The organism is Burkholderia sp. 8Y (assembly GCF_902506145.1).
In the GTDB taxonomy this organism is placed as follows: domain Bacteria; phylum Pseudomonadota; class Gammaproteobacteria; order Burkholderiales; family Burkholderiaceae; genus Caballeronia.
Map to the genome: position 1 here is coordinate 2514719 of NZ_LR733520.1, position 56396 is coordinate 2571114.

The window sequence follows — 56396 nt, forward strand, 5'->3', positions numbered from 1 at the left end:
CGCGAAATAGACGAGCGCGCAGACCTGCGCGATCAGCGTCGCAGCTGGCGATGGCGGCCGCGTTCCCAGGAAGCCGAGTACCAGGAACGCAAAAACGAAGATCGCGTAAAAGACTTTGTGGAACAGCGGCCGATAGCGGATGGACTTCACCGGGCTACGATCCAGCCACGGCAAGAAAAACAGCGAGACGACCGCCGTGCCCATGACGACCACGCCCCAAAACTTCGATTCGGTCAGCGCCATGAACACGATTACCACGAGCGCGAGCACCGGCAGCCCAATGCGCCATTTCCCGCGCGCGCGCAGGAGCGCGAACAGCCCGAGCAGCGCGATCACGATCATCAGCACGATCTTGAACGGGTCGGTCGTCGCGCGCAGCATCGCGTAGAACGCCGTGAAGTACCAGACAGGCGCAATCTCCGACGGCGTTTGCAGCGGATTGGCCGGCACGAAGTTGTTCGCTTCGAGGAAATAACCGCCCATTTCCGGCGCGAAGAAAATGATGGCCGCGAAAATCAGCAGAAACACGCACACGCCCATGAAGTCGTGCACCGAGTAATACGGATGAAACGGAATACCGTCGAGCGGAATGCCGTTCGCGTCCTTTTTCGCCTTGATTTCGATACCGTCCGGATTGTTCGATCCCACTTCGTGCAGCGCGACGAGATGCGCGACCACGAGCCCGATCAACACCAACGGAATCGCGACGACATGGAACGCAAAGAAGCGATTCAGCGTGACATCGGACACCACATAATCGCCGCGAATCCACAGCGACAAATCCGGCCCGATGAACGGAATCGCGGAAAACAGATTCACGATCACCTGCGCGCCCCAGAACGACATTTGCCCCCAGGGCAGCAGATAGCCGAAGAAAGCTTCCGCCATCAGGCACAGGAAAATGGCGCAGCCGAAAATCCATACAAGTTCGCGCGGCTTGCGATACGACCCATACATCAGGCTGCGGAACATATGCAGATAAACGACGACGAAAAACATCGACGCGCCCGTGGAATGCATATACCGAATCAGCCAGCCCCACGGCACTTCGCGCATGATGTATTCGACCGATGCGAACGCCAGCGTCGCATCGGGCTTGTAATTCATGACGAGAAAAATGCCCGTGACAATCTGAATGACCAGCACGAGCATTGAAAGCGAGCCGAAGAAGTACCAGAAATTGAAGTTTTTCGGCGCGTAGTATTCGGAGACGTGCTTCTTCCAGGTGGAAGTCAGTGGAAAACGTCGATCTATCCAGGCTGTCAGGCCCGTCGTTTCGACATCCTTGTCTGCGGTCGCCATTTACGCCTCTCCCTTTTCGTCCTTGCCGATCACGAGTTGCGTCGCGGAAGTGAACATGTACCGAGGCACGTCCAGATTTTGCGGCGCGGGCTTGTTCTTGAAGACGCGGCCCGCCAGATCGTAGGTCGAGCCGTGGCACGGGCAGAGAAAGCCGCCGGGCCAATTATCGGGAAGATTGGGTTGCGCACCTTCTGTAAAGCGCGGCGTGGGCGTGCAGCCCAGGTGCGTGCAGACGGCGACCGCCACCAGAATGTTCTTGTGATCGGCGCGGGAGCGATACTCGTTGTTGCAGTATTCCGGCAACGGCATCGAGAACTCCATCTTGGACTTCGGATCGGCCACTTCGTTGTCGGCCTTTTTCACGTCCGAGAGCATTTCGTCCGTGCGATTGAGAATCCAAACCGGCTTGCCGCGCCAGGCGACTGTCATCATCTCGCCGGGTTTCAGTCCGCTGATATCGACCTCGACGGGCGCGCCCGCCGCCTTGGCCTTCTCCGAAGGCGCGAACGAACCAACAAAGGGAACCAGCGTTGCCACACCTCCGACACCACCCGCCACGGTCGTCGTAATCAGCCAGGTACGGCGGCCGCCATCGACGCGCTTACCGTCTTTGTCTCGCATCACACGCCCCACTTCTGAGTTGGATTTATACCGTCACATCAGTGTTCCGCCGCTAGTGTGCGCGAATGGAGTTGGCATTTACAAGGCCCGTTCGGGGAAAATTACCCGAAATTAACGGACCTTCCGGGTTTTCCCCACGTTTTCGCGCGTTCGCGTGAAGCATTCTTTCATGGCGACAGCTGTCACGGAAAGAAAAAACACCGCCGTCCGTCTTCACACCGGATTATCGATATCGATGAACACGTGCTCGATGTCGAACTGTTCCGCTAAGTGCGCGCCGACTGCCTGCACGCCATATCGCTCGGTCGCGTGATGCCCCGCCGCGATATACGCGACGCCCGATTCGGCGGCGATATGCATCGTCTGTTCGGACACTTCGCCGCTCACATAAACGTCGGCGCCGGCGTCGATCGCCTGTTCGAAATAGCCCTGCGCGCCGCCGGTGCACCACGCGATGCGCCGCAGTTCGCGGTCGGCGTCGCCGAAGACGAGCGGCTTGCGGCCAAGCGCGTTCTCGACCGTGGCGGTGAAATGCTCGAGCGAAAGCGGCATGGCGAGCGGCGCGACCCAGCCGAGATCCTGATCGCCGAAACGGCCGTCGGCAATGAGGCCGAGCCGCGCGCCGATCTGCGCGTTGTTGCCCAGTTCCGGATGCGCGTCGAGCGGAAGGTGATAGGCGAAGAGACTGATGTCGTTGGCCATCAGCGTGCGCAGCCGCCGATGCTTGCGCCCGGTGATCTGCGGCGCCTCGTTGCGCCAGAAGTAGCCATGATGGACGAGCACCGCGTCCGCGCCCCATTCGAGCGCGGCTTCCAGGAAGGCAAGCGAAGCCGTCACGCCGGTCGCGATTTTCTGAACGCGGCGCGTGCCTTCCACCTGTAGGCCGTTCGGGCAATAGTCCTTGAAGCGGCCAATTTCCAGCAGGTTGTTCAGATACAATTCGAGTTCGATCCGATCCATGAAATCCTCTATCCCTTCAAATGCTTAGACGCTTCTGGCTGTTTTTTGCCCAAGCGGTCACCGTGCTTTTGGCTCTGATGTTCATCATCGCGACCCTGAAACCGCAGTGGCTTCAACGTCAGGGCCAATTCGGCAAGCAACTCGCCGAGCCGATCGTCGCGTTACAGGAAGTGGCGCCGAGCATCGGCTCGCGTCCGCTTCAGTCGTCGTATGCGGACGGCGCGCAAAAGGCGATGCCCGCGGTGGTGAACGTGTTCTCCAGCAAGGACGGCAATCTGCCGGCGGACCCGCGCGCCAAAGACCCGCTTTTCCGCTACTTCTTCGGCGACAAGAACAGGCGCAAGAGTGACGAGCCTCCCGCGTCGAATCTCGGGTCAGGCGTCATCGTCAGCTCGGAAGGTTACATTCTAACGAACCAGCACGTCGTGGACGGCGCGGACCAGATCGAAGTCGCGCTCGCGGACGGTCGCACGTCGAGCGCGAAAGTGATCGGCGTCGATCCCGAAACGGACCTCGCCGTGCTGAAGATCGCCATGACGAATCTGCCGAGCATCACGCTCGGACGGATGGACCAGACGCACGTCGGCGATGTCGTGTTGGCGATCGGCAATCCGTTCGGCGTCGGCCAGACGGTGACCATGGGCATCGTGAGCGCGCTCGGGCGCAATCACCTGGGCATCAACACATTCGAGAACTTCATTCAGACCGACGCGGCCATCAATCCCGGCAATTCGGGCGGGGCGCTCGTTGACGTGAACGGCAATCTGCTCGGCATCAACACGGCGATCTATTCGCGCAGCGGCGGCTCGCTCGGCATCGGCTTCGCCATTCCGGTGTCGACCGCGCGCAGCGTGCTGGAAAGCATCATCACGACGGGCACGGTGACGCGCGGCTGGATCGGCGTCGAGCCGCAGGACGTGACGCCGGAAATCGCGGAGTCGTTCGGGCTGGATCAGAAATCCGGCGCGATCGTCGCGGGCGTGCTGCAAGGCGGCCCGGCGGACAAGGCAGGCATCAAGCCGGGCGACATTCTCGTCAGCATCAACGACGACACGATTACCGACACCACGCGCTTGCTGAACGTGGTCGCCCAGATCAAGCCGGGCACGTCGGTGAAGGTGCATCTGATGCGCAAGAACAAGGAAATGGACGTGAGCGTGATGATCGGCAAACGGCCGGCGCAGCCTCGCGCGCCGCAAATGCCGGACGAAGATCAGGGCGATCAAGGCGACCAGAGCGACGAATAACAAGTGGCGCGCTCGAAGAAAAAGGCAGCCTCGGACTACCGGGGCTGCCTTTTTTCAATGCCGACACGCGCGTTCGTTCTGACCGACGCTGCGACAATCAGCCGCAGCTACTTCACCGCGACTTCCTCGCTTTTGATCGCTTCCTTCCCGACGACGAGCCGCGCTGCGATGATCCCCGCCTCGTACAGCACGATGAGCGGAATCGCAAGGATGAGCTGCGAGAAGACATCGGGCGGCGTCACGACCGCCGAGATGACGAACGCGCCGACAATCACGTAGGGCCGGATCTGCTTGAGCTTCGGCACCGACACCACGCCCATGCGCGCGAGCAGCACGACGACGATCGGTACTTCAAACGTCACGCCGAACGCGAGGAACATCGTGAGCACGAAGCTCAGGTAATTGTCGATGTCGGTCGTCATCTCCGCGCCGAGCGGCGCGTTGTAATGCGCCATTACGCGGAAAATGGTCGGGAACACGACGAAATACGCGAACGCCATGCCGCAGAGAAAGAGCGCGTAGCTGCTCGACACCAGCGGCGCGACCAGCTTCTTTTCATGCTGATACAGCCCCGGCGCGACGAAAGCCCAGATTTGATACAGCACGAACGGCAACGCGATGACGAAGGCGACCAGCATCGTCACTTTCATCGGCACGAAGAACGAGCCCGTGACGTCGGTGACGATCATCTTGCCGTCGCGCGGCAGGTTCTGCATCAGCGGACGCGCAAGCAGCTTGAAGATATCCGGCGCCCAGTACACCAGCGCGACGAATACGACGATGACCGACGCCCCCGCGCGGATGATGCGATCGCGCAGTTCCACCAGATGCGAAATGAACGTCTCTTCGACGGGCTCGTCTTTATTCAGTTGCGGGTCGCTCACGCCGGCCCTCGGTTTGGATCATCGATGGAAGAAATGCAGCCGTATCAGAAGAATTTCGTCGGACGGCGCAAGCTTGCAGGCGTATGGCGGGCAACGCGGGCTGCGCCCGACTGCACGCGCGTGCGGCGCGCGGTGGTGCGCTTGTACCAGTTTGGAACCGCCGTCTGCTTGACGCGCCAGTTCTTGCGCCTGGCCGGCGCGAAGGTCGAGTTCACCCAAGGCTTGTCGGAGGCGCCGTCCGCATCCGCTGGCGACGCCGAAGCGCCTCCCGCGATGCTCGGCTCGATCGACGTGCCTTCCTTCCACGCTTCGTTCAGCTCGGATTCGTGGCGTCGCAGATTGTCGTGAATCGTCGATTCGACGTTCGACGCCGCCGTCTCGAACTGCGTGCGCATCTTTTTCAGTTCGTCGAGTTCCATCTCGCGCGCCACCTCGGACTTCACGTCGTTGATGTAACGCTGAGCGCGCCCGAAGAGCGCGCCCGCCGTGCGCGCGACGCCGGGCAAACGCTCCGGCCCGAGCACCACCAGCGCGACGACGCCGATGAGCGCCATTTTGGTCAGACCGAGATCGAGCATTGAAGGAGTTGTGAAGGGTTACGTTCGCCCGTTCGCTTAGCGGTAATCGCCCGAACGCGTCTTGTCCTTCGCTTCCACGTCCACCGTGTCGCGCGGCAGTTGTTCGCGCTTATCCGTCGACGCGGGATTGTCTTCCTCGCGCATGCCTTCCTTGAAGCCGCGGACCGCGCCGCCCAGATCGCCACCGATATTGCGCAGTTTCTTCGTGCCGAAGACGAGCGCCACGATCAGCAGAACGATCAACCAATGCCAAATGCTTAACGAACCCATGAATGAAAACTCTCCCTTATTCCGCCGCAAAGCCGTTCCGCGACGGAAGGCTGGCCTGCAGCTCGAGCCGAAGCAATGCCGCCTCGGCTATCAGTATCGATTTTGCGCGCCCAATATGGCATTGGAAAGCAAAACGCCGATGAAACCGGCGTCAGCCCATCCGCCGCCACGGACGCGCCCCAGCCAGAAGATGCGCATGAATGTGATACACCTCCTGCCCGCCGCCTGGCCCGGTATTGATGACCGTCCGAAAACCGGTGTCCCCACCCGTGTAGGAAACGCCCAAATCTTTCGCGAGACGGCCAACGAGACTTACCATTCTACCAAGCAGCGGCGCATCGCTTTCGGAACAGTCCGAAAGCGTCTCGATGTGCCGGCGCGGAATCACGAGCACATGAACCGGCGCGGCCGGGTTGATGTCGTTGAATGCGACGAATTCGTCGTCCTCGTAGACCTTCGTGCTCGGAATCTGCCCGGAGGCAATCTTGCAGAAAATGCAGTTGTCTTGGCTCATGAATGTGCATACTCCGTTGCCAGGCATCGCCGCTAGAACCACGTCTGCGGGTCGATCGGTTTGTTTTCGTAGAGAAACAGCCAGCCCTTGATGACGCGATAAAGCGTCCAGATGCCGACTGCCGACAGAATGAGAAAGCCGACGCCCACGAACAGCAGCGCGACGCCGATCAGATGGCCGAGCACCGCCCACCAGAACGTGCGGATCTGCCAGGAAAAGTGCGCCTGATACGGCGTGCCCACGGTATCGCCGCGCTTCAGATAATTGATGATGATCGCGACGAGCACGGTGAGCCCGCCCGTCAGCCAATACAGCGCGTACAGCGCATAAAGGATGTGCGTGAGCGTGCGCAGGCTGCGCAGCCGCTCGTCTTCCGCCGGCGTCTGATACATAGGCGGCGGGTACGGTCCGTCAAGCCCGGCCATGCTTGCCTCCTCCGCTTGCGCGAGAAAGTGGGCGAACGCCTCGTCAGCCGCCGTTCTGCTCGCGCTCGCGCGATTTGCGCAGCGCCTTCTCCTCGATTCCCGACAAACCTTCGCGCCGTTCAAGCTCGGCGACGACGTCGGCGGGACTCAAGTCAAAATGCGACAGCATCACGAGACAATGAAACCACAAATCGGCGACCTCGCCGACGAGCGCCTTGGGCGCGCCGCCGTGCCGCGCATCCTTCGCGGCGAGCACGACTTCGGTCGCTTCCTCGCCGATCTTCTTCAGGATGGCATCGTCACCTTTATGAAAGAGTCGCGAAACGTAAGATTGTTCCGGATCGCCGCCCTTTCGGCTGTCGATGACGGCGGCAAGGCGAAGCAGCGTGTCCAGCGTGGTGTCTTGCGTCATTTGTAAATGCTTTCTGGATCTTTCAGGACCGGCTCGACGGCGATCCACTCGCCGCTCTCGGCCGTTCCTTCGAATTTTTGGAAGAAGCAGGAATGGCGGCCGGTGTGGCACGCGATGCCCGACACCTGCTCGACCTTGAGCAGCACCACGTCTTCGTCGCAATCGAGCCGCACTTCATGCACGTGCTGAACGTGCCCCGATTCCTCGCCCTTGAACCACAGGCGCTGTCGCGAGCGCGAGAAATACACGGCGCGCTTCAGTTCGATGGTCTTCGCCAGTGCCTCGCGGTTCATCCACGCGAACATCAGCACATCGTTTGTGGATGCTTCCTGCGCGATAACCGGCACGAGACCGTTCGCGTCCCACTTCACTTTGTCGAGCCAGGTCGTCGGATCGCTCACGAGTCAGATCCTCACCGAAATGCCCTGATCGGCCATGAAACGCTTGGCTTCGCCGACCGTGTGTTCGCCGTAGTGGAAGATGCTCGCGGCGAGCACCGCGTCCGCGCGACCTTCGACGATGCCGTCCGCCAGATGCTTCAGCGACCCGACGCCGCCCGAGGCGATCACCGGCACGGGCACCGCATCCGACACGGCGCGCGTCAGCGCCAGATCGAAGCCGGCTTTCGTGCCGTCGCGATCCATGCTGGTGAGCAGGATTTCGCCGGCGCCGAGCTCGGCCATCTTGCGCGCCCATTCAATCGCGTCGATGCCGGTCGCCTTGCGGCCGCCGTGTGTGAACACTTCCCAGCGCGCGGGCTCGCCCTCGGCCGACACGCGCTTCGCGTCGATGGCGACGACGATGCACTGCGAGCCGTGCTTGTCCGACGCGTCGCGCACGAGTTGCGGATTCGCCACCGCCGACGAGTTCATGCTGATCTTGTCCGCGCCCGCGTTCAACAGCCGCCGGACGTCCTCGACCGCGCGCACGCCGCCGCCGACCGTGAGCGGTATGAAGACCTGCGAGGCGACCGCCTCGATGATCGGCAGAATGAGATCGCGCTGGTCGGACGTCGCGGTGATGTCGAGGAACGTGAGTTCGTCGGCGCCCTGATCGTCGTAACGTCGGGCGATCTCGACGGGATCGCCCGCGTCGCGCAATTCGACGAAGTTGACGCCTTTGACGACACGCCCAGCGGTCACGTCGAGACAGGGAATGATGCGTTTTGCGAGAGCCATGTTCTAGCTACTGCCGGTTCGGTACTGTATGAGGGCGGCCAACGCCGCCCGGCGCGCTTCGATGTGCTCGCGCGAGCGGCCGGGAATGCGGGCTCAGGCGTCGTCCGCTTCGCGCAGCGCGTCGGCGCGGGTTTGCGCCGCCTTGAAATCGAGGTCGCCCGAATAGATCGCGCGGCCGCAGATCACGCCTTCGATGCCTTCGCCCTCGACTTCGCAAAGCGATTCGATGTCCGCCATGTTCGACAAGCCGCCGCTCGCGATCACCGGAATCTTGACGGCTTGCGCAAGCCGCACCGTCGCGCCGATGTTGATGCCCTGAAGCATGCCGTCGCGGCCGATGTCGGTGTAGATGATCGACTCGCAGCCGTAGTCCTCGAACTTGCGGCCGAGATCCACCACTTCGTGACCGGTCAGCTTGCTCCAGCCGTCGGTGGCCACCTTGCCGTCCTTCGCGTCCAGTCCGACGATGATGTGTCCGCCGAACGCGCTGCACGCGTCCTGCAGGAAGCCCGGGTTCTTCACCGCCGCCGTGCCGATGATCACGTACGAAAGGCCGTCGTCCAGATAGCGTTCGATGGTGTTCAGGTCGCGGATGCCGCCGCCGAGCTGCACCGGAATTTCGCTGCCCACTTCTTCGATGATCGCGCGAATGGCGTCGCCATTCTTCGGCTTGCCCGCGAACGCGCCGTTCAGATCGACAAGGTGCAGCCTGCGCGCGCCTTTGTCGACCCAATGCCGGGCCATCGCCGCCGGATCTTCTGAAAAAATGGTCGCCTGGTCCATATCGCCTTGCTTCAGGCGCACGCAGTGACCGTCTTTGAGATCGATGGCCGGAATGAGCAGCATAGGTATCGCTATTTTCTGGGTGAAAGTGATTGAAACGGCCGCGCGGGCCGTCTCGCTAGTGTAGTACAAGTCGTGCCGCACTCAATCGCACGCGGGCGGGGCCGGCAGGCCAGCGTGCGGCGCCGCTCACGGGTTCCAGTGAACGAAATTGCGATACAGCCGAAGGCCCGCGTCGGCGCTCTTTTCCGGGTGAAACTGCGTGGCGAAGAGGTTGTCGCGGGCGACCGCCGAGGTGAACGGATCGCCATAAACGGTTTCGCCCGATGTGTGCGCCGGGTTCTCCGGCACGACGTGATAGCTGTGCACGAAGTAGAAAAACGCGCCGTCCGCGATGCCGTCCCAGATCGGATGCGCCTGCGTCTGACGCACGCGGTTCCAGCCCATCTGCGGCACCTTGAAGCGCGAGCCGTCGTCCTGCAGACGCCCTTCGAGCTGAAAACGCACGACTTTGCCCGGGAACAGACCGAGGCCGCGCGTGTCGCCTTCTTCGCTCCAGTCGAAGAGCATCTGCTCACCGACGCACACGCCGAGCATGGGCTTTTCGCGCGACGCCTGCATCACGGCTTCCTGCAAGCCCGACTGCCCGAGATGCGCCATGCAGTCGCGCATCGCGCCCTGACCCGGCAGCACGATGCGATCGGCCGCGTGAATGGCCTGCGGCTGATCGACGATCGCCACGTCCGCGTCGGGCGCGGCCTTCTTCAGCGCCTGATACACCGAGCGCAGGTTGCCCATTCCGTAATCAACAATCGCAATCGAAGTTTTCATTTCAAAGTAGGCAACAGGGCCTTTAACCCGTCGACGATGAATTCCACCGACAGCGCGGACAACATCAATCCCATGAGACGCGTGCCGATATTGATTCCGGTGCGCCCGACCCAGCGTGCGATCGGCTCGGCCAGATTCAGCGCGCCGAAGCACAGCGCCGCGATAATCGCGCCCAGCAGGACAAGCCCGAAGCGGTCGTACCAGTGCTGCGCATTTGCAGCATAGACGATCACCGTGCTGATCGATCCCGGTCCGGTGAGCAGCGGAATCGCGAGCGGCACGACGGCAATGCTGTGACGCTCTTCCGCTTCCATGCGCTCTTCGGGCGTGGAGCGCGCGTTGCCGACTTGCGCGTTCAGCATGCTGATCGCCATGAGCAGCATGATGATGCCGCCGCCCACTTCGAACGATCCGACCGAAATGCCGAAGAACGCGATGATCTGCTGCCCGAGCAACGCCGTCACCGCGATCACGCAGAACACCGAAATACACGCGACGCGGATGGTGTTGCGCTTCTCCACGTCGGATTGCTGCGAGGTGAGGCTCAGAAAAAACGGTATGGCGCCGATCGGATTGATCAGCGCGAGCAACGATATGAACGACTTGAAAAGATCCATCGTGAATGGCCAGCCGAGTTGAACGCTTCCTTGCGCCGAATCGGCAGACGGCTGATCAGAGACTGCCCTTGGTCGATGGAATCTGTCCCGCCGCGCGTTCGTCGAGTTCGACGGCCATGCGCAGCGCGCGGCCGAACGCCTTGAACACGGTCTCGACCTGATGATGCGCGTTGATGCCGCGCAGATTGTCGATATGCAGCGTCACGCCCGCATGGTTCACGAAGCCGCGAAAGAATTCGATGGTGAGATCGACATCGAAATTGCCGATGCGCGCCCGCGTGAACGGTACATGGAATTCGAGTCCCGGCCGGCCCGAGAAGTCGATCACGACGCGCGACAGCGCCTCGTCGAGCGGCACATACGCGTGACCATAGCGGCGAATGCCCTTACGCTCGCCGATGGCCTTCGCCACCGCCTGCCCGAGCGTGATGCCGGTGTCTTCGACGGTATGGTGATCGTCGATATGGAGGTCGCCATGCGCTTCGATTTCAAGATCGAACAGGCCGTGACGGGCAATCTGATCGAGCATGTGATCGAGAAACGGCACGCCGGTGGCAAGCTTCTGCTTGCCGGTGCCGTCCAGATCGAGCTTCACACGGATCTGCGTTTCGCTGGTGTTGCGAACGACTTCCGCAATGCGCATGGTGTTTCCTTGAGACTTTTCGAAAATGAGGTTTAGTTGAGCGCGAGCTTTTTTAGCGCCGCGAGCATGTGCGCGTTCTCTTCGGCCGTTCCGACCGTCAATCGCACGCAGTTCGAGAGCAATGGGTGCATTTTACTCACGTTTTTCACCAGAACCCGCGAAGTGAGCAGGGTTTCGAACGCGAGCGCCGCGTCGGGCACGCGCACGAGCAGGAAGTTGCCCGCGCTCGGATAGACGGTCATATCGGGCAGCGCGGCGACTTGGCGCGCGAGATCGGCACGCGCCTCGCAGAGCGCGGCGGCTTGCGCGTCCAGCACATCGAGATGATCGAGCAGGAAATCGGCGGTGGCCTGTGTCAGCACGTTGACGTTGTACGGCGGGCGCACCTTGTCGAACTGCGCGATCCACGCGGGCGGACCGGCCATGTAGCCGAGGCGGATGCCCGCGAGACCGAGCTTCGAGACCGTGCGCATCACGACGACGTTATCGAACTGCGCGGCGCGCGGCATCCATGTTTTCGCGGCGAAGGGCTGATACGCCTCGTCGATCACGACGAGGCTTTTCGTCGCCGCCGCGATCACGCGTTCGATGTCGGCGTCGTCGTAGAGCGTGCCGGTCGGATTGTTCGGATAGGCGAGATAGACGAGCGCGGGCGCGTGCTCTTCGATGGCGGCAACGAGCGCGTCGGCATGGAGCGTCAAATCGGCATTGAGCGGCACGCCGATGAATTCGAGATGCGCGAACGCCGCCGACAGTTGATACATGACGAAGCCCGGCACCGGCGCGACGACCTTCGCGCCCGGCTTCGCACACGCGACCGACATCATGCTGATCAGTTCATCGGAGCCGTTGCCGAGCAGGACGTCGCACGCAGGCGGAACGTGCATCGCGCGCTTGAGCTTCGCGATCAGGTCCGCCGGCCGCGGCGACGGGTAACGGTTCAGCGCGACGCCCGCGAGATGCGCGCCGAGCTGTTGCGCGAGCGCGTCGGGCAGCGTGTAGGGATTTTCCATCGCGTCGAGCTTGATGAGGCCCGTGGACTCCGGCACGGGATAGCTCGTCATCGCGAGAATATCGGGACGAATGATGTCGTTCGGTGTGGTCATGGTGCCGCTGTTCGCGCTGGCGGCGGCTCTCAGGCCGCCTCGTTCGATGCAACGGCTCGCTTCAGCCGACGTTTCTCATCCGGTACTCGGCGCTCTTTGCGTGCGCCTGCAAGCCCTCGCCATAAGCGAGTTCCGCCGCGATTTCGCCCAGTGTCTGCGCGCCGTCCGAACTGACCTCGATGATGCTCGAACGCTTCATGAAGTCGTAGACGCCGAGCGGCGACGAAAAGCGCGCGGTGCGCGACGTCGGCAGCACGTGATTCGGGCCGGCGCAGTAGTCGCCGAGGCTTTCGCTCGTGTAGCGGCCGAGGAACATGGCGCCCGCGTTGTGAATCTGCGCCGCCCATTGATGCGGGTCGAGCGCGGAAATTTCGAGATGCTCCGGCGCGATGTCGTTGGCGATCGCGCACGCTTCGGCCATGTCCTTCACCTTGATGAGCGCGCCACGGTCTTCGAGCGAGCGCAGGATGACGTCGCGGCGCGGCATGGCGGGAAGCAATTCGACGATCGCATCCTCGACGCGCTGAATGAACGCCGCGTCCGGGCACAGCAGAATGGATTGCGCGAGTTCGTCGTGCTCGGCTTGCGAGAAGAGATCCATTGCGACCCAGCGCGGATCGGTGGTTGCATCGCAGATCACGAGAATTTCGGACGGTCCCGCGATCATGTCGATGCCGACCGTGCCGAACACACGACGCTTCGCCGAGGCCACATACGCGTTGCCCGGACCGCAGATCTTGTCGACAGCCGGCACGGTCTGCGTGCCGTATGCAAGCGCGCCCACTGCCTGCGCGCCGCCGATGGTGAACACGCGGTCCACGCCGCCGAGCAGCGCGGCTGCGAGCACGAGCGGATTCTTCACGCCATCGGGCGTGGGCACGACCATCACGATTTCCTTGACGCCCGCGACGCGCGCCGGAATGGCGTTCATGAGCACCGACGACGGATACGCCGCCTTGCCGCCCGGCACGTAAATGCCCGCGCGATCGAGCGGCGTGACCTTCTGGCCGAGCACCGTGCCGTCGGCTTCGGTGTACTGCCAGCTATGGCTTCCGCACTCGATGCGCTGCTTTTCGTGATAGCCGCGCACGCGCGCAGCGGCCGCTTCGAGCGCCGCGCGGCGCTTCGGCTCCAGCCCTTCGAGCGCGGCTTCCATCTCGGACGCGGGCAATTCGAGCGCCGCGACGCTGTCCGCTTTCAGGCGATCGAACTTGTTCGTGTAGTCGAGCACGGCTTCGTCGCCGCGCGCTTTCACGTCCGCGAGAATCTGCGCGACGGCGCGCTCGATGGCTTCGTCCTCGCTCGCTTCGAACGCGAGCACCGCGCGCAGCGCCTTCTGGAACCCATCGGTGCTGGAATCGAGCTTACGAATCTTGATAGACATGCTGGTTTCCGATTGTGCTGTGGGCGGCAGGCGCAACGCGGCCGCCCTAGTTGTCCGTTCCGGCCGAGGCGCGCTCGAACGCGTCGAGATAGGGTTTCAGCGCCGCGCGCTTCAACTTGAGCGCCGCCTGATTCACCACCAGTCGCGACGAAATCTCCATGATCTCTTCCACTTCGACCAGGTTGTTCGCGCGCAGCGTGCCGCCGGAGCTCACCAGATCGACGATCGCATCCGCGAGGCCGACGAGCGGCGCGAGTTCCATCGAACCGTACAGCTTGATGAGATCGACGTGAACGCCCTTCGCCGCGAAGTGTTCGCGCGCCGTCTCCGTGTACTTGGTCGCGACCCGCAGCCGCGCGCCCTGCCGCACCGCGTTCGCGTAGTCGAAACCGGCCTTGACGGCCACCGACATCCGGCAGCGCGCAATGTTCAGATCGACCGGCTGATACAGACCGCCGCCGCCATGTTCGATGAGTACGTCCTTGCCCGCGACGCCGAAATCCGCTGCGCCATATTCGACGTACGTCGGCACGTCGGTGGCGCGCACGATGATCACGCGCAGGTTCGGGTTCGTGGTCGGAAGAATCAGCTTGCGCGAGCTTTCCGGATCTTCGGCGACCTGCACGCCCGCTGCGGCGAGCAGCGGCACGGTTTCCTCGAAGATACGCCCTTTCGAGAGCGCGAGCGTGAGGGGCGCGCTCGCCTCGACGGACGACGACGTCTGCGGCAACGCGCTCATTGCTCGCTCCCGCTTCCCTTGATGCGGCGAACGTTCGCGCCGACCGCGGTCAGCTTCGACTCCATGCGGTCGTAGCCCCGGTCCAGGTGGTAGATGCGGTCGATCAGCGTTTCGCCGTCCGCGCACATCGCCGCGATTACGAGACTGGCCGACGCGCGCAGATCGGTGGCCATGACCTTCGCGCCCGACAGTTGCGCGACGCCGCTCACGAGCGCCGTATTGCCATCGACCGTAATGCTCGCGCCCAGACGATTCAGCTCCTGCACGTGCATGAAGCGGTTTTCGAAGATGGTCTCGACCACTTGCGACGTGCCGCTCGCAATCGCGTTGAGCGCCATGAACTGCGCCTGCATGTCGGTCGGGAACGCGGGATATTCCGACGTGCGGATGTTCACGGCTTCCGGACGCTTGCTCATGCGCACGCGCATCCAGTCTTCGCCCTCTTCGATGGACACGCCCGCTTCGCGCAGCTTGGCCGTGACCGCGTCGAGCAGCGACGGGCTCACGTGACGCAGCGTGACATCGCCGCCCGCCGCCGCGACCGCGCACAGGAACGTGCCCGCTTCGATGCGGTCCGGCACCACGGCGTGACGCGCGCCATGCAGCTTTTCGACGCCCTGGATGACGAGCCGGTCCGTGCCGATGCCTTCGATCTTCGCGCCCATCGCGACGAGCAGATTCGCGAGGTCGCTCACTTCCGGCTCGCGCGCCGCGTTTTCGATGATCGTTTCGCCGTCGGCCAGCACCGCTGCCATGAGCAGATTCTCGGTGCCCGTCACCGTGATCATGTCGGTGACGATGCGCGCGCCTTTCAGACGCTTGGCGCGCGCTTCGATGAAGCCGTGCTCGATGTTGATCTCGGCGCCCATCGCCTGAAGGCCCTTGATGTGCTGATCGACCGGACGCGCGCCGATTGCGCAGCCGCCCGGCAGCGACACCTTCGCTTCGCCGAAGCGCGCGACGAGCGGCCCGAGCACGAGAATCGACGCGCGCATGGTCTTCACCATCTCGTACGGCGCGACGAGGTTATGCACCTTCGACGCGTTGAGCGTCACGCGGCCGTCCGTCATGGCTTCGGACTGCACGCCCATCTGGCGCAGCAGTTCGAGCGTGGTACGCACGTCCTTCAGGTTCGGCACGTTCGACAGATGGACGTCGTCGGCGGTGAGAAGGCTCGCGCACAGAATCGGCAAAGCCGCGTTCTTGGCGCCCGATACGGTGATTTCACCGGAGAGCTTCGCGCCCCCCGTAATGACGAGTTTGTCCATGGTTGCTTGTCCTTCGACCGAGCGTGCTGCTGCGGAGCCGGATTCGGCGCCGCGGTTATCTTGAATGTTCCGCACTCTGTGCTGCCTGGTTCTGCTGCTTCTGCCGGCCGGGCCGGGTGTTGCTAGCTGTTGCTGAGGGTTGGGCCTGTGACCTGCATGGCTTCGCCGAATGGATTCAGGCCGATTTCCATTCGTCGGGGGTGAGGGTTTTCATGCTGAGCGCATGAATCTCCTCGCGCATGCGCTCGCCGAGCGCCGCGTAGACCAGTTGATGACGCGCGATCAGGCGCTTGCCGACGAACGCATCGCTCACGATGGTCGCGAAAAAATGCTGGCCGTCGCCTTCGACTTCGAGATGCTGGCACGACAGACCGCCAGCGATGTAGTCCTTCACTTGCTCCGGAGTCGGCAACATGGGATGTCTCCTTGAGATTTAGTGACGCAGCTTGTAGCCGCTCGCGAGCAGACGCACGGCGATCAGCGCGAGCACGACCAGAAAGCCGCCGACGATGCACAGGCTCAAAAGCGGGTTGACGTCCGACGAGCCGAAAAAGCCGTAGCGGAAACCGTCGATCATGTAGAAGAACGGATTTAGATGCGACACCGCGCGCCAGGTGGGCGGCAGCGAATGCGTCGAATAGAAGACGCCCGACAAGAACGTGAGCGGCATGATCAGGAAGTTCTGGAACGCGGCAAGCTGATCGAACTTGTCGGCCCAGATGCCCGCGATCAGCCCGAGCGTGCCGAGAATGGCCGAGCCGAGCATCGCGAACGCAATGATGTAGATCGGCGCGGAGAAAGACATCGGGATGAACCATATCGTCACGATGAAGACGCCGAGCCCGACGCACAAGCCGCGCACCACCGAGGCGAGCACGTAGGCGAAGAACATTTCCCAATGCGCGATGGGCGGCAGCAGCACGAACACCAGATTGCCGGTGATCTTCGACTGGATCAGCGACGACGAACTATTCGCGAACGCGTTTTGCAACACGCTCATCATGACGAGGCCGGGCACGAGAAAGCTCGTATAGCCGACACCCGGATAGACCTGCACATGCCCGGACAGCGCGTGACCGAAGATGGTGAGATACAGCAGCGCGGTGACGATAGGTGCGAGCACCGTTTGAAACGACACCTTCCAGAACCGCAACAGCTCCTTGTAAAACAACGTCTGGAAGCCGCTCATGAAAGCCCCTCGACCATGTCCGGCTCGTTCATGACCTGAAGGAACACATCTTCGAGGTCGGCTTTGCGGACTTCAATTTCATCGAACGCGCAGCCCGCCGCGCGGCATTTCGCGAGGATGGGCTCGACTTCGTCGTAGCTCGACAAGCGCAGCAGGTGCTGCGCGCCGGATACCGCGTGAGGATCGACTTCCAGCGAGCGTAGTTCGGCCGGCAGCACGCCGCTCGAAAAGCGCAGATACAGCTGCATGCCGGCGAAACGCTGCAACAGCGCGCTCGTGCGTTCCAGCGCGACGATTTCGCCACGCCGAAGCATCGCGAGGCGGTCGCAGAGCGATTCGGCTTCTTCGAGGTAATGCGTGGTCAGCACGATGGTATGCCCCTCGCGATTGAGGCGCGAGATGAACTTCCAGAGCGTCTGCCGAAGCTCGACGTCCACGCCGGCTGTCGGTTCGTCGAGCACGATCACGGGCGGCCGGTGCACCAACGCCTGCGCGACCAGCACGCGGCGCTTCATGCCGCCGGACAGCGCGCGCGTGTTGACGTCGGCTTTCTCGGTGAGATCGAGGTTCGCCATGACCTCGTCGATCCAGTCGTCGTTATTGCGCAAGCCGAAATAGCCGGACTGGATGCGCAGCGACTCGCGCACGGTGAAGAACGGATCGAACACGAGTTCCTGCGGCACCACGCCGAGCGAGCGGCGTGCCGCGCGGAAATCGCTGACGACGTCGTGACCGCGCACGCTGATCGTGCCGCTATCGGCGCGCGCCAGTCCCGCAAGAATGCTGATCAACGTGGTCTTGCCCGCGCCGTTCGGGCCGAGCAGGCCGAAAAACTCGCCCTCTTCGACCGTGAGGCTCACGCCTTTGAGCGCCTGCAGACTCTTATAGCTCTTCCGGACGTTTCGGATTTCTATGGCTGACATTGACAGTGCGCGCGCCTCGTGCGGCCGCGCCTCGATTGTGCGGATTACGCGTGACGGACCCGTGCTCGCTCGAAAAGGGGCCGGGGTCGGGCGCGAAAAAACGTTTGATTATAGGGCAAAGCCGGTAGACCCGACGTCGGAGCGATCCTGTTTGCGGCGGCTTTCACGCCGCCACGCCTGAAAAGAGCAGTCAGGACAGGATCAATGTCGGAAGGTAAGCAGCGTGTCGACGCCATAGGCTTGCGCGAGACTGGCAAGCCCGGAGGGAAGGTTGACGACACCGAGCGCGGCGCCGCGCGCGGTGGCCGCGCGCTGCCATGCGAGCAGCACGGCGAGCGCGGACGAATCGAATTGCCGCAGCGGCGCGCAGTCGACTTCCGTCGCGCCAGCGGCGATGCGCGAAAGACCCGCTTCGAGCGCGGCCTTCGCGCTCTCGTGAGTCAGGGACGCGGCCGTCTGGAAACGGCCGCCAGTGCCGAGTGCGCTCACGACGAAGCCTTGCCGCTCGCGAGTTGCTGGTTGCGCTGCGTGAGGAATTGCAGCAGGCCATCGACGCCGTGTTGCGAAATCTGCTCGTTGAACTGCTGTTGATACGCCTGAATCAGCCATGCGCCGAGCACGTTGATGTCATACACGCGCCAGCCTTGCGGCGTCTTGTAGAGGCGATAGTCCAGTTCGACCGGCTGGCCGTTGTTCATCACCACGGAGCGAACGACGACATCCGTATCTTCCGGCGATGCGCGGAACGGCTTGTACTGGATCGTCTGATTGCGGACTTGGCTGAGTGCGCCCGAATACGTGCGGATCAGCAGCATCTTGAATTGCTCGACGATCTGCTTTTGCTGTTCCGGCGTGGCCGAGTTCCAGTTGCGGCCCATCACGAGGCGCGTGGTGCGCGAGAAGTCCGTGTACGGCAGGATCTTCTGGTTGACGAGTTCGGTGATGTGCTGCACGTCGCCCGACTGCAGCTTCGGGTCCGATTTGATCTGATCGAGCACTTGCTGCGTGACGGTCTTGATCATTGCGTCGGGCGAGTTTGTGTCGACCGATTGCGCGGACGCCGCGCCGCAGAACGCCATCAGCATGGCAAAGATAGGAAGCAGAAAGAGTTTTTTCATCGCAGACCCTGCAAAAGAAGTGGCTTGGATTGGAGTGCGCCGCTTGAACCAAGTTCAGACTGCGCACCGGCCAATCTGTGATAAACGCTGTCAATCATGTTACCGCGCGTTAGTGCAAACGCGCTCAACGCAAGCGGAAGGAAGGGAAGCCGGGCGGCGCACGCGGCGGCACGTACTGATTGCCCGGCACCGTTGCGTTCCCCGAACTCGCGGCGTTCGGCGTGGCAGCAGTTCCCGAAGCAGGCGCCGCGCCCGACGCGCCCTGCGCCGCGGCCGGCGGCACCGCGGTTGCCGATGCACCCACCGCGCCGCCCGCGCCTTCAGGCTCTGCGTAAGTCGGCAGCGGCGCTTCGTCGTAGTTCGGCATGTTGCCGGTACTGCCGTCGTTGTCGCCGCCGATCAGATACTGGCGACGCTGCAAATACGCGTTACGCACGAACGAGTACTTGTCGAGGGCGGCGTCGGCGAGCACGTCGGTCGCGCCGAGCAGGTTCGCCCGCGTGTTGATGAGGTTCACGCCATACAGCGCCCAGCTCACGGAATCCGGCCTGACGTACGTCAGCGGACTGCCGAAATAATCGACGACGAGTCCGCTCGTATCGCGCACCGTGCTCGGCCCGAGCAGCGGCAAAACAAGATACGGACCTGCCGGAACACCGTAGTGACCGAGCGTCAGGCCGAAGTCGCCCGAGTGCTTCGGCAGCTTGGCGACCGTTGCCACGTCGAAGAGGCCGCCGACGCCGAACACCGTGTTGATCGCCACGCGCATGATGTCGGAGACGCCATCCGCGATCTTCAACTGCAGCAGATTGTTCGCCGCGATGTACACATCGCCGATATTCGAGAAGAAGTTGGTGACGCTGTTGCGCACCGGCTCCGGTACGCCCCACACATAGGCTTTCGCGACCGGCTTCAGCGCGAACTGGTCCACCTTGTCGTTGATGGTGAACATCGTCCGGTTATAGCTTTCCAACGGATCGCCCTTCGTGGGCGTCGTCACCGTTGCGCAACCGGCGAGCGTGACCACCGCCGCCGAGACAAGCACGCGCCGCAACGCCATCGCGTACATAGCTTCTCCTTATTGAGCCGAGCCGGATGCCGCGCTCGCGGCCGACGCGCCCGAAGCCGCAGTTGCGGCGGGTGCGGCCGTTGCGCCCATTGCGCTTGCCGCGCCGGGGAACGCCGGCGCCGGCGCGGCAGGCGTGCCTGCCTTCGACGCGCCGGAATCCGCCGCCTTGTTGTAGAGGAATTGGCCGATCAGGTTTTCGAGCACGACAGCCGATTGCGTCATCGTGATGGTGTCGCCGTTCTTGAGCATCTGATCGTCGCCGCCCGGCTCGAGGCCGATGTACTGCTCGCCGAGCAGACCCGAGGTCAGGATCTTCGCCGACGAATCTTTCGGAAACTGATACTGCTTGTCGATATCGATGGTCACGACCGCCTGGTACGTGTTCGCGTCGAAGCCAATGGTGCCGACGCGACCGACCGTCACGCCCGCGCTCTTGACCGGCGCGCGCGGCTTGAGGCCGCCGATGTTGTCGAACTTGAGCCGTACCGCGTAGGTTTGCTGGAACGACAGGGAACTCATGTTGCCGGCCTTGAGCGCGAGAAACAGCAGCGCCACGAAACCGAGCACCACGAAGAGGCCGACCCAGAAGTCGAGAGCAGTCTTTTTCATCGTCTTTCCAAAGAGAATCTTGTCGCGGAATGCGCGTGACGGTCTGTACCCTTCACAACGCCCACGCCCTCGCGAGCGCCCGCGCGTGGGTCCATTAGCTGAACATCAACGCGGTCAGCAGGAAATCGAGGCCGAGCACGGCGAGCGACGCGTACACGACGGTCTTCGTGGTCGCGCGCGAGACGCCTTCCGGCGTCGGCCGGGCTTCGTAGCCCTGGAACAACGCGATGAACGTCACCGCGAAACCGAACACGACGCTTTTCACGACGCCGTTGCCGACATCGCGCCAGACATCCACGCCGCCCTGCATCTGCGACCAGAACGCGCCGGAATCGACGCCGATCAGCAGCACGCCGACCACATAGCCGCCGATCACGCCGACCGCGCTGAAAATGGCCGCGAGCACCGGCATGGCGATGATGCCCGCCCACATGCGCGGCGCGACGACGACCTTCATGGGGTCGACCGCCATCATTTCCATTGCCGTGAGTTGCTCGCCGGCCTTCATGAGGCCGATTTCCGCCGTCAGCGACGTGCCCGCGCGCCCCGCGAACAGCAGCGCCGTGACCACCGGCCCGAGTTCTCGCACCAGCGACAGCGCGACGAGCAGCCCGAGCGCCTGTTCCGAGCCGTAGCGATTGAGCGTGTAATAGCCCTGCAACCCGAGCACGAAGCCGACGAACAAGCCCGACACCGCGATGATCACCAGCGAATAATTGCCGACGAAGTGGATTTGTTTCGTGACAAGCCGCGGGCGGCGCAGCAACGGGAAAAATTCGAGCACGAGGCGCACGAACATGCGCGCCGCGTAACCGGCGGTGCCGAAGCCGTCGAGCACCCAGCGTCCGAGCGCGCTGATCATGCCTTGCCTCCGATGCCGAAATCCGCCGCGAGGTTCTGGCTCGCGTAGTGGAACTTGAACGGGCCGTCCGGCGTCCCGTCGATGAACTGGCGCACGGTCGGGTCCTGCGACGCGCGCAGTTCAGCGGGCGTGCCTTCGGCGTGAATGCCGCCGTTGGCCACGAAATACACGTAATCCGCGATGGCGAACGACTCCGGCACGTCGTGCGAGACGAGGATGGACGTGGCGCCGAGCGCGTCGTTGAGCGTGCGGATCAGCTTCGCGGTGATGCCGAGCGAGATGGGATCGAGGCCGGCGAACGGCTCGTCGTACATCATGAGTTCGGGATCGAGCGCGATGGCGCGCGCGAGCGCCACACGCCGCGCCATGCCGCCCGAGATTTCCGACGGCGCAAGATCACGCGCGCCGCGCAATCCGACGGCGTTCAGCTTCATGAGGACGAGATCGCGGATGAGCGCCTCGGGAAGGTCCGTGTGCTCGCGCAGCGGAAACGCGACATTCTCGAAGACCGTCTGGTCGGTGAACAGCGCGCCGAACTGAAACAGCATGCCCATTTTCCGGCGCAGCGCGTAGAGCCCGTCACGCGTCTGCGCGCCGACGTCCTGCCCGCCGTACAGCACCTGGCCGCGGCTCGCCTTGACGAGACCGCCGATCAGCCGAAGCGTCGTGGTCTTGCCGCAGCCCGAGCCGCCCATGACCGCGACGACCTGACCGCGCGTGAAGCGCATGTTCAGGTTCGACAGGACGAGCCGATCGCCGTAACCGAAGTCGACGTCGCGTAGCTCGAGCAGAGTCTCAGAAGAGGCTGGCACTGGGTAACAAGTTCCGTTGACGCAAAACGCCGCATTATAGGGCCTGCGTGCAATCGGTGCTTTGCCTAGTGCTTGACGCCTTGTTTTTTCGGAACTGTCAGCATTGACCCGCAAAGTTCTGTTGCAGCGACGAGACCGCCAGCGCCGTGTCCGGCGCCTCGGTGACGGCGCGCACGACCGCCGCGCTGCCGACGCCAGTCGCGAGCACATCGGCGATCACCGTGCCGTCGATTCCGCCAATCGCGACGAGCGGCACGCGGCCGCCGAGCAACTGCACGTAGCGGCGCAGACGTGCGAGCCCTTGCGGCTTCGTCGGCATGACCTTGGTCGTCGTCGGGAAGACGGCGCCGAGCGCGAGGTAGCTCGGCCGGAAATGCAGCGCGCGCAGCATTTCGTAGTAGCCGTGCGTCGAGAGTCCGAGGCGCAGGCCGGCGCGCGCAATCGCGCTTAGGTCGGCGGTCTGCACGTCTTCCTGTCCGAGATGCACGCCGTATGCGCCCGCCGCAATGGCCTCGCGCCAGTGATCGTTGATGAAAAGCCGCGCCTGATGCCGACGCCCCGCCGCCACGGACCGCTCGATTTCGCGCCGAAGATCGTCGGCGTCGGCGCTCTTGCGGCGCAGTTGCGCCGTGACGACGCTCAGATCGAGCACGCGCTCGACCCATTCGGCACTCGGCAGCACGGGATAGAGGCCGAGCGCGCCGGGGCACGACGGGAAAGCCGGCTCGGGCGCGGGCGGAAGGTCGCTAACGCGCGGGAAGCGCGCGAAATCGACGGGCCATGCGTCTTCTTTCGACTCGTCGCCGGTGCGCCAGGCGAGCGCCAGAACGAGCGCATCGTGCGGCTCGAAGTTGCAGTCCAGAAACGCAGCGAGCGCGGCGAGCCAGTCGTCGGACCGCTCGCCGTCGAGCACGAAACGCTCGCCGTTGCGCGTCAGCGTCACGCGCGCGCCCTGCGCTTCGAGCACGGACGCGCCGTTCGGAAGCGCGACGGCATCGGATTCGTGCGATTCCGTGAGCACGATCAAATCCCGCGCGCCCGGCGATTCGGGCGCGGTCAGGCAGATGCGCCAGCGCGTCGACGCGGCGGGCCAGTCGCCGAGCCGCGCACGGATGCGCTCCGCGACTTCCACGAGTTCGTCCGCCGGCGGCCAAAACACTTCGCGATCAAGCAGGCTCATGCCGCGCCTCCGTCCTGATGCCAGAACGGCATGCCGACAACCGGCGTGCTCGCCTGCGCGCTGTCGCGCTCGGCCATCGGACCGGCGAGAAACGCGCTGCGCCCGGCTTCGACGCCCAGCGCGAACGCACGCGCCATCTGCGGCGGAAACGTGGCCTGCGACACCGCCGTGTTGAGCAGCACGCCGTCGAAGCCCCACTCCATCACCTGACACGCGTGCGACGGCACACCGAGGCCCGCATCGACGATCAGCGGCACGTCCGGCAGCCGCTCGCGCAAGGTGCGCAGTCCGTAGGGATTCGTCACGCCCTTGCCCGTGCCGATGGGCGCGCCCCACGGCATCAGGGCTTCGCAGCCGGCGTCGAGAAGACGCCGGCCGATCACGAGATCTTCCGTGCAGTAGGGCAGCACCTTGAAACCGTCGCGCACGAGCCTGGCCGCTGCTTCGACCAGGCCGATCGGATCGGGCTGCAGCGTGTAGTCATCGCCGATCAGTTCCAGCTTGATCCACGGCGTGTCGAACACTTCGCGCGCCATGCAGGCGGTGGTTAGCACTTCGTCCACGCTCTGGCAGCCCGCCGTGTTCGGCAACAGCGCGACGCCGTGGCGCTTGAGCACGTCGAAGAAGCCGGCTTCGCCCGTCTCGGACTGGCGGCGCAGCGCGACCGTCACCATGCCGGGGCGCGCGGCGTCGATGGAATCGGATAGCGATTGCAGCGACGGATAGCGCGACGTGCCGAGCAGCACGCGGCTCGGGAACGACTGGCCGTACAGCGTGAGGGCGTCGGCGGTCTGTGTGGTCATGATGGAATCCTTCGTGTGTTCAGCCGCCCGCGACGGGCGAAACGACGTCGAGCTTGTCGCCGGGCGCGAGCGTCTTCGTGCCGTGCTCGCCGCGCGCGACGAACTGGCCGTTGAGCGCCACCGCGAACGGCGGCTTCGCGCCGAATGCGGCCAGTGCGTCGGTGACGGTCGCGGCATCGGGCAACGTGAACTCGCGCTGATTGATGTGGATGTTCATGTGTCTGTCTCTGATTGCTGTCACGCGGGCACGGCGGCGAACGCGCCGTGCAGCAGCTCGGGCCATCGCGCATCGCTGCGGAACTGCGCGAAAGAAGCGGCGTCGCGCACCGTTGCGCCAATGAGCGCATCGGCGAGCGCGCACGCGGCATCGGCGACTTCGGGCGCGATCATGAAGCCATGCCGATACAGCCCGTTCACGCGCAGCGTGCGCGCGCCGTCCCAGACAATCGCCGGACGATGATCCGGCAGCGTCGGCCGGCATTGCGCGCTAAGTTCGAGAATGCGCGCTTCGCCGAAACCCGGATGGACTGCGAACGCCGCGCTCAGCAATTCGAGCGCCGAGCGCACGCTGACGGGCGACATGTCCTCGCCCTCGACTTCGGTCGCGCCGATCACGTAGACGTCGTTCTGCTTGGGCGCGATGTAGAGCGGATAGCGCGGATGCAGCAAGCGCACCGGCCGCGCGAGCCCGATGCCCGGCGCGTGTACGCGGGCCACCTCGCCGCGAATGCCGCGCAGCGCGGGCCACGCGGACTTGCCGCCGAGCCCGCGGCAATCGATGATCCAGCGCGCATCCGGCATGGCATCGACAGGCGTGTTCCAGTGCGTTTGCACGCCGCGCGCCGCCAGCCCCGCAGCCAGCGCCTTGAGCGCCTGCCGGTTGTCGAGCTGGCCTTCGTGCGGCAACAGCCAGCCCTGCGCGAAGCGCGAGCCGAGCGCGGGTTCCGCGCTCGCGACCTGCGCGCCCGCGAGCTTCACGAAACCGCCGTCGAGCAGCGCAGCCGGGGCGTTCGCGCGCAGCCGTCGCTCGAAAAGCGGCGCTTCCGCGCGATCCGCGCCGTGCCACACGACGAGCGTGCCGTTGCGCTGGAAGAAAACGGGCGCGGGCAATGCCGCGAGCACGTCCGGCCAGCGCGCGAGCGACGCCGCGCCGAGTTCGACGACGAGCGGCTCCGCGCTCGTTGCTTCCGCGAGCGGCGCGAGCATGGCTGCGGCGACCCACGCGGCCGACTGCGAGCCAGCTTCGTCGCCACGCTCGTAGAGCGCGACGCCATGCCCCGCGCCTGCAAGCTGCCACGCGACGAGCCGCCCGACGAGCCCGCCGCCGATGACGGCGAAATCCGGCCGGCGCGCGACGCCCTGTTCGATGCTGTTCACAATCCGATGTCTCCCCATCCGGTCGCTCGCATTGCCTGACACGCGCAAGGCGATGCCGACCGTCGCCGCGCAGAGCGGCATACCGATTGACTAACGCGACGAATCAGCGGAGGAGGGACTGGCACGGCGTCCATCGGACGCACCGAGCGGAAGAGGAAGACCGGAAGCAACTGGAGGAAAGGCGCGATGAACGCGCGTTCTCCGGAAACTTCCCTCGCCGGTATTACCCGGATCGGGTGCAAAGGGTCTCTCTCAGCCTCGCGGCGCCGGCCACCGTTGCCGGTGACGATGCGCGCGAAGCACCCCTGTTTCGTCGCAGATCATTAGAGCATAAAAGGCGAAGCGGCTGCAAACCGGGATTGCCCGCGCGGGCGCGCGGCTTCGCTTGTACCGCTTCGGTCGCGCGCGGCGGCACTCTGGCACAATGCCCCGAACACCAGTTCGCCGAACGATCGGACCGGATTAAGCGACAGTTAAGGCAGCATCACAACAATCTGCTGCGAACCGGGAGCCCGCTGCGCGCAGCCCCGGCAGCAACACCGTCTCAACCCACCGGAAACATCCGGCGCACCCGCAGGAACGTCATGGTCAATTCGAACCCCGAAAACACGCAGCAAAAGGCGGATCAGGTATCGGCGTGGAGCCTCATCAAGCCGTACTGGGTCTCGGAGGAGCGCGGCATCGCGTGGGGACTGCTCGTCGCGATCATCGCGATCAACATGACCGTCGTGTGGATCAACGTCCGGCTCAACAGCTGGAATGCGGACTTCTATAACGCGCTGCAGAACAAGAACGTGCGCGACTTTCCGCACTTGCTGCTGATCTTCACGGCGCTCGCGTTCGCGTACATCCTGCTCGCCGTCTACGGGCGATATCTCCGGCAAATGCTCGCGTTCCGCTGGCGGCAATGGCTGACCAATCGGTATCTCGAACAATGGCTCGGCGACAAGGCGTTCTACCGAATCGAGCGCGACCGGCTCGCCGACAACCCCGACCAGCGTATCAGCGACGACCTGCAATCCTTCGCGACGACCACGCTTTCGCTGTCGCTCGACCTGCTTTCGACGCTCGTCACGCTCGTCACCTTCATCACCATTTTGTGGACGCTCGCGGGCGCGTTGACGCTGACGCTCTTCGGCAAGCCGCTCGTCATTCCCGGCTACATGGTGTGGGCCGCCGCGCTGTACGCGATTCTCGGCTCGCTCATCATCCAGAAGGTCGGGCATCCGCTCGTGTCGATCAACTATCAGCAGCAGAAGGTGGAGGCGGACTTTCGCTTCGGCCTGATTCGCGTGCGCGAGAACGCCGAGCAGATCGCGTTCTACGACGGTATCGCCACCGAAACCGCGAACGCGAAGGGCATCTTCCAGCGCATTCGCGACAACTGGTGGCTCATCATGAAGTACACGAAGCGCATGACCTTCGTGCTGTCGTTCTACGGGCAGATCGCGATCATCTTTCCGATCATGGTGGCGGCGCCGCGCTACTTCGCGGGCGCGTTTTCGTTCGGCGTGCTGATGCAGATTTCATCGGCGTTCGGCACCGTCAGCGATTCGTTTTCCTGGTTCATCAACAGTTACTCGACGCTGGTGGAATGGCGCGCCACCGTCAACCGTCTGCGCGAATTCAAGCGCGTCATGCGCTCGACGCACATTCGCGAGGAAACGTCGCCTGCGACGGAGCGCGGCGGCATCAACCTGCACTACACGAGCACGCAGTCGCTGACGACGACCGGCCTCATGCTCGCGCTTCCCAACGGCACGCCGCTCTCGCGCGTGGCGGACGTGTCGGTCGAGCCGGGGTCGCGCTGGCTGATCGTGGGGCCGTCGGGTTCGGGCAAGAGCACGTTGATGCGCGCGCTCGCGGGACTGTGGCCGTTCGGCGATGGCACCATCGACGCGCCCGTCGATGCCAGGCTCATGTTCGTGCCGCAGCAGAGCTATCTGCCGATCGGACCGTTGCGCGCGGCGCTGTCGTATCCGTCGCCGGGCGGAACGTTCAGCGACGACGCATTGCGCGAAGCCTTGCGCTCCTGCAATCTCGAAGCGTATGGCGACCGGCTGGACGAAAGCGCGCACTGGGCGCGCAGCCTGTCGCCGGGCGAGCAGCAGCGGCTGGCTGCGGCGCGCGTGCTGCTGCACAAGCCGGACTTCGTGTTCCTCGATGAAGCGACGAGCGCGCTCGATGCCGAGAACGAGCTGCATATCTACAACACGCTGGTCGAGCGGCTGCCGAAGGCGGCGATTCTGAGCGTCGCGCACCGCGAGTCGGTAGCGATGTTCCATGATTACAAGATCGAGATCGAGCGGGCGATGGCGGAGGTTTGACGTTTTTTTCGCTTTGGGTCTGTTTTGAGGAGCCGCACGGGTGATTCTTCATCTGTGCGGCTTTTTTCTTTCGCGCCGATCGCATGACGAGCCGATACGGGCTGAGATCGACAAGCGCGATGGGCTGACTATGCCTGCTACGGAAGGCGACTATTTCGCCAAGCGTCATGGAGCGCAACGTTTTTTCGCATCGACTTTTCGATTCCACAGGTAACATAAGCAGTCCTTCTGATGAAGTCGTTGCGATCCCCGCCATATGGATCGCAATCAAGCTGTCCGAGTGTCCAGATGAACAGTGAAGATCGAACTCACGCACGGTCCAATGATTTAAACGCGCTCGAGTTGCAGTTTCGTCGAAATCTAGCGAATGCCCCCGAGTCGCCGTCAGCAAACAACAACCTTGGCCTCGTCTTGCGGCAGCTCGGACGAACACCCGAAGCCGTGCCGCTTCTTAAGAAAGCCGCAGCACTCAAGCCGGAGTCACCGGACATCGCATTCAACCTCGGTCTCGTCTTGCTGGAATCCAGGCTCTACGCCGACGCGGAGACGGCGTTTCGTCACGCGCTTGCGTGCCGGCCGAACTTCGTTCAGGCAGAGCATCTGCTCGGGAAGACGTTGATGTATCTGGCCCGCTGGGTCGAGGGGGAAGAATCGCTCCGAAAGGTGATCGCAACTGCGCCCGACAATTCGGACGCGCATTACATGCTTGGCAACTCCCTGCACATGCGAGAGCAACTCGACGAATCCGAGGCGGTGTTGCGTCGCGGAGTGACGTTGGACCCCGAATCGTTCGAAATGCGGATGGAAATGGGCGCAGTGTTGCAGGAGCTGAACCGCCTCTCCGAAGCTGAAGCCGAGTATCGGCAGGCATTGAAGCTTCGGCCTGACAGCGTTCGCGCACAGTTCGCACTTTCCGGTCCCTTGCTGAAAACAGGGCATTACCAAGAGGGACTTGCGCTCTATGAGGCACGTCATGTCGAGTCGCAGGAATGGATTGATTGGACCGGCGAATTTGCTTTCGCCGCTCAGTCGCGCCTGGCCATCGCCCTGTGGCGCGGCGAACCGCTCGATGGAAGGTCTCTGCTGATCGTGCCGGAGCAAGGGCTCGGCGATGCCATCCAGTTCGCGCGTTTCATCCCGTTGCTCAAGTCGCAAGGCGTGGGGAAGTTGACTGTCGCGTGCGCGCCATCGCTTGTGCGGCTTTTTCAGTCGATCGGCGGTGCCGATGCGGTCATCGACGCGACCGTCGCGCTTCGGTTCGAAGAGTACGACTATAAGTGCTACATGATGAGCATGCCTTTCCTTCTCGGCACGACGCTCGACACCATTCCGGCACAGGTGCCCTATCTCAGCGCGCCAGCCGGGGGAATCGAATACTGGAAGCAGCGAATGAACGCGGACGTGCCGGGCGCTCGGCTCAGAGCAGGCGTCGTGTGGGGCGGGTCGCCGGAGCTGGGAACGGTGAGGCACGGCCCAGCCGAGTTCCACGCCGACCTGCGCCGCTCCATCCGGCTGACGGCTTTCCTTCCGCTCCTCGAGGTTGCCGGTGTGACCTTCGTCAGCTTGCAGAAGGGACCGCCGGAGGTGCAACTCAAGGACATCCCGGACCACGTGCGTCCGCTGAACCCGATGGCTGATGTCGCAGACTTCGCCGATACGGCGGCCATCATCGAGAATCTAGATCTCGTCATTACGGTCGATACGTCGGTGGCGCATCTGGCGGGCGCGCTCGGCAAGTCGGTATGGATTCTTTCGCGCTTCGAAGGCGAGTGGCGCTGGCTTCACGAACGCGACGACTCGCCGTGGTATCCGAGTGCGCGCATCTTCCGGCAGAAGCAACGCGGCGATTGGAGCGGAGTTATTGCGCGTGTTGCGCGTGAACTGCGCGCGATCGCGGATGAGGGAGGGACGGCGTTGCGATGACGCGGTAGTCGCCGGGACACATGTGCCGGGACGCTTCGTTCACGGATCGCGCGCAAGACGGATACATGCGCCTGTCTGCGCGAGCCTGTCAGATATTCCGTGTGCCAAGGTCATGAGACGATAAGGGAAAGTAACATGACTGAAGCAACCATGACCCAGAAGCGCAAACCTCCGAAGACCCCGAAACTGTTCTCCGACGAATTGATCGGATCGAGACGGTCTATCCGGCCGCGCAGATCCAGACCTGCATCGTGCACTTGATCCGCAATTCGCTGACGCTGGCGAGCTGGAAGGACCGCAAGCCGCTGGCTGCGGCTATCAAGCCGATCTACCAGCCGCCGAGGCGGCGGCAGCGGCGCTCGACGCCTTTGCCGGCAGCGAGTGGGGCCGCAGATTTCCGACTATCGCGGCGATGTGGCAGCGTCAATGGGAGCAGGTGATTCCCTTTTTCGCCTATCCGCCCGAGGTGCGTCGAATCGTCTACACAACCAATGCGATCGAGAGCATGCACATGCAGTTGCGCAAGATCGTCAAGAACCGGGGCCACTTCCCGAGCGACGAGGCGGCCAGCAAACTGCTCTATCTGGCCTTGCGCAACATCGAGAAGGACTGGAAGATGCCACCTATCACCTGGCGACAAGCCGTTGCACAGTTCGCCATTCTGTTCGGCGAGCGATTCACCAGCGCCATCAGCTGAGATTTGTTAACCGGCCTCGGCACACAAGATTTCGGACAGGTCCGTCTGCGCCATCGAAGTCTGTCTCCGGCGTCGAGATTGCCAGCGCATCGGTTTCCGTTTTGTGCGTGACTCCATGAGCAAAACTTAGGCGCCAGGAAGCAAGAGAATTAGACGGCGAATGAAGCGTCGCGCAGCCTGAGCGCGTGAATAGACCGCGACAGATCAGGCAGGCATTACCGGACCGTAGCAAACAAAACGGACAACCAAACAGGTTGTCCGTTTTGTCTTTCCGCTACCGCCCCACCTACCTCGGCAACTCACTACTCCCCATCAAATACGCATCCACCGACCGCGCGCACTGACGCCCTTCGCGGATCGCCCAGACGACGAGCGACTGCCCGCGCCGCATATCGCCCGCCGTGAACACCTTGTCCACCGACGTGTAATACGCCTTGTCGCCTTCCGTCGAGGCACGCACGTTGCCGCGTGCGTCCTTGTCCACGCCGAACGCTTCGAGCACCGGCGAGAGCGGCTGCGTGAAACCCATCGCGAGCAGAACCAGATCCGCCTTCATCTCGAACTCGGAGTTCGGCACTTCCTGCATCTTGCCGTTCTTCCACTCGACGCGCGCCGCGATCAGCTTCTCGACCTTGCCGTTCTTGCCTTCCAGACGCTTGGTCGCGACAGACCAGTCGCGCTCGCAGCCTTCCTCATGCGAAGACGACGTGCGCAGCTTGATCGGCCAGTACGGCCACACGAGCGGCTTGTTCTCTTCCTCCGGCGGCTGCGCGAGCAACTCGAACTGCACCACGCTCTTCGCGCCATGACGGTTCGACGTGCCCACGCAGTCCGAACCCGTATCGCCGCCGCCAATCACGACGACATGCTTGCCCTTCGCGACCAGTTGATCGGCGACCTTGTCGCCCGCGTTGACCTTGTTCTGCTGCGGCAGAAATTCCATCGCGAAATGAATGCCTTGCAGCTCGCGCCCCGGCACCGGCAAGTCGCGCGGCGTTTCCGAGCCGCCCGCGACCACGACCGCGTCGAACTGTTCCTTCAGCTCTTCCGGCGTGATCGTTTCCTTCGCCGTATTGCCGATGTGCGACGGAATCGCATCGCGGCCGACGAACACGTTCGTGCGGAACGACACCCCTTCCGCTTCCATCTGGCGCATGCGGCGGTCGATCAGCCACTTCTCCAGCTTGAAGTCGGGGATGCCATAGCGCAGCAATCCGCCGATGCGGTCGTTCTTCTCGAACACGACGACATCATGTCCCGCGCGCCCCAGTTGCTGCGCGACCGCGAGCCCTGCCGGACCGGAACCCACGACGGCGACCTTCTTGCCCGTCTTGTGCTTCGGCGGCTGCGGCGCGACCCAGCCTTCTTCCCACGCCTTGTCGATGATCTTGCGCTCGATCGACTTGATGCCGACCGGATCTTCGTTGATGCCGAGCGTGCACGCCGCCTCGCACGGCGCCGGGCAAATGCGGCCCGTGAACTCCGGGAAGTTATTGGTCGAATGCAGCACGTCGATCGCGGTCTTCCAGTCCTGGCGGAACACGAGATCGTTGAAGTCGGGAATGATGTTGTTGACCGGACAGCCGTTGTTGCAGAACGGAATGCCGCAATCCATGCAGCGTGCGCCTTGAACCTTGGCGTCGTCGTCGGTCAGCGCGGCGACGAATTCCTTGTAATGCTTGACGCGGGTCAGCGGTGCTTCGTACGCCTCGTGACGGCGTTCGAACTCGAGAAAACCGGTTGCCTTGCCCATATCTTTCTCTGTATTGAGTGAGGATCGCGCTCTCCGATGCCTTTTCACCGGAGAGCCCTGACTTGTTGTGTTCCGGGCTTAAGCCGCCAGTGCTTCCTTCGCCTTTCTCGCGCCAATTTCGCCGAGCGCGCGCTTGTATTCAGTCGGGAAGACCTTCACGAACTGACGACGCGATGCATCCCAGTTTTCGAGCAGCGTCTTCGCACGCGGGGAGCCGGTGAACTGAAAATGACGTTCGATCAAGCCCTTGAGCAACGCTTCGTCGGTGTGGCCCGTGTGCCACAGCGCCTTGTCGACCGTGCGCTCCTGTTCGGCCTGTTGCAGCACCGGATCGAGCGCGACCATCGCCTTGTTGCACTTGGCGGCGAACGTGCCGTCCGGGTCGTACACGAACGCGATGCCGCCCGACATGCCCGCCGCGAAGTTGCGCCCGGTTTCGCCGAGCACGACCACCGTGCCGCCCGTCATGTATTCGCAGCCGTGATCGCCCGTGCCTTCGACGACCGCCGTCGCGCCCGAGTTGCGCACGCAAAACCGCTCGCCCGCGACGCCGCGGAAATACGATTCGCCTTCGATCGCGCCGTACATCACCGTGTTGCCGCAGATGATGTTTTCCTCCGACTTGCCACGGAAATCGTTCGTTGGGCGAATGATGATGCGCCCGCCCGACAAGCCCTTGCCGACGTAGTCGTTGCCATCGCCGACGAGATCGAGCGTCACGCCTTTCGCGAGGAATGCGCCGAAGCTCTGGCCTGCCGTGCCCTTCAACTGGATGTGGAGCGTGTCGTCGGGCAGACCGTCGTGGCCGTACTTCTTCGCAATCAGGCCGGACAGCATGGCGCCGACCGTGCGGTTCACGTTGCGCACCGGCTGAATGAACGAGACGTGCTCGCCCTTTTCGATCGCCGCCTTCGACTTTTCGATCAGCACGTGATCCAGCGCCTTGTCGAGACCGTGGTCCTGCACGTCCACGTGCTTCCGCGCCACCTCTTCGCTCACCGGCACCTGATAGAAAATGCGCGAGAAGTCGAGGCCCTTCGCCTTCCAATGCTCGACGCCCTTTCGCGTGTCGAGCAGATCGACGCGGCCGATCAGGTCGTCGAACTTGCGCAGACCGAGCTGCGCCATGATTTCGCGCACTTCTTCCGCCACGAAGAAGAAGAAGTTGACGACGTGTTCCGGCTGGCCCGTGAACTTCGCGCGCAGCACCGGATCCTGCGTCGCGACGCCGACCGGGCACGTGTTCAGGTGGCACTTGCGCATCATGATGCAGCCTTCGACGACGAGCGGCGCCGTCGCGAAGCCGAATTCGTCCGCGCCGAGCAGCGCGCCGATCACGACGTCGCGGCCGGTCTTCATCTGGCCGTCGGCCTGCACGCGGATGCGGCCGCGCAGTCGGTTGAGCACGAGCGTCTGCTGCGTTTCCGCGAGACCGAGTTCCCACGGCGTGCCGGCGTGCTTCAGCGACGAGAGAGGCGACGCGCCCGTGCCGCCGTCATGGCCCGCGATCACGACGTGATCTGCCTTCGCCTTCGCCACGCCCGCAGCCACGGTGCCGACGCCCACTTCGGACACGAGCTTCACCGAAATGCTCGACGACGAATTGACGTTCTTCAGATCGTGAATGAGTTGCGCCAGGTCTTCGATCGAATAGATGTCGTGGTGCGGCGGCGGCGAGATGAGGCCCACGCCCGGCACCGAATAACGCAGCTTGCCGATGTAGTCCGACACCTTGTGGCCGGGCAACTGGCCGCCTTCGCCGGGCTTCGCGCCCTGCGCCATCTTGATCTGGATCTGATCCGCCGACGACAGGTACTCCGCCGTCACGCCGAAACGGCCCGAGGCGACCTGCTTGATTTTCGAGCGCAGCGAATCGCCGTCCTTCAGCGGAATGTCGGTGACGACTTCCTTGCCGATGATCGATTGCAGCGTGTCGCCGCTCTTGATCGGAATGCCGCGCAGTTCGTTGCGATAGCGCGTTTCGTCCTCGCCGCCTTCGCCCGTGTTCGACTTGCCGCCGATGCGGTTCATCGCGACCGCGAGCGTCGCATGCGCTTCCGTGCTGATCGAGCCGAGCGACATCGCGCCGGTGGCGAAACGCTTGACGATGTCCTTCGCCGATTCCACTTCGTCGAGCGGAATGGCCTTCGCCGGGTCGAGCCTGAATTCGAAGAGGCCACGGAACGTCATGTGACGCTTCGTCTGGTCGTTGATGAGGTGCGCGTATTCCTTGTACGTCTGATACGAATTGCTGCGCGCCGAGTGTTGCAGCTTGGCGATGGCGTCCGGCGTCCACATGTGCTCTTCGCCGCGCACGCGGTACGCGTACTCGCCGCCCGCATCCAGCATGGTCGCGAGCACGGGATTGTCGCCGAACGCATCGCGATGAAGGCGAATCGCTTCCTCGGCCACTTCGAAGATGCCGATGCCGCCGACCTTCGACGCCGTGCCCTTGAAGTACTTCTCCACGAGATCCGACGACAGCCCGACCGCCTCGAAAATCTGCGCGCCGGTATAGGACATGTATGTCGAAATGCCCATCTTCGACATGACCTTGTGCAGACCCTTGCCGACCGCCTTCGTGAAGTTGTAGATGGCCTTGTCCGCCGACAGATCGCCCTTCAGCCCTTCGGCCATGTTGGCGAGCGTTTCCAGCGCAAGGTACGGATGCACGGCTTCCGCGCCGTAGCCCGCGAGCAGCGCGAAGTGATGCGTTTCGCGCGCCGAACCCGTCTCGACGACGAGCCCGGTGCTCGTGCGCAGACCGTGCTGCACGAGGTGCGTGTGAATGGCGGACGTGGCGAGCAGCGCCGGAATGGCGACGTTGTCGCGGTCCATCTTGCGATCCGACACGATCAGGATGTTGTAGCCGGACTTCACGGCATCGACGGCTTCCGCGCACAGCGACGCGATGCGCGCCTCCACGCCTTCCTTGCCCCACGCGGCCGGATAGCAGATGCTCAGTTCGTACGAGCGGAATTTGCCGCCGGTGTACGTGTCGATGGCGCGAATCTTCGCGATGTCCTTGAAGTCGAGCACCGGCTGCGACACTTCGAGGCGCATCGTCGGGTTGATGTTGATGGTGTCGAGCAGGTTCGGCTTCGGCCCGATGAACGAGACGAGCGACATCACCATGTTTTCGCGGATCGGGTCGATCGGCGGGTTCGTCACTTGCGCGAACAACTGCTTGAAGTAGTGATAGAGCGTCTTGTTCTTGCTGGACATGACCGCGAGCGGCGAGTCGTTGCCCATCGAGCCAACGGCTTCCTCGCCCGACTGCGCCATCGGCGCCATCAGGAACTTGAGGTCTTCCTGCGTGTAGCCGAACGCCTGCTGGCGGTCGAGCAGCGCGGCGGCCTCGCGGCGCTGCGCTTCGACGTCTTCCGCCTTCGGCTCGATTTCGTCGAGCTTGATACGCACGGCGTCAATCCAGCTCTTGTACGGCTTCGCGTTCGCGAGGTTGTCCTTGAGCTCCTTGTCCTCGATGATGCGGCCCTGCTCCATGTCGATCAGGAACATCTTGCCCGGCTGAAGACGCCACTTCTTGACGATCTTCGACTCCGGAATGGGCAGCACGCCGGATTCCGATGCCAGGATCACGAGGTCGTCGTCCGTCACGATGTAACGCGCCGGGCGCAGGCCGTTGCGGTCGAGCGTGGCGCCGATCTGGCGGCCGTCCGTGAACGCGATCGCGGCGGGGCCGTCCCACGGCTCCATCATCGCGGCGTGGTATTCGTAGAACGCGCGGCGGTTGTCGTCCATCAGCGTGTGCTGTTCCCACGCTTCGGGAATCATCATCATCATCGCGTGGACGAGCGGGTAGCCGGCCATCACCAGCAGTTCGAGGCAGTTGTCGAACGAAGCGGTGTCCGACTGGCCCGGATAAATCAGCGGCCAGAGCTTCGGCAGGTCGTCGCCGAGCACGTACGAGGCGATCGCGCCGGTGCGCGCGTTCAGCCAGTTGACGTTGCCCTTGACGGTGTTGATTTCACCGTTGTGCGCGATCATGCGGTACGGGTGCGCGAGTTCCCACGCGGGGAACGTGTTGGTCGAAAAACGCTGGTGCACGAGCGCGAGCGCGGACACGACGCGCTCGTCCTGCAGATCGCGGTAATACACGCCGACCTGACCGGCCAGCAGCAGCCCCTTATAGACGACCGTGCGCGACGACATGGACGGCACGAAGTATTCCTTGCCGTGCTTCAACTTGAGCGCCTGAATGCGATGGCTCGCCGTCTTGCGGATGATGTACAGCTTGCGCTCCAGCGCGTCGGTCACGACGATATCCTTGCCGCGCCCGATGAAAATCTGCCGGATCAGCGGCTCGCTCGCCTTCACGGCGGGCGAAATGGGCATGGTCGAATCGACCGGCACGTCGCGCCAGCCGAGCACCACTTGTCCCTCGGCCTTGACGGTGCGCTCGAGTTCCTGCTCGCACGCGAGACGCGACGCGTGTTCCTTCGGCAGGAAGATCATGCCGACGCCGTATTCGCCGGCGGGCGGCAGCGTCACGCCCTGCTTGGCCATTTCCTCGCGATAGAAGCCGTCCGGCACCTGAATGAGGATGCCCGCGCCGTCGCCCATGAGCGGATCGGCGCCGACCGCGCCACGGTGATCCAGATTCTCAAGAATCTTGAGACCCTGCTGAATGATCTCGTGGCTTTTCTTGCCCTTGATATGGGCGACAAAGCCGACGCCGCAGGCGTCATGTTCGTTCGCGGGGTCGTACATGCCCTGCGCGGCGGGAAGCGAACCGGCTGCCGGCTGCTGATGATCGTTCATGGGGACACCGTCTCTACTGTGGGGGCCAACTCGGCCGTTGAACCGTTTTCTTCTCTCTCGTCCAGACGCTTTCCGTTGGCGCACGAAGGCGCGGAGCCGGTTGCGCGCTCGCTGCGCTGCATCGCAATAAACGTCGGAAATCGAAATATACGCGACGAATCAAAAAGATGGCAAATAAAACTTAGTGATCCGTCACCTATTATCGAAATGGTGCATCGCTGCGCTAATTAATTGGTGCCATATCAAGAACGGTGAAAATAAACGGCGTGCCGGATTCCGGACGCCGTTTTCACCGACCCACGCGGCACGCGCTCACTGCGTTTGCGGCGTTTCCCGCACCTTGCGCGGCCGGCCGCGCGGCAGCGGAGACACGCGACGGTTCGCGGCCCGCGCCGCCCATTCGCGGTAGGAATCGCTGCCGAGCACCCAGCCTTTGAGCGTCGCCTGAAGCAGACGATTGGTCTCGCGCTCGTCGAGCGGTTGCTCGCACAGTTCCCTGTACGCGTGCTGGCGCTCGAACGGCGTGTTGCCGAGCAGCCAGAAGAGCGAGTGATCCGTGATGAGCGAATCCACCGTCAGCCCGATGTGATGCCGATAGCTCGACCACTTGTAATCCTGCGGCGACGCGACAAGCTGCGCGCGCACCGGCGCCGTCTCCACGACGCGCGTCGCGAGCAGAAAGTACCGCTCGCCTTCGATGACCGTCGCGCGATAACGGCCTTCCCACAGCGTGCCGCGCCGCGTGTAGCGCCGGTTGAAGTGCGCGACGTAGCGCCGCCCGACCGCCTGCATCGCCTTGGGCAAGCTCGCCTCGTCGCGCGGCGTGACGAGCAGATGCACGGCTTGCGGCATCAGCGCGTACGCGTGAATGGAAAGATGGTGATCGCGTGAGGCCGTCCTCAGGCAGTCGATGAAAAGCTCGTAGTCCTGGTCGTCGACGAAGGCGGGCTGCTGGTCGAGACCGCGCAGGATGACATGCTGCGGCTGTTCGGGGACGTAGAGTCGTGCAAGCCGTGCCATTCTGGATATTCCGTGGGTCGCGTTTGTGTTACCCCAACCGGGGGCTGACTGGAGACGCTGCTGCAGCGGGGACACAAAGCGCATGCAAGGGCCGTGCAACGGGACTCCGAAGCGGTGTTTCGGCCTAGGGAAAATGCTCTACCGTGCCGCTATGGTGACTTTGAAATGATGTGTTCATAATGGGCGTGCTTTCAGGAGGAGCACAAATTGACATTAAAACAAGTCATGACGGGGATCGCAGCATTGGCGTGTGTGTCCACCGCGGCACACGCGCAATCCGCTGGGTCCATCTACGCAACCGCAGGCTGGTTTCACTTTGCACCGCAAGACAGCAGCGGTCCGCTCAAAGAAACAAGTGTAGGCGGATCTCCCGTGAATATCAGCGTACCCGGCACAGGTGCGGGCATTGGAAGCGCGGATACCGCCGGTTTCACGCTGGGCTACTTCGTCACGGACCACATTGCCACCGAACTGGAGATGGGCATTCCGCCCTCCTTCGATCTCAACGGAACCGGAACGCTCTCGCAGTACGGCAAGATCGGCAGCGCGAAGCAGTGGAGTCCGACGCTCCTCTTCAAGTACTTCTTCAACGCTCCTGATGCGAAATTCCGCCCGTTTGCCGGCATTGGCGTAACGCGTACCTGGTTCACCGATGCGCAAATCACCAACAGCGCATTCCAGAGCAACGTTCTGCATGGTCCGACCACCGTCGATACGGATAGTTCTTGGGCGCCGGTCTTTAATCTGGGCGCTCAGTACAATTTCACACAACACTGGTTCGCGGCTTTCTCGGTGTCCTTCATTCCCTTGAAGGCGACCGCCAAGCTGAGCACGCAGGCGCAAACGCCGGTCGGCACGCTCAACGTGCAGTCGCAGGCGAAGATCACCATCAATCCGATCGTGACGTATCTGCGCGTCGGCTATCGCTTTTGATTCCTCCACATGGTCGCTTTGCAGTCCGAACGCCGTCATGCGCCGAGCATGACGGCGTTTTCTTTTACATGCGCCTTGTAAATGTGACTTGCACGGCGGCGCTCGCCATGCACTAATTACGCGTCGACGGCCCTGTGCGACGCGCGCAGTGCATCGGCATCCAACTTGCTCAATAGCACTTTCCGCCGCGAAAGCGGAGTGTCATCCATCCACGATTCATCCATCGACGGAGCGATCTATGAACGCATTGCCTAACACGCGAGACGCCATCGGAGATTCATGGAACAGCACGAGCCGCCGCGCACGCCGCATGGCGCGCCACGGCCGCGACGCAGCCGGGGATATCGGCACCGAACTGCGCGCGTTGCTGTCCGAACTCGAAGAAACGCTCGGCGAGGGCGCCTCGGCCGACGCCGCCATGCTGCGCGCACGCATCAGCGACCAAGTGGAGGCGGCTCGCGCCCGCTTCAACGATTCGCAAGCGGCCGTGCGCGAGCGCGCCGCCGCGGTCATCGACGACGCCGACGCGTATCTGCGCGACAGGCCGTGGCAAACCATCGCGCTCGTCGGCGGCCTCGCGCTGCTCGCGGGCATACTGCTGGCCCGCGCCCGCTGACGGTTCGCTGCGAGGCCGTCAGCCCGGCAGACTCTCGAGAAAGTGCGCGCCGATGATGTCGATGCGATCCGTGCAGATCGCATCGACGCCCCATCGCGCGAGCAGGCGTGCGCGCTGCGGCTCGTTCACGGTGTACGCGAGCACGCGCAGGCCGGCGTCGCGGATGTCGCGCACGAGGGTTTCGTCGAGCGAACGATGGTCCGCATGCAGCGAGACGCACCCGAGCGCGGCCGTCTGCGCGCGCCAATCCGCCGGCACGCGCTCGTACAGCATGCCGCGCGGCAAGTCCGGCGCGGCGTCGCGCGCGGCTTCGAGCGCCGCGAACGAAAACGACGACAGCAGCGGCGCTGGTTCGGCACCGTTCCACAGGCGAGCCGCCTCGCGCGCGACCGCATCGCCCGTTTCCACTTCGCGCCCTGGACACGGCTTGATCTCGATGTTCGCCGCCAGCTTCAGCGATGCACACGCATCGCGCACTTCGGCGAGCGTCGGCAAGTGCGCGCCTGCGAATTCGTTGCCGAACCACGAGCCGGCGTCGAGCGCGCGCAATTGGGCATAGGACATCGACCTGGCCGCGCCGTGGCCGTTAGTGGTGCGGTCGACGTCGTCGTCATGCAGCAGGAAGACGATGTTGTCCGCTGACAGCTTCGCATCGAATTCGATCATTTTCAGACCGAGACGCGCGCCGGTTGCCATGCCTTCCAGCGTGTTTTCCGGCGCGAGCTTGCCGCCGCCGCGATGCGCGACGACAGCGGGATACGGCCACGGTCTCATCGCGATCCTCCTTTAGTTGACGCGCAGCCCGGTGGCCGGATCGAAGAAATGCAGTTGCCGCGCCGGCACGGAGACGAGCAGCTTCTCGCCGCGCTGCGGCCGATGCGCGTGCGGCAAACGCGCCGCCACGTCGTGGTTGCCCCACTTGCCATGCGCGAGGTTGTCCGCGCCGAGCAGCTCGGCCGAATCGACGTCGAGCGTGGCGCTGGCCGTTTCAATGTAACCAGGCGTCATGTGCTCCGGGCGAATGCCCATGATCCACTCGCGTCCGCACATGTCGCGCGTCAGACTCGCACCCGTGACCGGGAGCTTCGGCCCGCCGCCGGCCACTTCGAACACCGAACCATCTTCCGACAAGCGGCCTTCGAGCAGATTCATGGCGGGCGAGCCAATGAAGCTGGCAACGAAAACCGTAGCCGGACGTTCGTACACTTCGGTCGGCACGCCGATCTGCTCCGCATGGCCCTTGTTCATCACGATCACGCGCTGCGCGAGCGTCATGGCTTCGATCTGGTCGTGCGTCACATACAGGCTCGTCGTGGCAAGACGCGCATGGAGGCGCTGTATTTCGAGGCGCATCTGCACGCGCAGCTTGGCGTCGAGATTCGAAAGCGGCTCGTCGAAGAGAAAGACAGCCGGTTCGCGGACGATGGCGCGCCCCATTGCCACGCGCTGACGCTGCCCGCCCGACAGCTCACGCGGCTTGCGCGCGAGCAGACGTTCAAGCTCGAGGATACGCGCGGCATTCGCGACGCGGCTCTCGATGGTCGCCCGGTTCGCGCCGCCGATCTTCAACGCGTACGCCATATTTTGCGCGACGCTCATGTGCGGATAAAGTGCGTAATTCTGAAAGACCATCGCGATATCGCGATCTTTCGGTTCCAGCGTGTTCACCACGCGCCCGCCGATTTCGATCGCGCCTTCCGACACGCTTTCGAGGCCCGCGACCATGCGCAGAAGCGTCGACTTGCCGCAGCCCGAAGGACCGACCATCACGACGAATTCACCATCGTTCACGGCCACGTCGATGCCATGCAGTACGTACTGCTTCCCGTCGTACGTTTTCTTGACGCCTTTAAGTGTCAGCGCAGCCATTCGCCCCTGCTCTCCGTTTTATTTTTCCGCATCGACGAGGCCGCGCACGAACCACCGCTGCATCGTCAGCACGACTGCGAGCGGCGGCAGCATCGCGAGCAGTGTCGCGCTCATGACGAGATGCCACTCGGTCGCGGTATCGCCCGAGGCGATCATGCTCTTGATGCCGACCACCGCCGTTTGCAGCGACTGCTCGTTGGTAATCAGAATGGGCCAGAGGTACTGGTTCCAGCCATAGATGAACGTGATGACGAAAAGCGCCGCGATGTTCGTCTTCGAGAGCGGCAGCACCACGTCCCAGAAAAAGCGCAGCGGCCCCGCGCCGTCGATGCGCGCCGCTTCCATCAGCTCGTCGGGCAGCGTCATGAAAAACTGGCGGAACAGGAACGTGGCGGTCGCGGAGGCGATGAGCGGCAGCGTGAGGCCGGCATACGTGTTCGCAAGATGCATCGACGAGACGACCTGCACCGTCGGAAAGATGCGCACTTCGACAGGCAGCATCAGCGTGACGAAGATCAGCCAGAACGCGAGGTTCTTCATCGGGAAGCGGAAGAACACGATCGCATACGCCGAGATGATCGACACCGCAATCTTGCCGATGGAGATGACGAGCGCCATCACGAGACTGTTGACGAGCATGCGGCCGAACGGCGCGGCGGCGTTGCCGCTGCCGTGCGTCCAGATATGCGCGACGTTCTCGAAGAGATGGGTGCTCGGAATGAGCGACAGCGGCACGCTGAAGACTTCTTTCGCGCTCATCGTGGCTGCGCAGAACGCGACGTAGACCGGAAACACGATCAGCGCGACGCCGAGAATCAGCACCGCGTGACAGAAGATATCGAAGCCGCGCCGGTTTTCGATCATGAATATTGCACCCTGCGTTCGACGAAGCGGAACTGCACGACCGTCAGCGCGACGACGATCACCATCAGCACGACAGACTGTGCGCCCGAACTGCCGATGTCGAGGCCCTGGAACCCTTCGGCGAAAATCTTGTAAATGAGCGTCTTGGTCGACTGCGCGGGACCGCCGCCGGTCGCAGCGTCGATGACGGGGAACGTGTCGAAGAACGCGTAGACCAGATTGACGACGAGCAGGAAGAACGACGTCGGCGACAGAAGCGGCAGCGCAATGCCGAAGAAGCGTCGCACGGGACCGGCGCCGTCGATGGCGGCGGCTTCGATCAGCGATTGCGGAATTGCCTGAAGTCCCGCATAGAAAAAGAGGAAGTTGTAGCTGACCTGCTTCCAGACCGACGCGAGCACGACGAGAAACATGGCCTGCGTGCCGTTGAGCGCGTGGTTCCAGACAATGCCTTGCCGGGCGAGCGCATACGTCACGAGCCCGATGCTCGGATTAAACAGGAACGACCACAGTACCGCCGCGATGGCGGGCGCGACCGCATACGGCCAGATGAGCAGCGTCTGATACGCCTTCGCGCCGCGCGTCACGCGGTCCGCGCACGCGGCGAGCAAGAGCGAGATCACGAGCCCCGATACGGTGACGAGCGCACAGAAAACCATCGTCGTACTGAACGACGAAAGATAGAGCGGGTCCGCGAAAAGCTGCCGGAAATTTGCCAGCCCGACGAATTCGCTGGACGTGCCGAACGCGTCCTGACTCTGCGTGGCCTGCCAGAGCGCCTCGCCTGCCGGCCACAGAAAAAAGAGCGCGGTGATGGCGAGCTGCGGCGCGACCAGCAGATACGGCAAGACGCTCGTGTCGAAGCGAGACCGTTTTTCCATTGACATGTCCGAAAGCGCGCCCGCGCGAACGCGGGCGCTGGCGTCACGCGGAGCGTTCAGCCGCCGCTTTTCTCGAAGCGGCGCAGGAGTTCGTCGCCGCGCTGCACGGAAGAATCGAGCGCCTGCTGCGGCGTCTTCTTGTCCGCCCAGACCTGCTCCAGTTCTTCATCGACGATGGTGCGAATCTGCGGCATGTTGCCGAGGCGCAAGCCCTTCGTGTAGGGAAGCGGCGGCTTGTTGAGCATCTGCTTGATGGCGATGTCCGCGCCGGGGTTCTTGTCGTAGAAGCCCTGTTTCTGCGTCAGATCGTAGGCGGCGGTCGTCACCGGCAAGTATCCCGTGTCCTGATGCCACTTCGCCGCCACCTGAGGCGACGCGAGATACGCGAGGAACTTCGCGACGCCCTTGTACACCGCCGGATCCTTGCCCGAGAGCACCCACAGACTCGCCCCGCCGATGATCGCGTTCTGCGGCGCGCCCTTCACGCTGGCGTCGTACGGCATCATGCCGACGCCGTAGTTGAACTTCGCGTACTTCTGGATGGTCGCCCGCGATCCCGACGAATTCGTGATGATCCCGCAGTCGCCGCTATAGAACTTGGACACGGGCTCGTCCTTGCGGCCGACATACGTGAACGTGCCTTCCTTCGCCATGTTCTGCAGGAACCGGATGTGCGCGACCTGCAGCGGCTTGTTGAATTCGAGTTGGGCGTCGAGGCCATCGAAGCCGTTGTTCTTCGAAGCGAACGGCGCGGCGTGCCACGCGCTGTAGTTTTCCAGCTGAATCCAGCTCTGCCAGCCCGACGAATAGCCGCACGAATAGCCCGCCGCTTTCAATTTTTTCGCGTCGGCTTCGACGTCGGCCCAGGTCTTCGGCGGCTGGTTCGGGTCGAGCCCCGCCTTCTTGAAGGCGTCCTTGTTGTAGTAGAGAACGGGCGTGGAACTGTTGAACGGCATCGAGATGAGATGGCCGGTCTTCGCGTCGCTGTAGTAACCGGAGATGGTCGGCACAAACGCTTTCTCGTCGAGCGGCACGCCGGCCTGCTTGAACACGTCGTAGACCGGCAGCACGGCCTTCTTCGCCTGCATCATCGTCGCGGTGCCGACTTCATAGACTTGCAGGATCGCGGGCGCATTGCCGCTGCGATACGCCGCGATGCCTGCTGCGAGCGTCTGGTCGTAGGTGCCCTTGAACACCGGCACGATCTTGTAGTCGCTCTGCGATGCGTTGAAGTCATTCGCGATGTCGTTCACGCGCTCGCCGAGAGCGGCTTCCATGGCGTGCCAGAACTGGATTTCCGTCGCGGCCTGAGCCGCCGTGCAGGCGCCGAAAGCCAGCATGGCCGCAGCCGAGAGTGAACGTAACGAGGGCGTGCATCGCATCGAGTGAGTCCTCCGGTTGTCGAACGTCTGCGCGTGAAATGCGCGATGTTAGTTGTTGTCGATGACAAACAGGCGTTGATATTCCTTCAGTGCGTACCGATCCGTCATGCCGGCGATGTAATGCGCGATGAGCCGCGCCTGAGTGCTGTTGTGGCTGGGCGCGGCGGGATCGTTCGCCGACTCCTCCGCTGCCGCAATGCGCGCTTGATACGCCGGCGGCAGAAGGCGCGGATCGTCGGTGAATGCGTCGAAGAGACCGGTCACCACGCGCTTCGCCTTGTTGGCCATGCGCATGACGCGGTAATGCCGGTAGAGATTCTTGAAGAGGAAACGCTTGAGCGTGGCGGCCTGCGCTGCGACCTCGTCGCTATGCGCGACGAGCGGCGGCGCATTGCGCACGTCGTCGAGCGAGGTCGGAGCGATGCGCGCGAGATTGCGGCTCGTGGCTTCGATCAGATCGACGATCAGCGTATTGATGATGCGCCGAATGGTCTCGTGAATGAGCCTGCGCCCTTCGATCGCGGGATACTCCGCGCGGGCCGCTTCGAAGTGCGTGTGCCACACGCTCACTTCGGCGAGCTGTTCGAGCGTGATGAGGCCCGAGCGCAGGCCGTCGTCGACGTCGTGATTGTTGTAGGCGATTTCATCGGCGACATTCGCAATCTGCGCTTCGAGCGAAGGCTGTTTGCCCGCGAGGAACCGCTCGCCCAGATCGCCGAGTTGCCGTGCGTTCTCGCGCGAACAATGTTTGAGAATGCCTTCGCGCGTTTCGAAGCACAGGTTCAGGCCGTTGAACGCGCCATAGTGCTCTTCGAGTTGATCGACGACCGCAAGGCTTTGCAGATTGTGTTCGAAGCCGCCGTGATCGCGCATGCATTCGTTGAGCGCATCCTGACCGGCGTGGCCGAACGGCGTATGCCCGAGATCGTGCGCGAGCGATATCGCTTCGACGAGATCCTCATTGAGCCGAAGATTGCGTGCGACCGACCGCGCGATCTGCGCGACTTCCAGACTATGCGTGAGACGCGTGCGAAAGAGGTCGCCTTCGTGATTGACGAAGACCTGCGTTTTGTATTCGAGCCGGCGAAAAGCGGTCGAATGCACGATACGGTCGCGGTCGCGCTGGAACTCCGTGCGTGCGGCGGGCGGCGGCTCCGCATGGCGGCGCCCGCGCGACGACGACGAACGCGCCGCGTACGGCGCGAGATGCGCTTCGAGCGCAAGCGACGACGGCACTCCAAATTCAGCTTCTGTTTCGCTCACCGGCTGCTCCGCTTCGTCGTGCATCGTCGTGGTCCCGGCTGATGCCTGATCGATCAGACGCTGGCAGCGAGCGTCTCGCGCACGGCCTGATCGGGCGCGCCGGTAATTTCCGTCGCGCCGAAGCGGGTCAGCAGAATAAATTTGATCTCGCCGGCTTCGGCTTTCTTGTCGACTCTCATCAGATCGATGTAGCGGTCGTCGCCGAGCTTCGGCGCGCGGACGGGCAGCTTCGCCGCTTCGATCACGCGCACGAGCCGCTTGCGTGCGGCGTCGTCGAGCTTGTCGAGGCGCACCGACAAGTCCGCCGCCATGACCATGCCGCAGCCGACCGCCTCGCCATGCAGCCATTCGCCGTAGCCGAGCCCGGCTTCGATCGCGTGACCGAACGTGTGGCCGAAATTCAGGATGGCGCGCTGTCCGCCTTCGCGCTCGTCGGATGCCACGACGGACGCCTTGATCTCGCATGACCGCTTGACCGCATGCGCGAGCGCGCTGTCGTTGCGTTCGTTCAAAGCGCCGATGTTGGCTTCAATCCACTCGAAGAATTCGGCATCGGCGATCGCGCCCGTCTTGATGACTTCCGCGATGCCCGCCGCCAGCTCCCGCTCCGGCAGCGTATGCAGCGCACCGATATCCGCGATGACCGCCTGCGGCTGATAGAACGCGCCGATCATGTTCTTGCCGAGCGGATGGTTGATGCCGGTCTTGCCGCCCACCGACGAATCCACTTGCGCAAGCAGCGTAGTCGGCACCTGAATGAACGGCACGCCGCGCATGTAGCACGCCGCCGCGAAGCCGGTCATGTCGCCGACGACGCCGCCGCCCAGCGCGATCAACGTGGTCTTGCGGTCCGCGCGATTCGAAAGCAGCGCGTCGAAGATGGTGTTGAGCGTTTCCCAGTTCTTGTGGGCTTCGCCGTCCGGCAGAACGACGGTCGTGACCTTCTTGCCGAGCGGTTCGAGCGCGGCGCGCAGTGTGTCGCCGTAAAGCGGATCGACCGTGGAATTGCTCACGATCGCGACGGACGAACCCTTGATATGCGGCGCGAAAAGCTCGGTGCGGCTGATGACGCCGGCTCCGATGTGAATGGGATAGGCGCGCTCGCCCAGTTCGACGTTGACGGTGATCGTTGAGGTAATCATGGCGGACATTATGACTCAGCCGACTTGATGACGCCGGCCACCTCCAGTTGCATCAGGACCATGTTGACGAGCGCGTTGACGGTCGGCCTGCCGGTCTCGACGACGAAGTGCGCGCACTCGTGATAGAGCGGATCGCGCGTGCGAAAGAGCGTTTCGAGCTTGCCGCGCGGGTCGTCTGTTTGCAGAAGCGGCCGGTTCTTGTCGCGGCGCGTGCGCTGCCAGAGATCATGCGGATTCGCGCGCAGATAGATGACGATGCCGCGATTCTTCAGATGTTCGCGATTCTCCGGCCGCAACACCGCGCCGCCGCCCGTCGCCAGCACGATGCCGCTTTTCTGCGACAGCTCGTCGATGACGTTCGCTTCGCGCTGACGAAATCCGCTCTCGCCTTCGAGTTCCCAGATGACCGGAATGCGCGCGCCGGTGCGCGCTTCGATTTCCTGGTCAGAGTCGACGAAATCGCGCTGCAAACGGCGCGCAACCGCGCGGCCCACGGTGGTTTTGCCCGCCCCCATGAGTCCGACGAAAAAAATGTTCGCGTTCGCGTGCCCTTCCTGCAACGTCAATCCTTTCACGGTATCGATTTGTTCGTGCGGCAGCTTAAGGGCAAACCGACCGCTTTGTCGAGTCGCGCCCGCCGTCCCCGATTCGCCTTCATCCCGCCCTATCCGTCCGATGCAATCACGTGCGGCGTGATCAGGATAACCAGCTCGTTGTGCGACCTGCGCCGCGCGTCGTGCCGGAAGAGCCAGCCGATGACCGGCAGTTTCATCAGTCCCGGCACGCCGGTCACGTCCTCGCGTTCATCGTCTGAATAGATGCCGCCGATCGCCACCGTGCCGCCGTCATCCACTTCGACGCGCGTCTGAACGTGCTTTGTATTGATGGCCGGCCCGGACGCCGTCTGCTCGCCGACGCTGTCCTTCGCCACGTCGAGTTCCAGAATGACGTGGCCGTGCGGCGTGATTTGCGGCTCGACCTCCAGTTTGAGCGCAGCGCGCCGAAACTGCACGCCAGAAACACCATTGCCGACTTTCGCCTGATAAGGCAGCTCGGTGCCCTGCTCGACGATCGCCTTCGCGCGGTCCGCCGTCACGACGCGCGGCCGTGACACGACCTTCCCGCGCCCTTCCGCTTCCAGCGCGCTCAACTGAATATCCAGCAGCCGGGTGGCTTGTGCCGCGAACAGCGTGAGACCGGCCGTGGCCGCGTCGAAGCCGTTGATGGGCTGCGCCGCCAGATCGTATACCACGCCGTCCTTGCCGCCCGCGATGCCGCGCGCCGTATCGCCCGTCGGCGCGACGCCCAGTTTCACGCCGAGATTGCGCGACAACCCGGTCTCGCCCTCCACGATCCTCGCTTCGATCATGACCTGCGGCGTCGGCTTGTCGATGGATGCGATCAGTTCGGCGATCTGCTGCACGCGTGCGTCGAGGTCGGTGACAAAAAGCAGGTTCGTGCGCGGGTCGGCCATCGCGGAGCCGCGCTTCGAGAGCACGCGCTGCGTTCCGGAGCCGGTGAGCAGCTTGCGGACATCCTCGGCGCGCGGATAGCGCAGCAGGAACGTGCGGCTCGCGAGCGGTTCGAGATCGGCGGCACGCGCGTGCGCTTCGTATCGCAGCTTTTCGCGGGCGGCGAGTTCGGCGAGCGGCGCGACCCAGATCACATTGCCGTGTTGCTCCATGGCGAGCCCGTTCACGTCTAGGAGCGTATCGAACGCGCGCCGCCACGGCACCGCCGCCAGGTTGATCGACACCTGCCCGCGCACCTTCTCGCTCGCGATGATATTGAGCCCGGTGAAGCGCGCGAAGCTTTGCAGCGCCGCGCTCAGGTCCGCGTTCTTCAGGTCGAGCGTGATCGGTTTGCCGTCGTCGGCGGCAGGGCGCGCGGTATCCGATGCGCTCAGCCGTTGCAGTTGCGGCAGCGGCACGGGCGGGCCTTCGAGCGGCTCGTCCGCGCTCGCGGCCGGTTGTGCGGGCGCGGCCGGCGACGGCGCTGTCAGGGGCGCAGCCGACGCGGCCGGCACGCTCGTATCGATAGCAAACTGGTCAGTCGGCAAGGTATCGAACGATGCTGGCAGCGGCGGCAACGGCGGCAATGGTGCAGCGGGCGCATCGCCGCTTTCGGACGCGGCCACCGCTCGCCCGAGCAACAGCAGCGCGACGCCGACAGCGCGCAGAATCGAAACGGCCGCGCTCACTTGCGCTCCTCCGGAAAGGTCAACGTGCGCAGCGCGCCTTCGTCGCTGGCGAGTTCGATGGCGCCCGGCTGCACCCGTTCGAGCCGCTCATCGCCGATTTTCTGGCCCGGCTGGAAATGTTCGACGTTTTTGGTGCTTTGCACGAGCGCCATCGCGCGATGCCGTCCGACGAGCGTCCCCACGAGCAGCATGCCGGCGCTCCGCGAGAACCCCGCAGCGCCGTCCTTGCCGAAAGGATCGACGACGAACGCGTCCATGCGCGGCGGCTCCGCGGGCGGGACAGCAGGCAGCGTGTCGTGGATGCGCAGCGTGGCGTCGATGCTCAGCGCGCCCGCCTGCCGCCTGATCTGCACGGCCTCGGGCACAACCAGGCGCGGCAGCCCGGAAAGCGTCTCCAGAAAGCGCCGGATTTCCGGAAACGCCCCTTCTGCGCGAAACGTCAGCGCGCGTTCGGACGGCGCCGGCGTCGATTTCGGCACGCCGCTTTTCAATGCCTGCGGGTCGATCTCGGTCACACGCAGCCCGTTTTGCGCAGCGAGCCCGGCGACGGCGTGCAGCGAATCCGCAGCGGTCCAGTTCTCCGGCTTCATCGCGCTGGCCGCGACGCGCGTCTGTAGATCGGGCAGTTCGGCAACGACGCGGCCCACGTCGTCCAGCTTGCGCTGCGTCGCGGCAAGCGCGGCGCGGCTTGCATCGCGCTGACTCAGGCCCGAGGTCCGCCAGCCTTGCAGCCCCAGCGCGAATAGGACGAATGCGAGCGCAATGGCGGTGATGGCCGTCCGGCGTTTCGACCATTGGTCGAGCGGCTGAAATATCGGATGGGGAAGCCGCGTCGGAAAATTCATGGTCACGGTGCTCATCGGGTTCTCCTTGTGATCGTTGCTTTCGTACTGGCCGGTAACGGCTTGCCGCCTGCTGGCGCATAGCGCACGAGCGCGGTGAATTCATATCGATCGGGGGTTGATGCAACAGCCTCGCGCCTGCCCGGCGGCACCATCTCCGCGCGCCGCTTCATCTCGACGACTTCGACCGATTGCACCCCGCGCAGCCCTTCCAGACGCTTCAGCCAGCGCGCCGCCGTTTGCGAATCGGGCGCGAGCGCGGCGAGTTCGACTTCGTCGGCACGCTGCGAGACGCGTTGCAGCGCGACGTCGCCCGGAACCGGCGCGTCCGCGAGCGCATCGAGAAGCGCGAGAAAACGATCGCGCGGCGCGGCGAGCGGCTGCGCGGCCTCGATCGCGCGACGCCGCTCGGCTTCGGTGCGAAGCAGGCGGGCGTGCTCGTCGATTTGCGCGCTCGATGCACGCAGCGTCGCTTCGAGCGCGATGCGGCGGTCGTCCAGACGCGCCCGCTCGAGCGCATCCCAGCCGACGACGCCGCCCACCGCCGCGCATCCCGCCAATCCGGCGGCAGCGAGAATCGCGAGCCGCTGACGCCGTAGCGAGCGACGTTTTCGCGCTCGGTGAGGAAGCAGGTTGAATCCCTCGACAATCGCGGCGCTCATCATTGCAGCACCTCGCGCAGCGCGAGCCCGAAGGCAACCGCGAAGAGCGGCGAGTGTTTGAGCGCACCCGCGATTTGCGATGCGCCGTGGCAATACGGCGCCGATTCGAACGGCAGCACCGGACAGCCGAAGGCTCGCGTGAGCGCGGGAAGGGAAAGCTTCGCCTGTTCCAGCAATTGCTCCTGGCCGCCCACGAAGATGCAGCCGAGCGGCGTCGCGCCCGCCAGCTCGCGCAGCGCGTCCGAGGCGCTGCCGTACTCCGGCGCGGGATAGCGCGCTTCGCGCTCCACTTCGCCCGCGTTGACGAGCCATCCGTGCAGCCCCGCGTTTTCCAGCCAGCACGCCAGATAGCGCGCATCGGAGCCGAGCTCGGTTTTGCCGGAATGACGCATCGCGCGCAAGGCGGCGGCGGGCTCGCCATCGATTGCACATAACGCGATGCCCGCCGCAGCCGCCGTTTCCACGCGTGCTTCGACGTGCTGGCGCGCCGTGGCCGAAATGGCCACGTCGGGCTGGCCGTTCTCGCGCGCCTGCACCGACCAGTCGACCGCGAGCGCGCTGCGCTCGATTCCCGACACGCGCTCGGCCTCGGCAAGCACCGCAGGCTCCAGCAGGCCGCACGGGTCCGCGCCGAGGGTTGCCATGTCGGGTTCGCGCGTCTCTATCAGCCGGGCGAGCGGCACGCGCGTGCTGTGCGTCGCGGACGCCGGCAAACCCATCGCGCAACGCAGCGCCCGCCACGCGCCGTTCTGCGGCAAGCGCGCCACCGTCTCGCGCAGCGCGGCGACGACGGCGGCACGATCGAGGAAATCGCTGTCCACCACCGCGCCACGCGCGAGCGGCACCGAATCCAGATGTTCGACGCACACCGTCGAGTCCCTTTTCAGACGCCGGCTCAAGACGGCGATCCGCACCGCGTCCTCGCTCACGTCGATGCCCGCCGCGAACCGTCGCGTGACCGTCAGCATCGTGCCGCGCAAGGCGTTTTCGTTTTTCATGACCACTCCTTCTCTTACTCGCGCGCCGAACCGTTCGTGCGCTTGCAGTAGAGGAATTGTCGTGACGGCGGCGCACGGCGAACATTCGGCCGAATGGCTAACGCGTGCGGTGGCAGGATGTTTTGCCGGCCCATCGCGCGTATTGTTGAAGGTGAAAAGCCAGCGCGATGCGTCGGTCAGGTGTCTGCAGTCCTAGGAAAAACCCGAAACCCGGACGGCTATAATCGCGGGACTGTTTTTGGTGGTGCTATGCAATCCTCTTCCCCGACCAATCCGCCTGCCACGCCGCCCGAACGGCCGAAGAAGGCTCGACGCCCCTGGTATTCACGGCTGTTTCTCGGCTTTCTCGTCGGCGTTGTCGCGCTGATCGTCTGTGCTGGACTGGTGCTCGGCTATGCGCTCGTCGTCGCGATGCCGAACCTGCCGTCGCTCGAAGCACTCACCGACTATCGCCCGAAGGTGCCGCTGCGCATTTACACGGCGGACCACGTGCTGATCGGCGAATTCGGCGAAGAACGCCGCAGTGTTGTGCGCATCCAGGACGTGCCCGATCATCTGAAGAAGGCCGTGCTCGCCATCGAGGACGCGCGTTTTTACGACCACGGCGGCGTCGATCTGACGGGCATCCTGCGCGCGGGCAGCGTCGCGCTGACGAACGGTCACGCGTCGCAAGGCGCGAGCACGATCACGATGCAGGTCGCGCGCAACTTCTTCCTGTCGAGCGAAAAGACCTATACGCGCAAGATTTACGAAATGCTGCTCGCATACAAGATCGAGCGCGCGCTAACGAAAGATCAGATTCTCGAGGTCTATATGAATCAGATCTATCTCGGGCAGCGCGCCTACGGTTTCGCGAGCGCGGCGCGCGTCTATTTCGGCAAGGATCTGAAAGACATCACGCTCGCCGAAGCGGCCATGCTCGCCGGGCTGCCGAAAGCGCCCTCGGCCTATAACCCGGTCGTGAATCCGAAGCGCGCGAAGGTTCGGCAGGAGTACATCCTTGAGCGCATGCGCGAACTCGGCTTCATCACCGAGGACGAGTATGAGCAGGCGGCCAGGCAGCCGCTCGTCGTGAAGGGCCAGGGACGCGAATTCAGCGTGCACGCTGAATACGTGGCCGAAATGGTCCGTCAGATGATGTACGCGCAGTACCGCGAGGAAGCGTACACGCGCGGCCTCAACGTGGTGACGACGATCGATTCCGCCGATCAGGACGCCGCCTATCGCGCGGTTCGAAAGGGGCTGATGGACTACGAACGGCGTCACGGCTATCGCGGGCCGGAGGGCTTCATCGATCTGCCGTCGCGCGCGGACGACCGGGAACAGGCCATCGACGATGCGCTCGCCGAGCATCCGGACAACGGCGAGATCGTCGCGGCGGTCGTGACGGCGGCGAGCACGAAGGAAGTGACGGCCAGCTTCATCGACGGCAACGTGGCGACGGTCAGCGGCAACAACCTGCGCTTCGTGGCCAACGCGCTGTCGCCGCGCGCGCAGCCGAACCAGCGCATTCGTCCGGGCGCCATCGTGCGGCTCGTGAAGAACGACGACGGCGACTGGACCATCACGCAATTGCCGCAAGTGGAAGGCGCACTCATTTCGATGGTGCCGCAGGACGGCGCGATCCGCGCGCTCGTCGGCGGCTTCGACTTCAACAAGAACAAGTTCAATCACGTCACGCAGGCGTGGCGTCAGCCGGGTTCGAGCTTCAAGCCGTTCATCTATTCGGCGTCGCTGGAGAAGGGTTTGTCGCCGGCGACGATCATCAACGACGGACCGCTCTTCTTCAGCGCGGCCGAAACCGGCGGGCAGGCGTGGGAGCCGAAGAACTACGGCGGCGGCTTCGACGGCCCGATGACCATGCGCACCGCGCTGCAGAAGTCGAAGAACATGGTGTCGATCCGCATTCTGAACACGATCGGCACGAAGTACGGGCAGCAGTACATCACGCGCTTCGGCTTCGACGCGGACCGCCATCCCGCGTATCTGCCGATGGCGCTCGGCGCGGGTCTCGTCACGCCGCTGCAAATGGCGGCGGGCTACTCCGTGTTCGCGAACGGCGGGTATCGGATCAATCCGTACCTGATCGCCGATATCACCGATCCGCGCGGCGCCGTGGTGTCGCATCCGCAACCGCTCGTCGCGCAGCAGACGGCGCCGCTCGCCATCACGCCGCGCAATGCGTACGTGATGAACAGCCTGCTGCAAAGCGTGGCGCAGCACGGCACGGCGGCGAAAACGAATCAGCTTAAACGCACCGATCTGGCCGGCAAGACCGGCACGACGAACGATTCGCGCGACGCCTGGTTCGCCGGCTATCAGCGTTCCCTCGTGGCAATCGCGTGGGTGGGCTACGACAATCCGCGCAGCCTCGGCGACAAGGAAACGGGCGGCGGTCTCGCGCTGCCGGTCTGGATGGACTACATGAGCCGCGCGCTGCAAGGCGTGCCCGAGTACAAGCCGCTGATGCCGCCTGACGTGAAATCGCTCGGCGGCGAGCTGTACTACGACGACATGACGCCGGGCCACGGCTTCATCGCGACCATCGGCGTCAGTCAGGCCCCGCCGCAGGAAGGCGGCGTGTCGGGCGTGACCGCGCCTGCGCCGGATGTCGGCGAGCAGGAAAAGCAGGACATCATGAATCTGTTCAAGGGGCAGTGAGCGTTGCGCGCCCCGCGCCGGTCACGCTGAAAAGCGGACCGGCTCGCCTGCCTGTGCGGTGGAGTATTGCGTGAGCGCGGCGAAAAACTCGCTGTTGTCGCGAGTGTCGCGCCACTTGCCGTCGACGTATTTGTAGTGGAATCCGCCCGCCTTCGCCGCGAGCCAGATTTCGTGTTTCGGCGGCTGCAAATTGACGATTACCTTCGTCCGGTTCTCGAATTCGAGCGTCAACACGTTGCCGCTTCGCTCGAATTCGATATCGGCTTCGGCCTGGTCGACCGACCGCTCGATCGCCGTCAGGACGGCCTCTGCCAACGTCAGGTATTCCTGGTCTGTCATGCTAAACTCCATCGATTCTATGTACAGGGACGGTCATGCGAGCTGTTTTCAGGATGAGCGCGATTGTAGCGGCTGTCAGCATGTGCGCCGCGACCACGCTCACGCTCGGCGGTTGCGGGCAACGCGGTCCGCTCTATCTCCCCGTCGTGCCTCCCATGCCGCAGCGCCCTGAGAACCTTCAGGATACGCCGCCTTCCGACGTGACTCCCAGCGACGAAACCGCGTCGCGCGCCGGCAAGACCGGAGCCAACGCGGAAGGCGACGTGCCCGACACGTCCGGCGCGCCGCTTTCACTCGCGCCTGAGACCGACCTGAAGACGACGCCCGCGGCTCCCAATGCCGCGTCGTCCGCTGACTGACCGCAAGTCCTTCGCGCCCTGGCGCATCTTCCATTCCACGCACGCATGAGTGATTCCGCTTTCCACTATGTCGACGGCGCGCTGCACGCCGAAGGCGTCTTAGCCGCGTCGCTCGCGCAGCAGTTCGGCACGCCGCTCTACGTCTATTCCCGCGATGCGCTGACGCGCGCCTATCGCGCTTACGCCGATGCCTGCGCCGGACGCCGCGCGGTCGTGCATGTCGCGGTGAAGGCCAACAGCAATCTGGCGGTGCTCAACGTGTTCGCGCGCATGGGCGCGGGCTTCGATATCGTGTCGTCGGGCGAACTGGCGCGCGTGCTCGCGGCAGGCGGCAAGGCCGAGAACACCGTGTTTTCGGGCGTCGGCAAGTCGGCGGCGGAGATGCGCGAGGCGCTGCAAGCCGGCGTTAAGTGCTTCAATGTCGAATCGATTCCCGAACTGCACGCGCTCAACGAAATCGCGAAGTCGCTCGGCAAGCGTGCGCCGGTTTCGCTGCGCGTGAACCCGGACGTGGACGCGAAGACGCATCCGTACATTTCCACCGGCCTCAAGTCGAACAAGTTCGGCGTGGCGTTCAGCGATGCGCGCGCGACCTATCGCGAGGCGCAGGCGATGGGAAACCTCGAGGTCGTCGGCATCGACTGCCATATCGGCTCGCAGATCACCGAAATCAGCCCGTATCTCGACGCGCTCGACAAGTTGCTGGACCTCGTCGAGCAGATCGAGGCGGACGGCATGTCCATTCGTCACGTGGACGTCGGCGGCGGTCTCGGCATTACCTACGACGACGAAACGCCGCCCGATATCGGCGATTTCGTGCGTACGCTGCTCGCGCATGTCGAAAAGCGCGGCCACGGTCAGCGCGAAGTGTATTTCGAGCCGGGGCGCTCGCTCGTCGGCAATGCGGGCGTGCTGCTCACGCGCGTCGAGTATCTGAAACCGGGCGAGGAGAAGAGCTTCGCCATCGTCGATGCCGCCATGAACGACCTCGCGCGCCCCGCGATGTACGAGGCGTTTCATCGCATCGTGCCGGTCGTGAAGCGCAACGCGCCCGCGCACAAGTACGACGTGGTCGGCCCGGTGTGCGAAAGCGGCGACTGGCTCGGGCGCGATCGCGAACTGGCCGTCGAGCCGGGCGATCTGCTCGCCATCTGCTCGGCCGGCGCGTACGGCTTCGTG

56 protein-coding genes, 1 pseudogene and 1 riboswitch (2 of these 58 running past the window's edge) are annotated in these 56396 nt (G+C 63.8%); of the genes and pseudogenes, 9 read left to right on the forward strand and 48 right to left on the reverse strand.

What is annotated here, in order from left to right; translation table 11 throughout:
* The 3 genes from GV035_RS22345 to GV035_RS22355 form a co-directional block, all read right to left on the reverse strand.
* A protein-coding gene (locus GV035_RS22345; protein ID WP_159837107.1) for a cytochrome b crosses the window boundary here: on the reverse strand, positions 1-1302 show its 5' portion. Its footprint begins 81 nt before the window's first position; 1302 of the gene's 1383 nt are visible here — the first part of the coding sequence; the start codon lies at positions 1300-1302; its stop codon lies beyond the left edge, outside the window.
* Positions 1303-1923 (reverse strand): ubiquinol-cytochrome c reductase iron-sulfur subunit, encoded by a 621-nt coding sequence (gene petA / locus GV035_RS22350; protein WP_159837108.1) that lies wholly within the window; start codon positions 1921-1923, stop codon positions 1303-1305.
* 213 nt (positions 1924-2136) lie between these two features.
* Positions 2137-2883 (reverse strand): Nif3-like dinuclear metal center hexameric protein, encoded by a 747-nt coding sequence (locus GV035_RS22355; RefSeq protein WP_159837109.1) that lies wholly within the window; start codon positions 2881-2883, stop codon positions 2137-2139.
* Between the two features lie 20 nt (positions 2884-2903).
* Here GV035_RS22355 and GV035_RS22360 point away from each other — a divergent pair, with 20 nt between their 5' ends.
* On the forward strand, positions 2904-4130 hold the full coding sequence (locus GV035_RS22360) for a S1C family serine protease (protein ID WP_159837110.1): 1227 nt from the start codon (positions 2904-2906) through the stop codon (positions 4128-4130).
* 107 nt (positions 4131-4237) lie between these two features.
* Here the strand turns inward: GV035_RS22360 and tatC are convergent, their stop codons facing one another.
* The 29 genes from tatC to GV035_RS22505 form a co-directional block, all read right to left on the reverse strand.
* Complete coding sequence (gene tatC, locus GV035_RS22365) at positions 4238-5014, reverse strand: twin-arginine translocase subunit TatC (protein ID WP_159837111.1); 777 nt, start codon at positions 5012-5014, stop codon at positions 4238-4240.
* A 44-nt stretch (positions 5015-5058) separates the two neighbouring features.
* The gene (tatB, locus tag GV035_RS22370) at positions 5059-5592 is read right to left on the reverse strand and encodes a Sec-independent protein translocase protein TatB (RefSeq protein ID WP_159837112.1); all 534 of its coding nucleotides are present in this window, start codon (positions 5590-5592) and stop codon (positions 5059-5061) included.
* A gap of 36 nt (positions 5593-5628) precedes the next feature.
* Entirely contained in the window at positions 5629-5862 is a 234-nt protein-coding gene (gene tatA, locus GV035_RS22375) for a Sec-independent protein translocase subunit TatA (RefSeq protein WP_159837113.1), read from the reverse strand.
* 151 nt (positions 5863-6013) lie between these two features.
* On the reverse strand, positions 6014-6376 hold the full coding sequence (locus tag GV035_RS22380) for a histidine triad nucleotide-binding protein (RefSeq protein WP_159837114.1): 363 nt from the start codon (positions 6374-6376) through the stop codon (positions 6014-6016).
* Positions 6377-6408: 32 nt separating this feature from the next.
* On the reverse strand, positions 6409-6801 hold the full coding sequence (locus GV035_RS22385; RefSeq protein WP_159837115.1) for a DUF4870 family protein: 393 nt from the start codon (positions 6799-6801) through the stop codon (positions 6409-6411).
* Positions 6802-6844: 43 nt separating this feature from the next.
* Positions 6845-7213, reverse strand: coding sequence for a phosphoribosyl-ATP diphosphatase (locus tag GV035_RS22390; RefSeq protein ID WP_159837116.1), 369 nt, complete (start codon positions 7211-7213; stop codon positions 6845-6847).
* Positions 7210-7614 (reverse strand): phosphoribosyl-AMP cyclohydrolase, encoded by a 405-nt coding sequence (gene hisI, locus GV035_RS22395; protein WP_159837117.1) that lies wholly within the window; start codon positions 7612-7614, stop codon positions 7210-7212. Before hisI ends, GV035_RS22390 begins: the two co-directional genes overlap by 4 nt.
* 3 nt (positions 7615-7617) lie before the next feature.
* Positions 7618-8391, reverse strand: a complete 774-nt coding sequence (hisF, locus tag GV035_RS22400) for an imidazole glycerol phosphate synthase subunit HisF (protein WP_159837118.1) — start codon at positions 8389-8391, stop codon at positions 7618-7620.
* Positions 8392-8484: 93 nt separating this feature from the next.
* A complete protein-coding gene (gene hisA / locus GV035_RS22405) occupies positions 8485-9237 on the reverse strand; it encodes a 1-(5-phosphoribosyl)-5-[(5-phosphoribosylamino)methylideneamino]imidazole-4-carboxamide isomerase (RefSeq protein WP_159837119.1) in 753 nt (250 codons plus the stop codon).
* Between the two features lie 126 nt (positions 9238-9363).
* Positions 9364-10005 (reverse strand): imidazole glycerol phosphate synthase subunit HisH, encoded by a 642-nt coding sequence (hisH, locus tag GV035_RS22410; protein ID WP_159837120.1) that lies wholly within the window; start codon positions 10003-10005, stop codon positions 9364-9366.
* Entirely contained in the window at positions 10002-10622 is a 621-nt protein-coding gene (locus tag GV035_RS22415) for a YchE family NAAT transporter (RefSeq protein WP_159837121.1), read from the reverse strand. The genes hisH and GV035_RS22415 overlap by 4 nt, the downstream gene beginning before the upstream one ends.
* 55 nt (positions 10623-10677) lie before the next feature.
* Positions 10678-11265, reverse strand: coding sequence for an imidazoleglycerol-phosphate dehydratase HisB (gene hisB / locus GV035_RS22420; RefSeq protein WP_159837122.1), 588 nt, complete (start codon positions 11263-11265; stop codon positions 10678-10680).
* A gap of 32 nt (positions 11266-11297) precedes the next feature.
* On the reverse strand, positions 11298-12371 hold the full coding sequence (gene hisC, locus GV035_RS22425; protein WP_159837123.1) for a histidinol-phosphate transaminase: 1074 nt from the start codon (positions 12369-12371) through the stop codon (positions 11298-11300).
* A 61-nt stretch (positions 12372-12432) separates the two neighbouring features.
* Positions 12433-13755: a histidinol dehydrogenase gene (gene hisD, locus GV035_RS22430; RefSeq protein WP_159837124.1), complete on the reverse strand. Its 1323-nt coding sequence runs from the start codon at positions 13753-13755 to the stop codon at positions 12433-12435.
* 46 nt (positions 13756-13801) lie between these two features.
* Positions 13802-14494: an ATP phosphoribosyltransferase gene (hisG, locus tag GV035_RS22435; protein WP_159837125.1), complete on the reverse strand. Its 693-nt coding sequence runs from the start codon at positions 14492-14494 to the stop codon at positions 13802-13804.
* Positions 14491-15762: a UDP-N-acetylglucosamine 1-carboxyvinyltransferase gene (murA, locus tag GV035_RS22440; protein WP_159837126.1), complete on the reverse strand. Its 1272-nt coding sequence runs from the start codon at positions 15760-15762 to the stop codon at positions 14491-14493. The genes hisG and murA overlap by 4 nt, the downstream gene beginning before the upstream one ends.
* Before the next feature lie 175 nt (positions 15763-15937).
* Positions 15938-16177: a BolA family protein gene (locus tag GV035_RS22445; RefSeq protein WP_035506651.1), complete on the reverse strand. Its 240-nt coding sequence runs from the start codon at positions 16175-16177 to the stop codon at positions 15938-15940.
* Between the two features lie 18 nt (positions 16178-16195).
* Positions 16196-16951, reverse strand: coding sequence for an ABC transporter permease (locus GV035_RS22450; protein ID WP_159837127.1), 756 nt, complete (start codon positions 16949-16951; stop codon positions 16196-16198).
* The gene (locus GV035_RS22455; RefSeq protein WP_159837128.1) at positions 16948-17874 is read right to left on the reverse strand and encodes an ABC transporter ATP-binding protein; all 927 of its coding nucleotides are present in this window, start codon (positions 17872-17874) and stop codon (positions 16948-16950) included. The genes GV035_RS22450 and GV035_RS22455 overlap by 4 nt, the downstream gene beginning before the upstream one ends.
* Positions 17875-18075: 201 nt before the next feature.
* Positions 18076-18363 (reverse strand): STAS domain-containing protein, encoded by a 288-nt coding sequence (locus GV035_RS22460; protein ID WP_159837129.1) that lies wholly within the window; start codon positions 18361-18363, stop codon positions 18076-18078.
* Positions 18360-18992 carry an MlaC/ttg2D family ABC transporter substrate-binding protein gene (locus tag GV035_RS22465; protein WP_159837130.1) on the reverse strand — a complete coding sequence of 211 codons (633 nt, stop codon included), beginning with the start codon at positions 18990-18992 and terminating at the stop codon, positions 18360-18362. The genes GV035_RS22460 and GV035_RS22465 overlap by 4 nt, the downstream gene beginning before the upstream one ends.
* Before the next feature lie 124 nt (positions 18993-19116).
* A complete protein-coding gene (locus GV035_RS22470) occupies positions 19117-20061 on the reverse strand; it encodes an MlaA family lipoprotein (RefSeq protein WP_159837131.1) in 945 nt (314 codons plus the stop codon).
* 9 nt (positions 20062-20070) lie between these two features.
* Positions 20071-20670, reverse strand: a complete 600-nt coding sequence (mlaD, locus tag GV035_RS22475; RefSeq protein ID WP_159837132.1) for an outer membrane lipid asymmetry maintenance protein MlaD — start codon at positions 20668-20670, stop codon at positions 20071-20073.
* Between the two features lie 94 nt (positions 20671-20764).
* The gene (gene mlaE / locus GV035_RS22480; protein ID WP_159837133.1) at positions 20765-21532 is read right to left on the reverse strand and encodes a lipid asymmetry maintenance ABC transporter permease subunit MlaE; all 768 of its coding nucleotides are present in this window, start codon (positions 21530-21532) and stop codon (positions 20765-20767) included.
* Complete coding sequence (locus GV035_RS22485; RefSeq protein ID WP_159837134.1) at positions 21529-22344, reverse strand: ABC transporter ATP-binding protein; 816 nt, start codon at positions 22342-22344, stop codon at positions 21529-21531. The genes mlaE and GV035_RS22485 overlap by 4 nt, the downstream gene beginning before the upstream one ends.
* A 97-nt stretch (positions 22345-22441) precedes the next feature.
* Positions 22442-23524 (reverse strand): thiamine phosphate synthase, encoded by a 1083-nt coding sequence (thiE, locus tag GV035_RS22490; RefSeq protein WP_159837135.1) that lies wholly within the window; start codon positions 23522-23524, stop codon positions 22442-22444.
* Positions 23521-24327 carry a thiazole synthase gene (locus tag GV035_RS22495; protein ID WP_159837136.1) on the reverse strand — a complete coding sequence of 269 codons (807 nt, stop codon included), beginning with the start codon at positions 24325-24327 and terminating at the stop codon, positions 23521-23523. Before GV035_RS22495 ends, thiE begins: the two co-directional genes overlap by 4 nt.
* Before the next feature lie 19 nt (positions 24328-24346).
* Positions 24347-24544 (reverse strand): sulfur carrier protein ThiS, encoded by a 198-nt coding sequence (gene thiS / locus GV035_RS22500; protein WP_159837137.1) that lies wholly within the window; start codon positions 24542-24544, stop codon positions 24347-24349.
* A 20-nt stretch (positions 24545-24564) separates the two neighbouring features.
* Positions 24565-25722 carry an FAD-dependent oxidoreductase gene (locus GV035_RS22505; protein WP_159837138.1) on the reverse strand — a complete coding sequence of 386 codons (1158 nt, stop codon included), beginning with the start codon at positions 25720-25722 and terminating at the stop codon, positions 24565-24567.
* A 174-nt stretch (positions 25723-25896) separates the two neighbouring features.
* Positions 25897-26021: riboswitch (TPP riboswitch) on the reverse strand.
* Positions 26022-26288: 267 nt separating this feature from the next.
* Here GV035_RS22505 and GV035_RS22510 point away from each other — a divergent pair.
* The 3 genes and pseudogenes from GV035_RS22510 to GV035_RS22520 all read left to right on the forward strand — a co-directional run.
* The gene (locus GV035_RS22510) at positions 26289-28031 is read left to right on the forward strand and encodes an ABC transporter ATP-binding protein/permease (protein WP_159837139.1); all 1743 of its coding nucleotides are present in this window, start codon (positions 26289-26291) and stop codon (positions 28029-28031) included.
* A 231-nt stretch (positions 28032-28262) separates the two neighbouring features.
* Positions 28263-29954, forward strand: a complete 1692-nt coding sequence (locus tag GV035_RS22515; protein WP_159837140.1) for a tetratricopeptide repeat protein — start codon at positions 28263-28265, stop codon at positions 29952-29954.
* A 212-nt stretch (positions 29955-30166) separates the two neighbouring features.
* A pseudogene (locus GV035_RS22520) lies at positions 30167-30651 on the forward strand (transposase); the annotation flags it as partial.
* Between the two features lie 286 nt (positions 30652-30937).
* Here GV035_RS22520 and GV035_RS22525 read toward each other — a convergent pair.
* From GV035_RS22525 to GV035_RS22535, 3 genes are all read right to left on the reverse strand, one after another.
* Positions 30938-32404: a glutamate synthase subunit beta gene (locus GV035_RS22525; RefSeq protein ID WP_159837141.1), complete on the reverse strand. Its 1467-nt coding sequence runs from the start codon at positions 32402-32404 to the stop codon at positions 30938-30940.
* A gap of 78 nt (positions 32405-32482) precedes the next feature.
* Entirely contained in the window at positions 32483-37186 is a 4704-nt protein-coding gene (locus GV035_RS22530) for a glutamate synthase-related protein (RefSeq protein WP_159837142.1), read from the reverse strand.
* A 312-nt stretch (positions 37187-37498) separates the two neighbouring features.
* On the reverse strand, positions 37499-38206 hold the full coding sequence (locus GV035_RS22535) for a transposase (protein WP_159837143.1): 708 nt from the start codon (positions 38204-38206) through the stop codon (positions 37499-37501).
* Positions 38207-38413: 207 nt separating this feature from the next.
* Between GV035_RS22535 and GV035_RS22540 the strand changes: the two genes are divergently transcribed.
* Together GV035_RS22540 and GV035_RS22545 are read left to right on the forward strand one after the other, a co-directional pair.
* Positions 38414-39139 (forward strand): OmpW/AlkL family protein, encoded by a 726-nt coding sequence (locus GV035_RS22540; protein ID WP_159837144.1) that lies wholly within the window; start codon positions 38414-38416, stop codon positions 39137-39139.
* A 238-nt stretch (positions 39140-39377) separates the two neighbouring features.
* On the forward strand, positions 39378-39755 hold the full coding sequence (locus tag GV035_RS22545; RefSeq protein WP_159837145.1) for a DUF883 family protein: 378 nt from the start codon (positions 39378-39380) through the stop codon (positions 39753-39755).
* An 18-nt stretch (positions 39756-39773) separates the two neighbouring features.
* On the opposite strand, the gene ugpQ is transcribed toward GV035_RS22545, so the two are convergent.
* The 12 genes from ugpQ to pilM all read right to left on the reverse strand — a co-directional run bounded on the left by ugpQ (position 39774) and on the right by pilM (position 51858).
* Positions 39774-40529, reverse strand: a complete 756-nt coding sequence (ugpQ, locus tag GV035_RS22550) for a glycerophosphodiester phosphodiesterase (protein WP_159837146.1) — start codon at positions 40527-40529, stop codon at positions 39774-39776.
* A 12-nt stretch (positions 40530-40541) separates the two neighbouring features.
* Complete coding sequence (locus GV035_RS22555; protein WP_159837147.1) at positions 40542-41624, reverse strand: sn-glycerol-3-phosphate import ATP-binding protein UgpC; 1083 nt, start codon at positions 41622-41624, stop codon at positions 40542-40544.
* A gap of 18 nt (positions 41625-41642) precedes the next feature.
* Complete coding sequence (gene ugpE / locus GV035_RS22560) at positions 41643-42488, reverse strand: sn-glycerol-3-phosphate ABC transporter permease UgpE (protein WP_159837148.1); 846 nt, start codon at positions 42486-42488, stop codon at positions 41643-41645.
* Positions 42485-43369: a sn-glycerol-3-phosphate ABC transporter permease UgpA gene (gene ugpA, locus GV035_RS22565; protein ID WP_159837149.1), complete on the reverse strand. Its 885-nt coding sequence runs from the start codon at positions 43367-43369 to the stop codon at positions 42485-42487. The genes ugpE and ugpA overlap by 4 nt, the downstream gene beginning before the upstream one ends.
* 56 nt (positions 43370-43425) lie before the next feature.
* Complete coding sequence (gene ugpB / locus GV035_RS22570) at positions 43426-44751, reverse strand: sn-glycerol-3-phosphate ABC transporter substrate-binding protein UgpB (RefSeq protein ID WP_159837150.1); 1326 nt, start codon at positions 44749-44751, stop codon at positions 43426-43428.
* 48 nt (positions 44752-44799) lie between these two features.
* Positions 44800-46038 carry a deoxyguanosinetriphosphate triphosphohydrolase gene (locus tag GV035_RS22575; protein ID WP_236572691.1) on the reverse strand — a complete coding sequence of 413 codons (1239 nt, stop codon included), beginning with the start codon at positions 46036-46038 and terminating at the stop codon, positions 44800-44802.
* A 29-nt stretch (positions 46039-46067) separates the two neighbouring features.
* The gene (gene aroB / locus GV035_RS22580; RefSeq protein ID WP_159837152.1) at positions 46068-47156 is read right to left on the reverse strand and encodes a 3-dehydroquinate synthase; all 1089 of its coding nucleotides are present in this window, start codon (positions 47154-47156) and stop codon (positions 46068-46070) included.
* Positions 47157-47164: 8 nt separating this feature from the next.
* Positions 47165-47716 carry a shikimate kinase AroK gene (aroK, locus tag GV035_RS22585; protein ID WP_159838163.1) on the reverse strand — a complete coding sequence of 184 codons (552 nt, stop codon included), beginning with the start codon at positions 47714-47716 and terminating at the stop codon, positions 47165-47167.
* A gap of 104 nt (positions 47717-47820) precedes the next feature.
* Entirely contained in the window at positions 47821-49356 is a 1536-nt protein-coding gene (locus tag GV035_RS22590; protein WP_159837153.1) for a type IV pilus secretin PilQ, read from the reverse strand.
* Entirely contained in the window at positions 49353-50216 is an 864-nt protein-coding gene (locus tag GV035_RS22595) for a hypothetical protein (protein WP_159837154.1), read from the reverse strand. Before GV035_RS22595 ends, GV035_RS22590 begins: the two co-directional genes overlap by 4 nt.
* Positions 50213-50863 carry a PilN domain-containing protein gene (locus GV035_RS22600; protein ID WP_236572693.1) on the reverse strand — a complete coding sequence of 217 codons (651 nt, stop codon included), beginning with the start codon at positions 50861-50863 and terminating at the stop codon, positions 50213-50215. Before GV035_RS22600 ends, GV035_RS22595 begins: the two co-directional genes overlap by 4 nt.
* Positions 50860-51858 carry a pilus assembly protein PilM gene (gene pilM / locus GV035_RS22605; protein WP_159837156.1) on the reverse strand — a complete coding sequence of 333 codons (999 nt, stop codon included), beginning with the start codon at positions 51856-51858 and terminating at the stop codon, positions 50860-50862. The genes GV035_RS22600 and pilM overlap by 4 nt, the downstream gene beginning before the upstream one ends.
* 249 nt (positions 51859-52107) lie before the next feature.
* On the opposite strand from pilM, the gene GV035_RS22610 reads away from it, so the two are divergent.
* Positions 52108-54519, forward strand: coding sequence for a penicillin-binding protein 1A (locus GV035_RS22610; protein ID WP_159837157.1), 2412 nt, complete (start codon positions 52108-52110; stop codon positions 54517-54519).
* A gap of 21 nt (positions 54520-54540) precedes the next feature.
* Here GV035_RS22610 and cyaY read toward each other — a convergent pair whose 3' ends face one another.
* Positions 54541-54858 carry an iron donor protein CyaY gene (gene cyaY, locus GV035_RS22615; protein WP_159837158.1) on the reverse strand — a complete coding sequence of 106 codons (318 nt, stop codon included), beginning with the start codon at positions 54856-54858 and terminating at the stop codon, positions 54541-54543.
* A 35-nt stretch (positions 54859-54893) separates the two neighbouring features.
* Between cyaY and lptM the strand changes: the two genes are divergently transcribed.
* Together lptM and lysA are read left to right on the forward strand one after the other, a co-directional pair.
* Positions 54894-55217: an LPS translocon maturation chaperone LptM gene (gene lptM, locus GV035_RS22620; RefSeq protein ID WP_159837159.1), complete on the forward strand. Its 324-nt coding sequence runs from the start codon at positions 54894-54896 to the stop codon at positions 55215-55217.
* Between the two features lie 45 nt (positions 55218-55262).
* Positions 55263-56396, forward strand: the 5' portion of a protein-coding gene (gene lysA, locus GV035_RS22625) for a diaminopimelate decarboxylase (RefSeq protein ID WP_159837160.1). The gene runs 129 nt beyond the window's last position; 1134 of the gene's 1263 nt are visible here — the first part of the coding sequence; the start codon lies at positions 55263-55265; its stop codon lies off the right edge, out of view.

Coding starts and splice junctions, on each gene's coding strand:
- aroB (WP_159837152.1), bottom strand. CDS start 47,156: ATGATTACCTCAACGATCACCGTCAACGTCGAACTGGGCGAGCGCGCC.
- GV035_RS22445 (WP_035506651.1), bottom strand. CDS start 16,177: ATGTTGCCGACTCCGGAGCAAGTGAAGGACTACATCGCTGGCGGTCTG.
- petA (WP_159837108.1), bottom strand. CDS start 1,923: ATGCGAGACAAAGACGGTAAGCGCGTCGATGGCGGCCGCCGTACCTGG.
- GV035_RS22360 (WP_159837110.1), top strand. CDS start 2,904: ATGCTTAGACGCTTCTGGCTGTTTTTTGCCCAAGCGGTCACCGTGCTT.
- GV035_RS22600 (WP_236572693.1), bottom strand. CDS start 50,863: ATGATGAGCGCCGCGATTGTCGAGGGATTCAACCTGCTTCCTCACCGA.
- GV035_RS22495 (WP_159837136.1), bottom strand. CDS start 24,327: ATGACCACACAGACCGCCGACGCCCTCACGCTGTACGGCCAGTCGTTC.
- lptM (WP_159837159.1), top strand. CDS start 54,894: ATGCGAGCTGTTTTCAGGATGAGCGCGATTGTAGCGGCTGTCAGCATG.
- hisH (WP_159837120.1), bottom strand. CDS start 10,005: ATGAAAACTTCGATTGCGATTGTTGATTACGGAATGGGCAACCTGCGC.
- hisC (WP_159837123.1), bottom strand. CDS start 12,371: ATGACCACACCGAACGACATCATTCGTCCCGATATTCTCGCGATGACG.
- hisF (WP_159837118.1), bottom strand. CDS start 8,391: ATGGCTCTCGCAAAACGCATCATTCCCTGTCTCGACGTGACCGCTGGG.
- GV035_RS22505 (WP_159837138.1), bottom strand. CDS start 25,722: ATGGGGAGACATCGGATTGTGAACAGCATCGAACAGGGCGTCGCGCGC.
- GV035_RS22535 (WP_159837143.1), bottom strand. CDS start 38,206: ATGGCACGGCTTGCACGACTCTACGTCCCCGAACAGCCGCAGCATGTC.
- GV035_RS22575 (WP_236572691.1), bottom strand. CDS start 46,038: ATGCACGACGAAGCGGAGCAGCCGGTGAGCGAAACAGAAGCTGAATTT.
- GV035_RS22510 (WP_159837139.1), top strand. CDS start 26,289: ATGGTCAATTCGAACCCCGAAAACACGCAGCAAAAGGCGGATCAGGTA.
- GV035_RS22390 (WP_159837116.1), bottom strand. CDS start 7,213: ATGACGCAAGACACCACGCTGGACACGCTGCTTCGCCTTGCCGCCGTC.
- ugpE (WP_159837148.1), bottom strand. CDS start 42,488: ATGATCGAAAACCGGCGCGGCTTCGATATCTTCTGTCACGCGGTGCTG.
- GV035_RS22610 (WP_159837157.1), top strand. CDS start 52,108: ATGCAATCCTCTTCCCCGACCAATCCGCCTGCCACGCCGCCCGAACGG.
- GV035_RS22545 (WP_159837145.1), top strand. CDS start 39,378: ATGAACGCATTGCCTAACACGCGAGACGCCATCGGAGATTCATGGAAC.
- GV035_RS22355 (WP_159837109.1), bottom strand. CDS start 2,883: ATGGATCGGATCGAACTCGAATTGTATCTGAACAACCTGCTGGAAATT.
- GV035_RS22470 (WP_159837131.1), bottom strand. CDS start 20,061: ATGTACGCGATGGCGTTGCGGCGCGTGCTTGTCTCGGCGGCGGTGGTC.
- thiE (WP_159837135.1), bottom strand. CDS start 23,524: ATGAGCCTGCTTGATCGCGAAGTGTTTTGGCCGCCGGCGGACGAACTC.
- tatA (WP_159837113.1), bottom strand. CDS start 5,862: ATGGGTTCGTTAAGCATTTGGCATTGGTTGATCGTTCTGCTGATCGTG.
- hisD (WP_159837124.1), bottom strand. CDS start 13,755: ATGTCTATCAAGATTCGTAAGCTCGATTCCAGCACCGATGGGTTCCAG.
- mlaE (WP_159837133.1), bottom strand. CDS start 21,532: ATGATCAGCGCGCTCGGACGCTGGGTGCTCGACGGCTTCGGCACCGCC.
- GV035_RS22415 (WP_159837121.1), bottom strand. CDS start 10,622: ATGGATCTTTTCAAGTCGTTCATATCGTTGCTCGCGCTGATCAATCCG.
- ugpB (WP_159837150.1), bottom strand. CDS start 44,751: ATGCGATGCACGCCCTCGTTACGTTCACTCTCGGCTGCGGCCATGCTG.
- GV035_RS22465 (WP_159837130.1), bottom strand. CDS start 18,992: ATGAAAAAACTCTTTCTGCTTCCTATCTTTGCCATGCTGATGGCGTTC.
- pilM (WP_159837156.1), bottom strand. CDS start 51,858: ATGAAAAACGAAAACGCCTTGCGCGGCACGATGCTGACGGTCACGCGA.
- hisB (WP_159837122.1), bottom strand. CDS start 11,265: ATGCGCATTGCGGAAGTCGTTCGCAACACCAGCGAAACGCAGATCCGT.
- ugpQ (WP_159837146.1), bottom strand. CDS start 40,529: ATGAGACCGTGGCCGTATCCCGCTGTCGTCGCGCATCGCGGCGGCGGC.
- cyaY (WP_159837158.1), bottom strand. CDS start 54,858: ATGACAGACCAGGAATACCTGACGTTGGCAGAGGCCGTCCTGACGGCG.
- thiS (WP_159837137.1), bottom strand. CDS start 24,544: ATGAACATCCACATCAATCAGCGCGAGTTCACGTTGCCCGATGCCGCG.
- GV035_RS22385 (WP_159837115.1), bottom strand. CDS start 6,801: ATGGCCGGGCTTGACGGACCGTACCCGCCGCCTATGTATCAGACGCCG.
- ugpA (WP_159837149.1), bottom strand. CDS start 43,369: ATGGAAAAACGGTCTCGCTTCGACACGAGCGTCTTGCCGTATCTGCTG.
- hisG (WP_159837125.1), bottom strand. CDS start 14,494: ATGAGCGCGTTGCCGCAGACGTCGTCGTCCGTCGAGGCGAGCGCGCCC.
- GV035_RS22450 (WP_159837127.1), bottom strand. CDS start 16,951: ATGAGCGGCTTCCAGACGTTGTTTTACAAGGAGCTGTTGCGGTTCTGG.
- murA (WP_159837126.1), bottom strand. CDS start 15,762: ATGGACAAACTCGTCATTACGGGGGGCGCGAAGCTCTCCGGTGAAATC.
- GV035_RS22530 (WP_159837142.1), bottom strand. CDS start 37,186: ATGAACGATCATCAGCAGCCGGCAGCCGGTTCGCTTCCCGCCGCGCAG.
- GV035_RS22595 (WP_159837154.1), bottom strand. CDS start 50,216: ATGAGCACCGTGACCATGAATTTTCCGACGCGGCTTCCCCATCCGATA.
- tatB (WP_159837112.1), bottom strand. CDS start 5,592: ATGCTCGATCTCGGTCTGACCAAAATGGCGCTCATCGGCGTCGTCGCG.
- hisA (WP_159837119.1), bottom strand. CDS start 9,237: ATGCTGCTCATTCCGGCCATCGATCTCAAAGACGGTCACTGCGTGCGC.
- GV035_RS22525 (WP_159837141.1), bottom strand. CDS start 32,404: ATGGGCAAGGCAACCGGTTTTCTCGAGTTCGAACGCCGTCACGAGGCG.
- GV035_RS22380 (WP_159837114.1), bottom strand. CDS start 6,376: ATGAGCCAAGACAACTGCATTTTCTGCAAGATTGCCTCCGGGCAGATT.
- GV035_RS22455 (WP_159837128.1), bottom strand. CDS start 17,874: ATGTCAGCCATAGAAATCCGAAACGTCCGGAAGAGCTATAAGAGTCTG.
- GV035_RS22515 (WP_159837140.1), top strand. CDS start 28,263: ATGAAGTCGTTGCGATCCCCGCCATATGGATCGCAATCAAGCTGTCCG.
- GV035_RS22555 (WP_159837147.1), bottom strand. CDS start 41,624: ATGGCTGCGCTGACACTTAAAGGCGTCAAGAAAACGTACGACGGGAAG.
- mlaD (WP_159837132.1), bottom strand. CDS start 20,670: ATGAAAAAGACTGCTCTCGACTTCTGGGTCGGCCTCTTCGTGGTGCTC.